This window comes from Cryobacterium sp. TMT4-10 (assembly GCF_004403275.1).
GTDB lineage: Bacteria > Actinomycetota > Actinomycetes > Actinomycetales > Microbacteriaceae > Cryobacterium > Cryobacterium shii.
In genome coordinates this window covers 1-54,010 of sequence record NZ_SOGU01000088.1, presented here as the reverse complement: position 1 = coordinate 54,010, position 54,010 = coordinate 1, and the positions used below count along the sequence as shown (strand labels likewise).

Annotated in this window: 46 protein-coding genes and 3 tRNA genes; 21 read left to right on the top strand and 28 right to left on the bottom strand. The window is 68.2% G+C overall.

Going from position 1 to position 54,010, the window contains the following annotated elements:
• Positions 1-15: 15 nt before the first annotated feature.
• A complete protein-coding gene (hutH, locus tag E3T42_RS12435) occupies positions 16-1,566 on the bottom strand; it encodes a histidine ammonia-lyase (RefSeq protein ID WP_134367832.1) in 1,551 nt (516 codons plus the stop codon).
• Positions 1,567-1,660: 94 nt separating this feature from the next.
• Between hutH and E3T42_RS12430 the strand changes: the two genes are divergently transcribed.
• From E3T42_RS12430 to E3T42_RS12420, 3 genes are all read left to right on the top strand, one after another.
• Entirely contained in the window at positions 1,661-2,437 is a 777-nt protein-coding gene (locus E3T42_RS12430; protein ID WP_134367833.1) for an IclR family transcriptional regulator, read from the top strand.
• A 96-nt stretch (positions 2,438-2,533) separates the two neighbouring features.
• Positions 2,534-3,304, top strand: coding sequence for an AzlC family ABC transporter permease (locus E3T42_RS12425; RefSeq protein WP_134367835.1), 771 nt, complete (start codon positions 2,534-2,536; stop codon positions 3,302-3,304).
• Positions 3,301-3,612: an AzlD domain-containing protein gene (locus tag E3T42_RS12420; RefSeq protein ID WP_134367837.1), complete on the top strand. Its 312-nt coding sequence runs from the start codon at positions 3,301-3,303 to the stop codon at positions 3,610-3,612. The genes E3T42_RS12425 and E3T42_RS12420 overlap by 4 nt, the downstream gene beginning before the upstream one ends.
• A 25-nt stretch (positions 3,613-3,637) precedes the next feature.
• On the opposite strand, the gene E3T42_RS12415 is transcribed toward E3T42_RS12420, so the two are convergent.
• The 3 genes from E3T42_RS12415 to E3T42_RS12405 form a co-directional block, all read right to left on the bottom strand.
• Positions 3,638-4,717, bottom strand: a complete 1,080-nt coding sequence (locus tag E3T42_RS12415; protein WP_134403089.1) for an alpha/beta hydrolase — start codon at positions 4,715-4,717, stop codon at positions 3,638-3,640.
• A 90-nt stretch (positions 4,718-4,807) separates the two neighbouring features.
• The gene (locus E3T42_RS12410) at positions 4,808-5,968 is read right to left on the bottom strand and encodes an aromatic acid exporter family protein (RefSeq protein ID WP_241976114.1); all 1,161 of its coding nucleotides are present in this window, start codon (positions 5,966-5,968) and stop codon (positions 4,808-4,810) included.
• Entirely contained in the window at positions 5,965-6,441 is a 477-nt protein-coding gene (locus E3T42_RS12405) for a GNAT family N-acetyltransferase (protein ID WP_134403088.1), read from the bottom strand. The genes E3T42_RS12410 and E3T42_RS12405 overlap by 4 nt, the downstream gene beginning before the upstream one ends.
• 261 nt (positions 6,442-6,702) lie before the next feature.
• Between E3T42_RS12405 and E3T42_RS12400 the strand changes: the two genes are divergently transcribed.
• Positions 6,703-8,820 (top strand): DEAD/DEAH box helicase, encoded by a 2,118-nt coding sequence (locus tag E3T42_RS12400; RefSeq protein WP_134367843.1) that lies wholly within the window; start codon positions 6,703-6,705, stop codon positions 8,818-8,820.
• 98 nt (positions 8,821-8,918) lie between these two features.
• Here E3T42_RS12400 and E3T42_RS12395 read toward each other — a convergent pair whose 3' ends face one another.
• From E3T42_RS12395 to paaI, 7 genes are all read right to left on the bottom strand, one after another.
• Positions 8,919-11,672 (bottom strand): HAD-IC family P-type ATPase, encoded by a 2,754-nt coding sequence (locus tag E3T42_RS12395; protein WP_134367845.1) that lies wholly within the window; start codon positions 11,670-11,672, stop codon positions 8,919-8,921.
• A gap of 9 nt (positions 11,673-11,681) precedes the next feature.
• Entirely contained in the window at positions 11,682-12,194 is a 513-nt protein-coding gene (locus E3T42_RS12390) for a universal stress protein (RefSeq protein WP_134367847.1), read from the bottom strand.
• Between the two features lie 72 nt (positions 12,195-12,266).
• On the bottom strand, positions 12,267-12,611 hold the full coding sequence (locus E3T42_RS12385) for a helix-turn-helix domain-containing protein (protein ID WP_134367849.1): 345 nt from the start codon (positions 12,609-12,611) through the stop codon (positions 12,267-12,269).
• A gap of 61 nt (positions 12,612-12,672) precedes the next feature.
• Positions 12,673-13,029 carry a hotdog fold thioesterase gene (locus tag E3T42_RS12380; protein WP_134367904.1) on the bottom strand — a complete coding sequence of 119 codons (357 nt, stop codon included), beginning with the start codon at positions 13,027-13,029 and terminating at the stop codon, positions 12,673-12,675.
• 60 nt (positions 13,030-13,089) lie between these two features.
• On the bottom strand, positions 13,090-13,698 hold the full coding sequence (locus E3T42_RS12375; protein WP_134367851.1) for a TetR/AcrR family transcriptional regulator: 609 nt from the start codon (positions 13,696-13,698) through the stop codon (positions 13,090-13,092).
• Between the two features lie 96 nt (positions 13,699-13,794).
• Positions 13,795-15,105 carry a phenylacetate--CoA ligase PaaK gene (gene paaK / locus E3T42_RS12370; RefSeq protein ID WP_134367906.1) on the bottom strand — a complete coding sequence of 437 codons (1,311 nt, stop codon included), beginning with the start codon at positions 15,103-15,105 and terminating at the stop codon, positions 13,795-13,797.
• A 31-nt stretch (positions 15,106-15,136) separates the two neighbouring features.
• The gene (gene paaI / locus E3T42_RS12365; RefSeq protein WP_198416047.1) at positions 15,137-15,565 is read right to left on the bottom strand and encodes a hydroxyphenylacetyl-CoA thioesterase PaaI; all 429 of its coding nucleotides are present in this window, start codon (positions 15,563-15,565) and stop codon (positions 15,137-15,139) included.
• 138 nt (positions 15,566-15,703) lie between these two features.
• Here paaI and paaA point away from each other — a divergent pair, with 138 nt between their 5' ends.
• From paaA to E3T42_RS12335, 6 genes are all read left to right on the top strand, one after another.
• On the top strand, positions 15,704-16,687 hold the full coding sequence (gene paaA, locus E3T42_RS12360; protein WP_134403087.1) for a 1,2-phenylacetyl-CoA epoxidase subunit PaaA: 984 nt from the start codon (positions 15,704-15,706) through the stop codon (positions 16,685-16,687).
• Positions 16,687-16,992, top strand: coding sequence for a 1,2-phenylacetyl-CoA epoxidase subunit PaaB (gene paaB / locus E3T42_RS12355; protein WP_104102564.1), 306 nt, complete (start codon positions 16,687-16,689; stop codon positions 16,990-16,992). The genes paaA and paaB overlap by 1 nt, the downstream gene beginning before the upstream one ends.
• A complete protein-coding gene (gene paaC, locus E3T42_RS12350; protein ID WP_134403086.1) occupies positions 16,989-17,819 on the top strand; it encodes a 1,2-phenylacetyl-CoA epoxidase subunit PaaC in 831 nt (276 codons plus the stop codon). The genes paaB and paaC overlap by 4 nt, the downstream gene beginning before the upstream one ends.
• Entirely contained in the window at positions 17,813-18,340 is a 528-nt protein-coding gene (paaD, locus tag E3T42_RS12345; protein WP_134367856.1) for a 1,2-phenylacetyl-CoA epoxidase subunit PaaD, read from the top strand. The genes paaC and paaD overlap by 7 nt, the downstream gene beginning before the upstream one ends.
• A gap of 2 nt (positions 18,341-18,342) precedes the next feature.
• Positions 18,343-19,524: a 1,2-phenylacetyl-CoA epoxidase subunit PaaE gene (gene paaE / locus E3T42_RS12340; protein ID WP_134403085.1), complete on the top strand. Its 1,182-nt coding sequence runs from the start codon at positions 18,343-18,345 to the stop codon at positions 19,522-19,524.
• Between the two features lie 80 nt (positions 19,525-19,604).
• Positions 19,605-20,378, top strand: coding sequence for an enoyl-CoA hydratase/isomerase family protein (locus tag E3T42_RS12335; protein WP_134367860.1), 774 nt, complete (start codon positions 19,605-19,607; stop codon positions 20,376-20,378).
• Between the two features lie 437 nt (positions 20,379-20,815).
• Here E3T42_RS12335 and E3T42_RS12330 read toward each other — a convergent pair whose 3' ends face one another.
• The 5 genes from E3T42_RS12330 to E3T42_RS12310 all read right to left on the bottom strand — a co-directional run bounded on the left by E3T42_RS12330 (position 20,816) and on the right by E3T42_RS12310 (position 26,612).
• Positions 20,816-21,523, bottom strand: coding sequence for an ABC transporter ATP-binding protein (locus E3T42_RS12330; RefSeq protein ID WP_134367862.1), 708 nt, complete (start codon positions 21,521-21,523; stop codon positions 20,816-20,818).
• Positions 21,520-23,436 carry an ATP-binding cassette domain-containing protein gene (locus E3T42_RS12325; protein ID WP_134367864.1) on the bottom strand — a complete coding sequence of 639 codons (1,917 nt, stop codon included), beginning with the start codon at positions 23,434-23,436 and terminating at the stop codon, positions 21,520-21,522. Before E3T42_RS12325 ends, E3T42_RS12330 begins: the two co-directional genes overlap by 4 nt.
• A gap of 4 nt (positions 23,437-23,440) precedes the next feature.
• On the bottom strand, positions 23,441-24,313 hold the full coding sequence (locus E3T42_RS12320; protein ID WP_160141074.1) for a branched-chain amino acid ABC transporter permease: 873 nt from the start codon (positions 24,311-24,313) through the stop codon (positions 23,441-23,443).
• A gap of 2 nt (positions 24,314-24,315) precedes the next feature.
• Positions 24,316-25,500, bottom strand: coding sequence for an ABC transporter substrate-binding protein (locus E3T42_RS12315; protein WP_134367867.1), 1,185 nt, complete (start codon positions 25,498-25,500; stop codon positions 24,316-24,318).
• 146 nt (positions 25,501-25,646) lie between these two features.
• On the bottom strand, positions 25,647-26,612 hold the full coding sequence (locus E3T42_RS12310) for an EamA family transporter (protein WP_134403084.1): 966 nt from the start codon (positions 26,610-26,612) through the stop codon (positions 25,647-25,649).
• Positions 26,613-26,673: 61 nt separating this feature from the next.
• Here E3T42_RS12310 and E3T42_RS12305 point away from each other — a divergent pair, with 61 nt between their 5' ends.
• From E3T42_RS12305 to E3T42_RS12280, 6 genes are all read left to right on the top strand, one after another.
• Positions 26,674-27,288 carry a copper resistance protein CopC gene (locus tag E3T42_RS12305; RefSeq protein ID WP_134403083.1) on the top strand — a complete coding sequence of 205 codons (615 nt, stop codon included), beginning with the start codon at positions 26,674-26,676 and terminating at the stop codon, positions 27,286-27,288.
• A gap of 80 nt (positions 27,289-27,368) precedes the next feature.
• Positions 27,369-29,381 (top strand): DNA helicase RecQ, encoded by a 2,013-nt coding sequence (gene recQ, locus E3T42_RS12300; protein WP_134403082.1) that lies wholly within the window; start codon positions 27,369-27,371, stop codon positions 29,379-29,381.
• A gap of 75 nt (positions 29,382-29,456) precedes the next feature.
• The gene (locus E3T42_RS12295; RefSeq protein WP_134367875.1) at positions 29,457-30,035 is read left to right on the top strand and encodes a trans-aconitate 2-methyltransferase; all 579 of its coding nucleotides are present in this window, start codon (positions 29,457-29,459) and stop codon (positions 30,033-30,035) included.
• Positions 30,036-30,357: 322 nt separating this feature from the next.
• A complete protein-coding gene (locus E3T42_RS12290) occupies positions 30,358-32,505 on the top strand; it encodes an acyl-CoA dehydrogenase (protein ID WP_134367910.1) in 2,148 nt (715 codons plus the stop codon).
• A gap of 82 nt (positions 32,506-32,587) precedes the next feature.
• Complete coding sequence (gene pip / locus E3T42_RS12285; protein ID WP_134367877.1) at positions 32,588-33,544, top strand: prolyl aminopeptidase; 957 nt, start codon at positions 32,588-32,590, stop codon at positions 33,542-33,544.
• A gap of 9 nt (positions 33,545-33,553) precedes the next feature.
• Positions 33,554-34,438: a neutral zinc metallopeptidase gene (locus E3T42_RS12280; protein WP_134403081.1), complete on the top strand. Its 885-nt coding sequence runs from the start codon at positions 33,554-33,556 to the stop codon at positions 34,436-34,438.
• A 64-nt stretch (positions 34,439-34,502) separates the two neighbouring features.
• Here the strand turns inward: E3T42_RS12280 and E3T42_RS12275 are convergent, their stop codons facing one another.
• The 6 genes from E3T42_RS12275 to E3T42_RS12250 all read right to left on the bottom strand — a co-directional run bounded on the left by E3T42_RS12275 (position 34,503) and on the right by E3T42_RS12250 (position 43,277).
• Complete coding sequence (locus tag E3T42_RS12275) at positions 34,503-37,418, bottom strand: fibrinogen-like YCDxxxxGGGW domain-containing protein (protein ID WP_134403080.1); 2,916 nt, start codon at positions 37,416-37,418, stop codon at positions 34,503-34,505.
• 186 nt (positions 37,419-37,604) lie between these two features.
• The gene (locus tag E3T42_RS12270) at positions 37,605-38,564 is read right to left on the bottom strand and encodes a CDP-alcohol phosphatidyltransferase family protein (RefSeq protein ID WP_241976101.1); all 960 of its coding nucleotides are present in this window, start codon (positions 38,562-38,564) and stop codon (positions 37,605-37,607) included.
• 61 nt (positions 38,565-38,625) lie between these two features.
• Positions 38,626-39,006: a hypothetical protein gene (locus E3T42_RS12265; RefSeq protein ID WP_134367882.1), complete on the bottom strand. Its 381-nt coding sequence runs from the start codon at positions 39,004-39,006 to the stop codon at positions 38,626-38,628.
• A gap of 442 nt (positions 39,007-39,448) precedes the next feature.
• Positions 39,449-40,969 carry a polysaccharide biosynthesis C-terminal domain-containing protein gene (locus E3T42_RS12260; protein WP_166787119.1) on the bottom strand — a complete coding sequence of 507 codons (1,521 nt, stop codon included), beginning with the start codon at positions 40,967-40,969 and terminating at the stop codon, positions 39,449-39,451.
• Positions 40,966-41,733, bottom strand: a complete 768-nt coding sequence (locus E3T42_RS12255; RefSeq protein ID WP_134403079.1) for a WecB/TagA/CpsF family glycosyltransferase — start codon at positions 41,731-41,733, stop codon at positions 40,966-40,968. Before E3T42_RS12255 ends, E3T42_RS12260 begins: the two co-directional genes overlap by 4 nt.
• On the bottom strand, positions 41,730-43,277 hold the full coding sequence (locus E3T42_RS12250; protein WP_134403078.1) for a hypothetical protein: 1,548 nt from the start codon (positions 43,275-43,277) through the stop codon (positions 41,730-41,732). The genes E3T42_RS12255 and E3T42_RS12250 overlap by 4 nt, the downstream gene beginning before the upstream one ends.
• Positions 43,278-43,401: 124 nt before the next feature.
• On the opposite strand from E3T42_RS12250, the gene E3T42_RS12245 reads away from it, so the two are divergent.
• Together E3T42_RS12245 and E3T42_RS12240 are read left to right on the top strand one after the other, a co-directional pair.
• On the top strand, positions 43,402-44,784 hold the full coding sequence (locus E3T42_RS12245) for an O-antigen ligase (RefSeq protein WP_134403077.1): 1,383 nt from the start codon (positions 43,402-43,404) through the stop codon (positions 44,782-44,784).
• Positions 44,778-45,707, top strand: coding sequence for a glycosyltransferase family 2 protein (locus tag E3T42_RS12240; protein ID WP_134367892.1), 930 nt, complete (start codon positions 44,778-44,780; stop codon positions 45,705-45,707). Before E3T42_RS12245 ends, E3T42_RS12240 begins: the two co-directional genes overlap by 7 nt.
• A 75-nt stretch (positions 45,708-45,782) precedes the next feature.
• On the opposite strand, the gene E3T42_RS12235 is transcribed toward E3T42_RS12240, so the two are convergent.
• From E3T42_RS12235 to E3T42_RS12225, 3 genes are all read right to left on the bottom strand, one after another.
• Positions 45,783-47,087 (bottom strand): family 16 glycosylhydrolase, encoded by a 1,305-nt coding sequence (locus tag E3T42_RS12235; protein WP_166805332.1) that lies wholly within the window; start codon positions 47,085-47,087, stop codon positions 45,783-45,785.
• A gap of 399 nt (positions 47,088-47,486) precedes the next feature.
• Positions 47,487-47,945 (bottom strand): adenylyltransferase/cytidyltransferase family protein, encoded by a 459-nt coding sequence (locus tag E3T42_RS12230; protein WP_241976099.1) that lies wholly within the window; start codon positions 47,943-47,945, stop codon positions 47,487-47,489.
• Positions 47,946-47,989: 44 nt separating this feature from the next.
• A complete protein-coding gene (locus E3T42_RS12225; RefSeq protein WP_241976097.1) occupies positions 47,990-49,528 on the bottom strand; it encodes a sugar transferase in 1,539 nt (512 codons plus the stop codon).
• Positions 49,529-49,922: 394 nt separating this feature from the next.
• Between E3T42_RS12225 and E3T42_RS12220 the strand changes: the two genes are divergently transcribed.
• Positions 49,923-50,987, top strand: coding sequence for a Gfo/Idh/MocA family protein (locus tag E3T42_RS12220; RefSeq protein WP_134367898.1), 1,065 nt, complete (start codon positions 49,923-49,925; stop codon positions 50,985-50,987).
• A 65-nt stretch (positions 50,988-51,052) separates the two neighbouring features.
• Here E3T42_RS12220 and E3T42_RS12215 read toward each other — a convergent pair.
• The 3 genes from E3T42_RS12215 to E3T42_RS12205 form a co-directional block, all read right to left on the bottom strand.
• Positions 51,053-51,125 (bottom strand) — tRNA-Phe (locus tag E3T42_RS12215).
• Between the two features lie 70 nt (positions 51,126-51,195).
• A tRNA-Asp gene (locus E3T42_RS12210) sits at positions 51,196-51,269 on the bottom strand.
• A gap of 109 nt (positions 51,270-51,378) precedes the next feature.
• A tRNA-Glu gene (locus tag E3T42_RS12205) sits at positions 51,379-51,451 on the bottom strand.
• A gap of 275 nt (positions 51,452-51,726) precedes the next feature.
• On the opposite strand from E3T42_RS12205, the gene E3T42_RS12200 reads away from it, so the two are divergent.
• Positions 51,727-53,118 (top strand): M23 family metallopeptidase, encoded by a 1,392-nt coding sequence (locus E3T42_RS12200; RefSeq protein ID WP_134367915.1) that lies wholly within the window; start codon positions 51,727-51,729, stop codon positions 53,116-53,118.
• A partial coding sequence (locus tag E3T42_RS12195; protein WP_134403075.1) for an NlpC/P60 family protein occupies positions 53,111-54,010 on the top strand: 900 nt, incomplete at its 3' end. The genes E3T42_RS12200 and E3T42_RS12195, both read left to right, overlap by 8 nt.

Genomic DNA, 54,010 nt, shown 5'->3' with positions numbered 1-54,010 from the left:
GGGGGGGGGGGGGATCTAGGCGAGGGGGCCCGTCACGGAGGCAGCGGCATCCCGCACCGCGCCCGTCGCGACCAGGGCGACGACGGCCTCGATCTCGGGGGAGAGGAACCGGTCGTGACCCGGGCCGTCGGCCACGGTGCGCACCAGGCCCCGCACCGCACCGGTGGCGGGCCCGGGAACGAGCGGCGAACGCAGGTCGAGCGAGCGCGCGGCGGTCATGATCTCGATCGCCAGCACCCGGCCGAGGCCGTCGATCGAATGCCGCAGCTTGCGGGCCGCCGCCCAGCCCATCGACACGTGGTCCTCCTGCATCGCCGACGAGGGGATCGAGTCGACGGATGCCGGCGCCGCCAGCCGCTTGAGCTCCGACACGATCCCGGCGGCCGTGTACTGCGCGATCATCAGGCCCGAGTCGACGCCGACCTCGTGCGCCAGGAACGGAGGCAGTCCCTTGTTGCGGGAGGCATCGAGGTGCCGGTCGGTGCGCCGCTCGCTCATGCTCGCGACATCCGCCGCAGCGATGGCGAGGAAGTCGAGCACGTAGCCGACGGGGGCGCCGTGGAAGTTGCCGTTGGACTGCACCCGGCCGTCCAGCGTGACGACGGGGTTGTCCACGGCGCTGGCCAGTTCGCGGCCGGCGATCAGGGCGGCGTGGTCCAGGGTGTCCCGGGCGGCGCCGTGCACCTGCGGGGCGCAGCGCAGCGAGTACGCGTCCTGCACCGTGGGATCGTCCGGGCCGGCGTGGCTCTGCAGCAGCGGGGAACCGGCCAGCAGGACCCGCAGGTTGGCCGCGCTGACCGCCTGGCCGAGCTGGGGCCGCAGGGCCTGCAGATCGGCGGCGAAGGTGGCATCCGTGCCGAGGAGGGCCTCGACGCTCATCGCCGCGGCGATGTCGGCGGTCGTGAGCAGGCGGGAGAGGTCGGCGAGGGCGAGCACCAGCATCCCGAGCATGCCGTCGGTGCCGTTGATCAGGGCGAGGCCCTCCTTTTCGGCCAGCACGACCGGGCTGATCCCGGCGGCGGCCAGGGCCTCGGCGCCGCCCCGCAGGGTGCCGCTCGCATCGCGCACCCGGCCTTCGCCCATCAGGGTGAGCGCGCAGTGTGCGAGCGGGGCGAGGTCACCGGAGCAGCCGAGCGAACCGTATTCGTGCACGACCGGGGTGATGCCCGCGTTGAGCAGCGCCGCGTAGGTCTCGGCGACGACCGGTCGCACGCCGGTGCGTCCGGTCATCAGGGTCGAGAGCCGCAGTAGCATCAGCGCGCGCACCACCTCCCGCTCGACCTCGGGGCCGCTGCCGGCCGCGTGCGAGCGCACCAGGCTGGCCTGCAGCTGGGCGCGGCGGTCGCTCTCGATGTAGGTCGTCGCGAGCGCGCCGAAGCCGGTCGAGATCCCGTAGTGCGGGCTCGTGTCGCTGGCCAGGCCCTCGATGATGCGGCGGGTCGCGGCGACGCCGTCGAGTGCTGCCGGCGCCAGCACGACGCGGGCGTCCTGGCGTGCCACGGCGATGACGTCGGTGAAGTCGATCGGGCCGGTGCCCACGGTGACGGATGCGGTGGCGAGGTTCATACTCCGATTCGACACCAGCCCGGCCGCCGGCACCACGGGTTTACACTCGGATGTGTCCGGTATCCCGGACAGTTGACGAGGGCGGATGTGACTCATGAACAGGGCGAAGGTTCCGGCGGCGGATGGCGCGCTGCGCATCCTCTCGCATCTGGCGATGCAGCGCGGGCCGGTGCCGGCCTCCGCCATCGCCACGGCCCTGGGCCTGCCGCGGTCGAGCGTCTACGACCTGCTGGCGGCGCTCGCCGACCAGGGTTTCGTCGTGCACCTGCCCGAGGAACGGCGCTACGGGCTCGGGGTGGCGGCGTTCGAGCTGAGCTCCGGCTTCGCGCGCCAGCAGCCGCTGTCGCACCTCGGTCGCCCGCTGATCGCGCAGCTCGTCGACCGGCTCGGCGAGAGCGCCCACCTCGTGGTGCTGCATGGCCGCGACGTGATCTACCTGATCGAGGAGCGCGCGCCGCGCCGGCCGTCGCTGGTGACGGATGTCGGCGTGCGCCTGCCGAGCCACCTCACCGCGAGCGGGCGCGCCCTCCTCGCGGCGCTGCCGGCCGCCCAGTTGCGGGCGCTGTACCCCAATGCGGCGGCGTTCGCGTCCCGCGACGGGCAGGGCCCGCGCACCTCCGGTGAGCTGCGGCGGCTGCTCGAGCGGGTGCGGGCCGACGGGTTCGCGCAGGAGGACGGCGAGATCACGGCGGGGATGGCATCCGTCGCCGTGGCCGTGCGGGACCACGCGGGCTGGCCGGCCGCGGGCATCGCGCTCACGTTCCCGCGGGAGCGCATCGCGCCGTCCGAGTGGCCGGGGCTCGCCGCCGAGCTGGCGGGCACGGCGGCGGAACTCTCCCGGCGCATCCGCGGCCGGCACCCCGGCGCCTGATCGGCCTGCGTACCGACAGCGGCCTGCGCACCAATAGCCCTGCGGACCAATAGCCCTGCGGACCAATAGCGGCCCGCGCACCAATAGCATTGAGCGGTGCCGACCACTCTCCGCCAGTCCCCCGGGGCCAGGGTCGGTTTGTCGATCGCGGTGGCGACCGGACTCTACGGCATCTCGTTCGGTGCCCTGTCCGTGGCGTCCGGACTCACGCTCTGGCAGACGTCGGCGCTGAGCCTGTTGCTCTTCTCCGGGGGTTCCCAGTTCGCGTTCATCGGTGTGATCGCGGGCGCCGGCACCCCCGTGGCCGCCGCCGGAGCGGCCGCCCTGCTTGGCATCCGGAACGCGGTCTACGGCATGCAGCTGAACGCGCTGCTGCACCCCCGCGGCTGGCGCCGCCTGGCCGCCGCCCACGTCACCATCGACGAATCGCTCGCCACGAGCACCGGGCAGTCCGACCCGGTCGAGCAGAAGCGCGGATTCTGGGTGGCCGGAGTCGGCATCTTCGTGTTGTGGAACGCGTTCACACTGGTCGGGGCGCTCGCCGGCGACGCGCTCGGAGACCCGAAGCAGTGGGGACTCGACGGCGCCGCGGTGGCCGCGTTCCTCGGGTTGCTCTGGCCCCGGCTCCGGTCGCGGGAGGCCGGCGCGATCGCGGTGGTCTGCGCGCTGGCGACCGTGCTCGCCGTGCCGGTCGTGCCGCCGGGCGTGCCCATCCTCGTGGCGGCCGTCGTCGCCGGCGCCATCGGCTGGTTCGGCTTCCGGCGCGGTCCGGAGGGTGAGGGGCTGGAGCCCGACATCGACCCGTATCCCGCTCCCCGCCCCCAGACTGACCGGCCGGGCGAGCCCGGGACGGGAGCCGTTTCGTGACCCTGTGGCTCTGGATCCTGGTCGCCTGCGCGGTGGGTTTCCTCACGAAACTGCTCGGTTATCTCGTGCCGCGCCGGTGGCTCACGAATCCCCGGGTCGCCCGCGTGGCCGGCACCCTGACGATCGGCCTGCTGGCGTCCCTGACGGTCGCGAACACGGTCGCGACCGGCCAGGAACTCGTGCTCGACGCCCGGATCGGGGCCCTCGCGGCCGCGGCCGTCGCCCTCTGGCTGCGGGCGCCGTTCCTGGTGGTGGTGGTCGTGGGCGCGGCCGCGGCAGCCGGCCTGCGCCTCCTCGGCTGGAGCTAGTCGCGCGGGGCCGGTCGCCCTGGAACTAATCGTCCAGGGCCGCGTGCAGGAACGCCGAGACCTTCGCGCGCATGGCCTCGTCGAGGATGCCGATCGAGTGGTAGCTTCCCGGCACGGTCACCAGTTCGTGCGGGATTCCCTGGCTCTCGAGCGCGTCCGCGTACCCGGTGGACTGGCTCAGCGGGATGAACTCGTCCATTGACGCCCCGATGAAGACGGGCGGGTCGCTCGGGTCGAGCTTGTTGGCTACGGACGCGGCCTCGGCGGCGGAGCAGTCGGTCGGCGCCGCACAGCCCAGGTAACGCTGCACGAGCCGCTGCAGCCCGAACGGGGCGCCGCCGGTCACGAGCCCCTGATAGCTGAGATCGACCGGTGCGGTCAGTTCGGCGACCGCGGCCACCCGCGACCCCTCGGTCAGCGGCCCGGAGCCCCGGGCACCGAGGAGGGCGGCAAGGTTGCCGCCCGCGGAACCGCCGAAGGCGCCGATCCGATCCGGGTCGATGCCGTTGCGCAGGGCGTGGTCGGGCTGGCGCATCCACTCCACGGCCAGGCCCAGGTCATCGATCGCGGCGGGGAACAGGGCATCCGGAACCAGGCGGTAATTCACCGAGTAGGCCACGAATCCCTCGCTCGCGAGCCAGGTGCAAACCGCCCGCCAGTCGCTGTTGCCCTTGTCCCCGTGGTTCCAGCTGCCGCCATGGACCGAGAGAACGGCGGGGCGCCGCGCAGACGCGGGGCCGGCCGCCGCCTCGGTCGCCGCCGCATCCGTGGCCGTCGGCGCCGGGGACGCCGTTGCCTCCGGTGCGGCCTCGGCGGGGGAACAGACGTCGAGGGTGAGCTGGGCGCCGTCCGCCCGGGTGCCGTACAGGACATCCGTGTCGACCGTCACGCCTTCGGGTGGGGCGATGGTCCGGATGCCGATGATCTCCGTCGTCACGAGTTCACTGTCGGCGGCGCCCGGCTCGTCCGGCGTCACGTCGTGCGGTGCGGGGCGGAGCCCGGCCAGCAGGGTCGTCGCGGTGAGTGCGACGGCCGCTGCGCCGAGGATCGCCGTGATGCGGACGCGGCGTGAACCGAATCGGGTGAGGCGGGGGCCGATGATCACGGATGCTCCGAGCTGCGGGTAGGTGTCTCGAGGATAGATCGTGCCCGGCCTCGCACCGAATCCCGTTCCCGGGTCGGCTCCCGCGAACGCTCAGCGTGGCGGCGCGGCATCCGGGGTAGGCGCGGTCTCCTCCGCCTCCTCCGGCCGGAGGGCCGCGAGGATCCGGGTGATGCTGATCGAGATGGTCGACGCGACGGCCATGGACGTCGCCGGAGCCGAGGCCTTCCGTTCGTCCAGTTCCGTCATCAAATTCTGGAGGGCGGCCTCTGCTTCTGTGAATGCGGCCGTCGCGCCCTCGTCCGGGTCCCAGTCCCGCAGCACCGCGGCCACGGCGTGCAGCGCGCGGCTCAGCGCCGGCCGCAGTTCGGGCCGCAGCTCGAGCTGCACCGGTGTGCCCCAGACCGCCCCGGTGAGCACCTCGGTCAGGTCGCGCACATGGAACGTGACGGTCTCGAGCGCGGCCAGGTCGTCGTAGTCCGTGCGGAGATCCCGCCGGTGGAGGCGGGCGCGGGGGTTGCCCTTGCGGCTGTCGTCGGCGTGGCTCACCGCCGCCCGCACGGCGCGGCCGACCGCCACGAGCTCCTGGCTGCGGGAGGCCCAACCGTCCTTTTCGGGTGGCCAGCTGTCGGCGAGCGCGTCGGCGACCTCCGACAGGTGCTCGGCGAGGGTTCGACGGAAGAGGGCCAGCTGGTGACCGACGGCTTCGAAGGCGAGCGGCGGGAAGAAGAGCAGGTTCACGGCGAGGCCGACCAGGATTCCCAGCGTCATCTGCTCGAGGTAGCCGATGGAGTAGCCGTCGGCATTCGGCCCGCCGACGATCAGCACGAACAGGGCGGTGACCGGGATGTACTCGCGGTTGGCGCCGAACCAGCCGGAGGCCGCGATGACGGCGCCCACGCCGACCGCGAGGGAGATGGTGAACACGTTGGGTTCGCTGAGAACGATGACGGCCCCGGCGAGCAGGATTCCGACGGCCAGGCCGCCCAGGGTCTGCAGGGCGTTCCGCACGGAGCTCATCAGCGTCGGGTACATGCTCACGAGCGCACCCAGAGGCGCGTAGTAGGGGTAGTCGTCGGCCACGCCGGGCAGGAGCGGCGCGATCGACCAGGCGATCGCGACGGCGACGGCGGCCTTGAGGGCCTGCACGATCCGCGGGCTGGTGGCCGTCGTCCCCATCCAGAAGAACGACTTCCGTGCCATCGGGGCGCTGCCCGTTGCCGCCCGGGTCAGGGTGCCCCTTGCCCGCTTCACAGCGACCCCTCCGCCAGGGCCTTGGCGAAGCAGACGCTGAACTCCTCGCCGATGTACTGGCCGAACCGGGGAATCTCACGGTAACCGGCCGTGCGGTAGAACGCGAGCGCCGCGGCACTGTCCGGCCCCGTCTCCAGAACGATTTCACGGATGCCGCCGGCCAGCGCATCCGTTTCGATCCGGTCGAGCAGGCGGCCGGCGATGCCCTGGCCGCGGGCCTCCGGGTGCACGAACATGCGCTTGAGCTCCGCCGTCGCAGCGTCATCTGCGGCCACCAGGGCGGCAATGCCGAGGGCGCGGCCGTCGTCATCCCTGGCCGTGTAGAAACGCACGCCGGGCTGCTCGAGTTCGTCGGCGCTCAGCAGAAAGTTGCTTTCGGGCGGGTAGAGGGACTGGGCGAAGTCGGCGCTCAGCCGCAGCAGGGCGGCGATCTCGGCCGGACGCGGAGACTCGATGGCGATGGTCATCAGCATCAAATAAGCGTAGACGCTGCAGACCGGCCGTGACATTTCGGCGTCAATCAGGTAACGTAGGCAGGTCGGCTCTTGACACCGTGTTTGTTTTTGTGTGCGCGGATGGGTTTGTAAGTCAGGATGGGCCGGTTTCCCAGTAATCCGCTGGTGAAAAATCACTGTATGTGAACGGCCCCGGCCATAGACTGCCCGGGTTCTCAGGTTGCGTCGCGTGTGCGTCGTTGTTCTGCCATGTACTCAACACAACCCAGGAATGTCTCCATGCCTAAAAATTTTGATCCGAAGTACGCCGCCAAGGGCGGACCGTCCAAGGGCGGCAGCAAGAGCCCCGGACACCGCGGCCACCACGCCGACGATGGTGCGCCCAAGAAGGCCCGCTGGAACGCCGGCGAACGCGCCGACCGTGCCGCCGGCCGCCCTGCCGGCAACGACCGCCCTGCCTACGGCCAGCGTCCCGATCGTCCCGCCTACGGCGACCGCCCGAACCGCAGCGATCGCCCCTCCACCGGTGGCGCCCCGCGCGGCGACCGCCCCTCGTACAACAGCGACCGTCCCCGTAACGACCGTCCCTCCTACAACAGCGATCGTCCGGCCTACGGGGACCGCGCTCCGCGCACGGATCGTCCGGCCTACAACAACGACCGTCCCCGTACGGATCGTCCGGCCTACAACAACGACCGTCCCCGTACGGATCGTCCGGCGTACAACAACGACCGCCCGCGCACGGATCGTCCGGCGTACAACAACGACCGCCCGTCGTACGGCGACCGTCCGGCCCGCTCCGATCGTCCGGCCTACGGTGACCGCGCCCCGCGCACGGATCGTCCGGCGTACAACAACGACCGTCCCCGCACGGATCGTCCGGCCTACAACAACGACCGTCCGCGCACGGATCGTCCGGCGTACAACAACGACCGCCCTGCTCGCTCTGATCGTCCGTCCTACGGTGACCGTCCCGCCCGCACGGACCGTCCCGCGTACAACAACGACCGCCCGGCTCGCACCGAGCGTCCGTCCTACGGCGACCGTCCCGCCCGCATGGATCGTCCGGCGTACAACAACGACCGCCCGGCACGCAACGAGCGTTCACACTCCGAGGGCGGCCACTCCAGCAACTTCTACCCGGACCGCGACTCCAAGCCGCACTTCGCCGCCGGCGACGACGTGGTGCTCGAGCGTCTGGAAGCCATCGCGACGACGGCTGCCGAAGTCGTCGGTGTGACCTTCGGCGACCTGGGGCTCGGCGAGAACATCGTTCGCGAGCTCGCCACCCTCGGCGCCTCGGCCCCGTTCCCGATCCAGGCCGCGACCATCCCGGATGTGCTCGCCGGCCGCGACGTGCTCGGCCGCGGCAAGACCGGCTCCGGCAAGACCATCGCCTTCGGCGCTCCCCTCGTGGAGAAGCTGCTGGAGAACAACGGCGCCAAGGACCGCAAGATGGCCCGCAAGCCCCGCGCGCTCATCCTGGCCCCGACCCGTGAGCTGGCCCTGCAGATCGACCGCACCATCCAGCCCATCGCCCGCAGCGTCGGCCTCTTCACCACCCAGATCTACGGCGGGGTCCCGCAGTACCGTCAGGTCAGCGCCCTCCAGCGCGGCGTGGACATCATCATCGGCACCGCCGGCCGCATCGAAGACCTGATCGAGCAGGGTCGTCTCGACCTGTCCGAGGTTGTCGTCACCGTCCTCGACGAGGCCGACTACATGTGCGACCTGGGCTTCCTCGAGCCGGTTCAGCGCATCCTGCGCCTGACCAAGAAGGGCGGCCAGAAGCTGCTCTTCTCCGCCACCCTCGACAAGGGCGTCGCCCAGCTGGTCAAGGAATTCCTGACCAACCCGGCCGTGCACGAGGTCGCCGGTGAAGACCAGGCCTCCTCCACGATCGACCACCGCGTGCTCATGATCGAGCACCGTGACAAGAGCGCCATCATCGGCCAGCTCGTCGACCGTCAGGGCAAGACGCTGATCTTCTCGCGCACCCGCGCCTACGCCGAGCAGCTCGCCGAGCAGCTCGAAGACGCCGGCGTGAAGGCGACCAGCCTGCACGGCGACCTGAACCAGGCCCGCCGCACTCGTAACCTGCAGATGCTGACCAGCGGACGCGTGAACGTGCTGGTGGCAACGGATGTCGCGGCCCGCGGCATCCACGTCGACGACATCGATCTGGTCATCCAGGCCGACGCTCCCGACGAGTACAAGACGTACCTGCACCGCGCGGGCCGTACCGGCCGCGCCGGCAAGTCCGGCACCGTCGTGACGCTGATCCCGAAGCAGCGTCGCCGCCGCATGGACGACCTGCTCGACCGGGCCGAGATCGAGGCCAGCTTCACCAGCGCGACCCCGGGCGACTCCGCGGTTCGCGACCTCGCGGGCATCTAACCCGAGCAGCACCCGGCAGTACCGCACAGCAGCACCTGAAGAAGGGGCACCCGCCGTCACGGTGGGTGCCCCTCCGCGCGTTCCGGGGCAGGAAAGCCTCAGCGGCGAGCCGCCCGACGACCGGTTGCCCGCACGATGGCCTTCCGGATCTCCTCGATCCATAGCACCGACGACCCGACCAGTACGCAGAGGCCCCACTGGGTCGGCGTGAGGGCGGTGGTGTCGAAGAGCGCCTGGAGCACGTCGATCTGCACCACGAGGATCTGCAGGACTATCACCGCGGTGAGTGCCAGCCAGATGCTGCGGTTGGTGAACGTCTGAAGTGAGAAGACGGAGTGGGTGTCCGAGCGCACGTTGAGCAGGTTGAAGACCTGGTAGAAGACGAAGGTGGTGAACGCAAGGGTTGTGGCGAAGGCTGGGTTCCCAGCACTTTCCGGGAACAGCGGGGACGCCTGAGTCAACACGGTCAGGGTGCCCGCGGCCATGACGAGGCCGAGCCCGAGAATGCGCAGCATCCGGTCCCGAGTGATCAGGGGTTCGTCCGACGGGCGCGGAGGCCGGCTCATCGTGCCGGGTTCGGCCGGATCCAGGCCGAGCGCCAGTGCGGGTGGGCCGTCCATGATGATGTTGACCCAGAGGATCTGCAGCGCAGTGAACGGCGCACCAGCGGCCCAGCCGGTGACGCCCGCGATCAGGAAGATGAGCACGAATCCCCACGCGGTGGTCAGCTGGAACCGGACGAACTTCAGGATGTTGGCGTAGATTCCGCGTCCCTCCCGCACCGCGGAGACGATCGTGGAGAAGTTGTCGTCGGTGAGGATCATGTTTGCGGCGCCTTTGGAGACATCCGTGCCGGTGATACCCATGGCGATGCCGATATCGGCCTGCTTCAGTGCCGGCGCGTCGTTGACGCCGTCCCCGGTCATGGCCACGACATCGCCGCCGGCCTGCAACGCCCTGACCACCCGGATCTTGTGGGCCGGGGTGACCCGCGCGAGAACCCCATAATCGGCGGCGTAGACGGCGAGCTCGTGGTCGTCGAGGTCGTCCAGCGTGGCACCGGCAGCAGCCTCGCCCGGCAGGCCCAGGTTGCGGGCGATGGCCGAGGCCGTCACCAGGTGGTCGCCCGTGATCATGTGCACGCGGATGCCGGCGCCGAGCGCCACCGAAATAGCCTCGGCCGCCTCAACCCGGGGTGGGTCGACGATTCCGACGATGGCGTAGAGGGTCAGCCCGGTGACCAACGAGCGACCGGAGTCCTCGCCCGGAACGGTGCCGGCGTCGAGGGTGCGTCCGGCGATCATGATGGTGCGAAGGCCGTCCCCGGCCAGCTCCTGGATGGTGTCGTGGATCCGTTGCCGCAGAGTGTCGTCCAGAGGGCGGAGGCCGTCGTCGGTGAGCACGGAGTCGGTCAGGGGCAGCAGGGCGCCCGGCGCGCCCTTGGCGAAGCAGCGGTGTCCGGGTTGCGGGAGTCCGCTCGTCGGCTCGGCCGGTCGGTGGAACGTGGCCATGAATTTGTAGTCGGAGTCGAAGGGCACTTCGGCCACCCGGGGGTGGGTCCGCCTCGCACCCGCGACGTCGATGCCGCCCTTCTCGGCCAGCACGGCCAGGGCCCCCTCGGTGGGGTCGCCGACCAGCACGCCGTCGTGCAGCACGGCGTCGTTGCACAGGGCCATGGTCAGGAACGCCTCCGTGAGGTCAGGCATTGGGGCGTCGTCGGCGGTGAGGATCCTGCCATCGGTGGAGTAGCCCTCGCCGGTGATGCGGAAATCGCGGCCATGGGTGTGCAGCCGGCGGGCCGTCATCTCGTTCATGGTCAGCGTGCCGGTCTTGTCGGTGGCGATGTGGCTGACGCTGCCGAGCGTTTCCACCGCCGAGAGCTGCTTGATGATCGCGCCCTGGGCGGCCAGTCGCGAGGCACCCATCGCCAGGGTGAACGCGACGACCGCGGTGAGACCCTCGGGAATGGTCGCAACGGCCAGCGAGACGGCGGTGATCAGGAGTTCGGTCCAGGACTCCCCGCGCAGCAGGCCCAGCACGAAGACGATCGCCACCACGACCAGCGCCGCGATTGTGAGCAGCTGGGCCAGCTGGTCGATCCTCCGCTGCAAAGGCGTTTTGTCGTTCTTCACCTCGTTCAGCAGCACCGCTATGCCGCCGACGGCCGTGCCCATGCCGGTGTCGGTGACCACCATGGTGGCCCGGCCGCGGGTGACCAAGGTGTTCATGAAGAGCATGTTGGTGCGGTCGGCGAGCGGCAGTCCGGCATTGTCCAGCGCGGGTATGGTTTTGCCGACCGGTTCGGATTCCCCGGTCAGGGCAGCCTCCGCCACCTGGAGGCCGGCAACGTCGATGACCCGGCCGTCCGCCGGAACGGAGTCGCCGGCGTCGAGGAGCACAATGTCGCCCGGCACCAGCTCGGAGAACTGCACCTCGAGTTCGGTGCCGCCCCGGCGAACGACGGCCCTGCCTTCCGATAGCTTTTGCAGCGCCTGGAGGCTGCTCTCAGCCCGTCGCTCCTGCACATAATTGAGGACGGTGTTCAGGATGATCACGGCCAGGATCACGATTGGCGTTTCCAGCTCCCGCGAGACGACGGCGCTGACGACCGCGGCTACCAAGAGCACGATGGTCATCTTCTCGGCCAGAAGGCGCACGATCTTGCGCCAGGTCGGCACGCGCTTCGGCTTACGAAGCAGGTTCGGTCCGTAACGCCGCCGGCGGTCATCGACGGCGGAGGCGGCAAGCCCGGTGCGGGCGTCGACGTCCTGGGCCGTGGTGGTTTCAGCGGCCGAGAGAGTGTGCCAGGCGGCGTGCTCGGTTGCCTCCGCTGGGGACGAGGTGGCAGGCATCCGTTTGGGTCAGCCCGTCGCCGGCTTGCGCGTCACCAGCACCGGGCAGACCGAGAGTCGGGTGCACTGGTCGCTGACCGAGCCCAACAGAAGGCCGGCCAGGTTGCCGCGGCCGCGGGAACCGACCACGAGCATGCGCGCGTCCCGCGACACCTCGATCAGGCTTCGGGCCGGCCCCGCATGCACGGCCCGGTAGTCGACGCTCACGTGCGGGAAGGCGTGCACCATCGCTGCGGTGTCTTCGATCAGTGCTGCCCGAACCGCGTCGGAGTATTCGGCGAAGGACGATACGTAGCCGAACTCCCAGCTCGCGGGCCTGGGGGCGGTGTCGATTGACCAGGCGCGCACGATCACGATCGGGGCGTGCAGCTGGTCGGCGAGCCCGAAGGCCGTGCTGAGCGCGTGGTCCGCGAAGGTCGAGCCGTCGTGGCCGACGACGATGCTGTCGGGCGGTGCCGGCGGTTGCCTGGTGGCCGCGGCGGTTTCCGATCTGGCTGCTGGGGTGGTGCCTTCGGTGCTCACGGCGGACTCTCCGGACTAAGGTGACGAGTAAGGCAGAACGATCAGAACACTCCCAGATTAGTGAACTGCGGTTCAGGTGTCCAGTGTGGGGGGCGGGGTCGGCACCAGCACGGCGAGCAGCTCGTCGAGTTCGTGGCCGTCGGACACCGGATGCCGGAACGGTCGCCCGGTGGCGATCTGGTAGTTGTTGCGCCGCCCGATCCTGGTTCTGGTGATGTAACCGTCTGCCACGAGGTCGGCGATGATCTTCTGGGCGCCGCGCTCGGTGACGCCCACCCGGGAGGCCACCTCGCGCATCCGGCACTGCGGATCGCGCGCGATCGTGACGAGAACGTGCGCGTGGTTGGTCAGAAACGTCCAGCGGGCGTCGCTCCCGGGGGCAAGTCGGGGTTCCTGGTCAGGGTCCGATGCGTTCATCTAAGCGAGAGTAGTCCACCGGCGTCGCGCAGGTGTCGGCGGTCTCGAGCCCGTGGACGGACTACGGCCGCTCCGGCGCCTCGATGATCAGGTTGGTGATGCGGGCCGTGCAGAGGCGGCGGCCCTGGTCGTCGCTGATCACGATCTCGTGCGAGGCGATGGTGCGGCCGAGCCGGATGGCCGTGGCCACGCCGGTGACGATGCCCGACCGGGCCGCGAGGTGGTGCGTCGCGTTGATGTCGAGTCCCACGGCGCTGCGGCCGGGGCCGGCGTGGATCACGGCCGCCCACGAGCCGAGGGCCTCGGCGAAGGCGACGGATGCCCCGCCGTGCAGCAGCCCGAACGACTGCCGGTTGCCCTCCACCGGCATCGTCGCGACCACCCGTTCCGCGGACTGTTCGACGATGGTCACCCCCATCTTCTCGTCCAGTTCGCCGAGCGTGATCTTCCAGTTCTCGTTCACTTTTCCCACTTCCGTTCAGTTCCCGGCCGGCACGCGCAGCCCGTCGAGGGCCACCGCGAGCACGTCGTCGGCGAGCGTCTCGGCATCCTCCGGGCCTTCCGGCCGGTACCACTCCACGATCGAGTTGACCATGCCGAACAACAGGCGGGTCACGATTCGAGGGTCGATGTCGCTGCGCAGGGAGCCTTCGTCGCGAGCTTCCGTCACGAGCGCCGACACGGCCCGGTCGAAGGCGCGTCGTCGGGCCAGCGCGGTGCGTTCGACGACCGTGTTTCCGCGCACCCGAAGCAGCAGGGTCACGTAGGGCAGGCGGGAGGTCAGAACCTCGACGGCCCCGCGCAGCACCCAGGCCAGCCGGTCGATCGCCGGGCCGACCCGGGCGTTCTCGTCCCGCAGCACCCCTTCGAGCCCGTCGAGGGCCTCGTCGAGGGCCAGCTCCAGCACCTCCTCCTTCGAGGAGAAGTGGTGGTAGATCGCCGATTTCGACAGGAACAGCCGCGTCGCGAGCACGCCCATCGACGTCGCGTCGTAGCCGAACTCGTTGAACGCGGCGACCGCGACCTCGAGAATGGCGCGTTGGTCATAGCCGGGACGGCCGCGTTTGGTGACAGGTCGCTCAGACATTACCGAGAAGTCTCTCACGACCCGGCCCGCCCGCGTCGAGGCGCGGGCGAACCGGCGTCGAAACGCCCTTCCCGGGAAAAGCGCAGTACGGCCCGCTCAGCGCAGGTCGTAGACACGCTTGTGCTTGCCGGTGCTGCGCTCGAGGGTTCCGGGTTCGACGATCAGAACGCTCACGCTGGACCCGATCAGGTCCTTGATCCGGTGGATCAGCAGCGCGGCGGCGATGTCGGAGGATGCGTTGGTCGCGTGCTCGTGCCGTTCGATCCGCACGGTCAGCTCGTCCATTCGGTTCGGCCGGGTCAGTTCGATCACGAAGTGCGGGGAGAGGTGCTCGATGCCGAGCACGATCTCCTCGATCTGGGTCGGGAACAGGTTGACGCCGCGAAGGATGATCATGTCGTCGTTGCGGCCGGTGATCTTCTCCATCCGGCGCATGCCGGGGCGGGCGGAGCCGGGCAGCAGGCGGGTCAGGTCGCGGGTGCGGTAACGGATGACCGGGAAGGCCTCCTTGGTCAGCGACGTGAACACGAGCTCGCCCTGGGTCCCGTCCGGGAGCACCAGGCCGGAGTCGCCGTCGATGATCTCGGGCAGGAAGTTGTCCTCCCACAGGTGGGGGCCGTCCTTGGTCTCGATGCACTCGTTGCCGACGCCCGGGCCCATGACCTCGCTGAGGCCGTAGATGTCGAGGGCGTCGAAGTCGAGGCGGTCTTCGAGCTCGAGGCGCATCTGGTTGGTCCACGGCTCGGCGCCGAGCACGCCGGCCTTGAGGCTGGACGAGCGCGGGTCCATGCCGGCCGCGACCATGGCATCCGTGATGGTGAGGAGGTAGCTGGGGGTGGACATGATCACGTCGGGCTGGAAGTCCTGGATCATCTTGACCTGCTTGTTGGTCTGCCCGCCGGACATCGGGATCGTGGTGGCGCCGAGCGCCTCGATGCCCGCGTGCGCGCCGAGCCCGCCGGTGAACAGGCCGTAGCCGTAGGCGTTGTGCACGCGCATGCCGGGGCGCACGCCCGAGGCGCGGAGGCTCCGCGCCACCAGGCCGGCCCACATCTTGAGGTCGTTCTTGGTGTAGCCGACGACGGTCGGCAGCCCGGTGGTGCCGGAGGAGGTGTGGATGCGGGCGACCTGGTCCATCGGCACCGCGAACATGCCGAACGGGTAGGAGACGCGCAGGTCGTCCTTCGTGGTGAACGGCAGCAGCGACACGTCATCCAGGGTGCGGATGTCATCGGGGTGCACGCCGACCTCGTCGAACTTGCGGGTGTAGAGCGGCACGTTCTGGTACGCGAGGCGCACGGTCTTCTGCAGCCGGGTCAGCTGCAGCGCCTGCAGCTCGTCCCGGGACATGCGCTCTTCCAGGTCGAGTTCATCCTGGGCCGGAGCGTGCAAGCGGGTCTTGGTCATCGTTGACATGAGGCCTCCTGGTGGAAGTGAATTAGTGAGCGGCGGTGCCGGGGAGAGGAAAATTGGTGGTGCGGCTGCGGCCGCGGAATTCCGCGATCGGCACGTTGTGCTCGGTGGCGACCCGCACGTCGTAGAGGCCGGAGCGGCCGCTCTTGGTGCGCAGCACGGCGGTCGCGGTCAGGGTCTGCCCGACGGTGGTCGGCTTCAGGAAGGTGATGTCGGCGCCCGACGCGAGCGTCACGTGGTGGTCGTCGTTGCAGGCGATCGCGAACGCGGTGTCGGCCAAGGCGAAGACGATCCCGCCGTGGGTGACATCGAATCCGTTCATCATGTCGTCCCGCAGGAGCATGGACACGACGGCCCGGCCCGGCTCGGATGCGTGCACGACCATCCCGAGAGCGGCGGACGCCCGGTCGTTCATCATCATTGCCCCGTTGGAGGGAGGTGGAGCATCCGTCATGTGGTTCTCCTCATTGAGTTCCGTGTGAATTGAGTTCCGTGTGCCGCAACCGCAACACGTGGTTGTGGGGCTAGTAGGGAAACCATATACTAACTGAACGATCGGTTGGTAAAACTTCGCCAAGCCCAGGAGTCAAAGATGACAATCCCGCCAGTTCCCTACGCTATCGCCCCGGAGAGTACCGACGCGGTCTCCGCCGAGGAACAGCAGTTCAACGACCTGATTGCCGCCGATTCACGAATCGAGCCGCGCGATTGGATGCCGGAGGGCTATCGCAAGACCCTCATCCGGCAGATTTCCCAGCACGCGCACTCCGAGATCATCGGGATGCAGCCGGAAGGCAACTGGATCACCCGGGCGCCCAGCCTGAAGCGCAAGGCGATCCTGCTGGCCAAGGTGCAGGATGAGGCCGGTCACGGTCTCTACCTCTACTCCGCCGCGCAGACCCTCGGCATCAGCCGCGACCTGATGACCGAGCAGCTGATTGCCGGCAAGGCCCGCTACTCGTCGATCTTCAACTACCCGAGCCCCACCTGGGCCGACATGGGCTCGATCGGCTGGCTCGTCGACGGCGCCGCGATCTGCAACCAGGTGCCGCTGTGCCGGGCGTCCTACGGCCCGTACGGCCGCGCCATGGTGCGCATCTGCAAGGAAGAGTCCTTCCATCAGCGCCAGGGCTTCGAGATCCTGCTCGAGCTGATGAACGGAACGCCCGCCCAGCGCGAGATGGCCCAGGAATCGGTCAACCGCTGGTACTGGCCGGCCCTGCAGATGTTCGGACCGCCCGACGACGACTCGCCCAACTCGGCGCAGTCGATGGCCTGGAACATCAAGCGGTTCTCCAACGACGAACTGCGCCAGCGCTTCGTCGGAATGCTCGTGCCGCAGGCCGAGGTGCTCGGCGTCACGCTGCCGGACCCGGACCTGCGCTGGAACGAAGAAAAAGGTGTGTACGACATGGGTGAAATCGACTGGACCGAATTCCACGAGGTCCTCGCGGGCCGCGGGCCGGCGAATGCGCGGCGCCTCCAGCGCCGCCGCGACGCACACAACGAGGGCCAGTGGGTGCGTGAGGCTGCTGCCGCGTACGCCGCGAAGCAGGCCGTGAAGGCGGTCGCATAATGAGCGCTCCCGGTGCATCCGAGAAGGAGATCTGGCCCCTCTGGGAGGTTTTCGTGCGCTCCAGCCGCGGAATCAGCCACACCCACGTGGGCTCCCTGCACGCCCCCGACGCCACCCTCGCGGTGCGCAACGCCCGTGACCTCTACACCCGCCGCAACGAGGGTGTCTCGATCTGGGTCGTGCCCGCCGACGCGATCACCACGAGCGACCCGGATGCCAAGGGTGCGTTCTTCGAATCGCCCGCCGGCAAGAACTACCGCCACGCCAGCTACTACACGAAGAGTGAAGGGGTGAAGCACCTGTGAGCGACACCATCGAGCAGGACGCACGCGGCCACGTCGACGTCGATCAGGTCGAGCTCTCCGCCGAACTGGTCGAAGCGGCATCCGTCGCCTCGCACGACGTCGCAGAATACGCGCTCTGGCTGGGCGACGACTCCCTGGTTCTGGCCCAGAACCTGGGCTGGTGGATCTCCCGCGCCCCTGAACTGGAAGAGGACATCGCCCTCGGCAACATCGCCCTGGACCTGATCGGGCACGCCCGTTCGCTGCTGCACTACGCCGGCGCCGAATCGGACCGCACCGAGGACGACCTGGCCTACTGGCGCGACGAACCCCAGTGGCGCTCCGCGCACCTGTTCGAACAGCCCAACGGCGACTTCGCCCACACGATCGCCCGACAGTTCATCGCCGCGCACTACCTGTTCGAGCTGTACAGCGCTCTGATGGAGTCGACGGATGCGACGCTCGCCGCGATCGCCGCGAAGGCGGTCAAGGAGGTCGACTACCACCGCGACCACTCCATCCAATGGGTGCTGCGCCTCGCGCAGGGCACCGAGGAATCCCGCCGGCGCATGATCACGGGCCTCTCCGACCTGTGGCCGTTCGTCGAAGAGCTCTTCGTCGACGAGCCGCTGATCGACCGGCTCGAGGGCGTCGCCGTTCGACCGTCCACCCTGGAGGCCACGGTTCTGGCCGCCATGCTCCCCGTCCTCGCCGAAGCCGAGCTCGAGGTTCCCCGCGGCTTCATCTCCTCCGGGGGCGGCCGCCGCGGCGACCACTCCGAGAACCTCGGGCCGCTGCTCGCCGAGATGCAGGTGCTGGCCCGGGCGCACCCCGACGCGAAATGGTAGACGTGGCATCGATCGCCCGTCCGCGCCCGAGCGACGCGGCCTCGCAACGGGCCTGGGACATCGCCGCCGAGGTCTGCGACCCCGAGGTGCCCGTGCTCACGATCGAGGACCTCGGCGTGCTGCGGTCGGTCGCCGTGACCGCGGACGGCACCCACGTCATCCTGACGCCGACCTACAGCGGATGCCCGGCGATGGAAGCCATGCGCGACGACGTCACCACGGCGCTCACCGGCGCCGGCTATGACAACGTCACCGTGGAGCTCGTGCTCTCCCCGGCCTGGACCACCGACTGGATGAGCGAAGAGGGCAAGGCGAAGCTGGTCAGCTACGGCATCGCCGCTCCGACCGGTCACTCCGGCGTGCGCCCGACCGGCACCGTCCGGCTCCAGCTCGCGGTCAAGTGCCCGCGCTGCTCCTCACTGAATACGCGGGAACTCGCCCGCTTCGGTTCGACGTCGTGCAAGGCACTCTACGAGTGCCGCGACTGCCTCGAACCGTTCGACTACTTCAAGGTGTTGTAACCATGGCCGCACTCAATCTGGGCAGTACCGATTCCCGAACGACCGTCACCGTCCTCGACGAGGGCTCCGACGAGGGCGCCCCCGCCGCGGGCACGAAACGCCGCGCCCGGTTCCATACCCTGACCGTGGCCGACGTGCGCCAGCTCACCCAGGACAGCGTCGAGGTGACCTTCGCGGTCCCCGAGGAGCTGCAGGGGGAGTTCGACTACGACCCCGGGCAGCACCTGGCCCTCCGCGCCACCATCGACGGCCGCGAGCTGCGCCGCAGCTACTCGATCTGCCGCCCCCGCGCGGTGGGATCGGTCAGCGTCGCCATCAAGCGCGACCTCGGCGGCGTCTTCTCCAGCTGGGCGAACACCGAACTGCGCGCCGGGGACCAGATCGACGTGATGAGTCCGCAGGGCACCTTCACCACCGCCCTGGACTCCCTCGACGACAAGCACATCGTCGGCATCGCCGCCGGCAGCGGCATCACGCCGCTGATGTCGCTCGCGCACACGGTGCTCGAACGCTCCGACAGCTCGCGCTTCACCCTCGTCTACACGAACCGCACCGCACTCGACGTGATGTTCCTCGACGAACTCGCCGACCTCAAGGACAAGTACCCGGCCCGGCTGGCACTGCACCACGTGCTCTCCCGCCAGACCCGGTCCTCGTCGCTGCTTTCCGGCCGGATCGACGAGGAGAAGCTGCGCCTGATGCTGGCCAACATTATCCGTCCCGCCGCGGTCGACGAGTGGTTCCTCTGCGGCCCGTTCGAGCTGGTGCAGCTGTGCCGGGACACCCTGGAGAGCGTGGACGTCGAGCCGAGCCACATCCGGTTCGAGTTGTTCACGACCGGGGAGCCGACGCACGCCTCCGGCGACACCGGGCGGCCGGTCATCGTCGGGATCGGCGACAAGACCTTCGAGATCGAGTTCACCCTCGACGGCGAGAGCGCCACGGTGACCACGCCGGTCAACGCGCACGAGAGCATCCTGAACGCCGCCCTGCGCGTGCGCCCCGACGTCCCGTTCGCCTGTGCCGGGGGAGTGTGCGGCACCTGCCGCGCCAAGCTCGTCAGCGGTGACGTCACGATGACCGAGAACTACGCCCTGGAGCCCGACGAGATCGCCCGCGGCTACGTGCTCACCTGCCAGTCGCACCCCACGACCGACAAGGTCGTCGTCGACTACGACGTATAGCGCCCGTTGGAGCGCCAGCAGAAGCGCGCGTTGAAGCGCTAATAAATAGGTACGGCGCGCAAGCGCAGAAAGCGGTTCCCGTGATCGATCTGACCATCACGGACGACGTTGCCTACGTCGTCCTGAACGCCCCGGACAAGTTGAACGCCCTCGACCAGGCGGCCCTGGCCGACCTCGAGGCCGCCTACGAGACCGCGGAGGCGGCGGGTGTGCGCGCCCTCGTGCTGCGCGGCGAGGGGCGGGCGTTCTGCGCCGGCCGCGACATCTCGGGCGTCGACCCGCGCGACGACGACGTGATGGGTTTCCTGGGGGGACTCGTCACCCCGCTGTTGCAGCGGATGAGCGCGTTCCCGGCCCCCACCTTCGCCGCCGCGCACGGGGCGTGCCTCGGCGTGGGCCTCGGGCTGCTGATCGCCACGGATGTCGTCTACGTCGCCGACACCGCGAAGATCGGGTCCCCGTTCGCGAACCTCGGCGCCACCCTCGACTCGGGCGGGCACGCCCTGTTCGTGGAGCGGCTCGGCGCGCATCGCACGCTCGACCTGATCTACTCAGGCCGCCTCATGTCGGGAGCGGAGGCCGTGGCCTCCGGCCTGTTCAGCCAGGTCTTCCCGGCCGACCAGGTCACGGATGCCACGGAGCGGGCCGCCGAGCGGGCCGCGCATGGTGCGACGCAGGCGTTCCTCGCCAGCAAGGAACTGGTGCGCGCCCTCCGGGACGATCGCCTCGGTCTCTGGCAGAGTGTCGCGGCGGAGAACCGGGCCCAGGCGGCGCTCTGCGACACCGCGGACTATCGCGAGGGCTTTGCCGCCTTCCAGCAGAAGCGCAAGCCCGTCTTCACCGGCCGCGACTGACCCCGCTCACCCCGCTCACCCCGCTCACCCCGCTCACCCCGCTCACCCTAACCGCCAGACCCGATGTCGTGTGAACCAATTCGACGGAGATTTTGCGTTAAAAAGGGTTTCCGGAGGTGTTCGGGGCAATTTTTGGCAAAATCTCCGTCGAATTCGTTAGTTGCCCGTGCCCGGCGGGCCTAAATGCCGGCCGCGTTCAGAGGCCGCGACTGACCGGATCATCCCCGCGCGTCCCGGCCACGCGCGTCCTACGCCGCTGCGCTGGTGGCACGCCATGCGCGAAGCGGCGCAGCACCCGCGTAGCCCCCCCCGGCGCCTGACGACGGATGCCCCGGGCGAGAACAGAGGAGGGGTGCGCATCCGCAGATGCGCACCCCTCCTCCTTCGAGCTCGCGTGCGTTGCCGTAGTGGGCAGCCCGCGCTTCGCAACCGGCCCGCTACGCGGCCGCGCCGCCCAGGTACGCGTTGTGCACCTCGGGCAGTTCCACCAGTTCGGCCGGCGTCCCCGTGAGCGCCACCCGTCCTCGGTGCATGACGACCGCGCGATGCGCGATCTTGAACGAGGCGCGCACGTTCTGTTCCACGAGGAGCACCGCGAGCTGCTTCTCGACGCAGAGCCGGGAGAGCACCTCCATGATCTCGGCGACCACCTTCGGCGCCAGTCCGATCGACGGCTCGTCCAGCATGATCGCGGTCGGGTCGGCCATCAGGCCGCGCCCGATGGCCACCATCTGCTGCTCGCCGCCCGAGAGCGTACCGGCGGCCTGACCCATGCGGGTCCGCAGCCGGGGGAACAAATCGAGGATCGACTCGACGTCACCGTTGCCCTTCTTCGTCCAGGCGCCCAGCATCAGGTTGTCACGCACCGAGAGGGTGGGGAAGCAGAGCCGGTTCTCGGGCACGTGGGTCAGGCCGAAGCCCGCCATCTTCTCCGAGGGCTTGCCGGTGATCGTGCGGCCCTCGAGGGTCACGCTGCCCGCGGTGGGCCGGATCTGGCCGCTCACGGCCCGCAGCAGGGTCGTCTTGCCGGCCCCGTTCGAACCAACGACGGCCACGATTTCCCCGCGCGCCACCTCGAAGGAGACCTGGTGCAGCACCGCGAGCTTCCCATAGCCGGCGTCGAGGCCGGAAACGATTAGCGTCATGCGTGCTCCTCCAACTCGATCAGTTCCGCTTCGGCCTCATCGAGGTCCGTGCCCAGGTAGGCCACCACGACGGCCGGGTCGTTGCGAACCGACTCCGGGTCTCCGTGTGCGATGAGCACGCCGTCGTCGAGAACCGCGACGTGGTCAGCGAGGCTCATCACCTGCGCCACATCGTGCTCGACGAGCACGATCGTGAGCCCGGCGGCCCGCAACCGCCGCAGCAGCTCGGCCATCACGTCGCGTTCCGCGCCGGACAGGCCGGCCATCGGCTCGTCGAGCAGCAGCAGGGCCGGCTCGGCGGCCAGGGCCCGGCAGACCTCCATGATGCGCTGCTTGCCGAACGAGAGGTCCGAGGCCGAGTCGTCCGCGGCATCCGTCAGCCTCATCGACGCCAGGATCTCGTAGGACGCGGCGCGGTGGGCGCTCTGCTCGCTCGATTGCAGTCCCAGCATGCCGCGGAGCACGCCGGCGCTGCCCTTGCGATACCGGCCCATGTACACATTGCCGACGACATCCGTCGACGTGAACACCTGCAGGTTCTGGAACGTGCGGGTCAGCCCGTGCGCGGCGGCCACGTGCGGTTTGCGGCCGGAGATGACCTGACCGAGGAACGTGACCGTGCCGGAAGTCGGGGTCAGGGCACCGGAGATCATGTTGAAGCAGGTCGTCTTCCCGGCACCGTTGGGCCCGATCAGACCCAGGATGCTGCCGGCCGGCACAGAGAGGCTGACATCGTTGACAGCGACGACACCCCCGTAGCGCTTGGTGAGGCCGGAGATCACGAGGATCGGCTCGCCGGCCGCGACCGGAGTGCTGACCGCCGGGAGCTGCGGGATCGTCGTGTCGTCCTCAGCGGCGTGCGCATGCGCGTCGACGGGCGGGCGCTTCCCCCCGAACGGCAGCTTCTGCCACAGGGTGGTCGCGGCCTGGAAGAGGCCGCCGGGGAGCAGCAGGATCACCAGGATCAGCACGATGCCGTAGCCGAGCAGCTGCACCTCGCCGGTGGCGCCGGGGAAGATGGCCGGGATGATGTCGCGCATGCCCTCGCCGAGGAACTGAACGAGGAAGGCGCCGGCGACGGCGCCCCAGACCGATCCGAGGCCACCGATGACGACCATCAGCAGGATCGAGACCGACAGGTGGAATTCGGAGGTCGACGGGCTCACGATCGCGACCTGGTACGCGTAGAAGACGCCGCCGAGGCCGGCGAACCCGGCGGAGAGCACGAAGACCTTCAGCCGCAGGGCGTAGGTGTTGACGCCGAGGCTCTCGGCGGCGAGTTCGGAGTCGTTGACGGCCGAGAGGGCGCGACCGGCGCGGCTGCGGGTGAGGTTGAGGGCCAGGATCAGCCCGATCACCACGAACGGCGTCACGAACCAGAGGAAGAACCCGTTGTTGTCGATCGGGATCCCGAAGACCGTGGGCCGCGAGATGCCGTAGATGCCCGTGGTGCGTCCGGTGACGTCCCATTCGCGCACGCCGATCATCACGATGAAGCCCAGTCCCAGGGTCGCCAACGCGAGGTAGTGGCCGCGCAGGCGCATCAGCGGAAGGCCGACGAGCAGGGCGACCAGCATCGCGGCGAGGACGCCGATGGTGGCCGCGACCGGACCGGGCAGATCGAGCTTGGTCAGCAAGATCGCGTGCGTGTACGCACCGATCGCGAAGAACGCGGCCTGCCCGAGGCTGACCTGCCCGGCCAGGCCCATCAGCAGGTTGAGCCCGATGGCCGGCAGGGCGAAGATCATCGCGAACACGACGATGTTCATGACCGAGGAACTGGCCGTGAAGGGGACCACGATCATCAGAACGACGAGGACGCCGCAGCCGATGAGCATGCTCTTGTTGTTCATCCAGAAACGGGCTCCGGGGGAGCGCATCCCGGCGGGGACCGGTGTGGTTGCATGTGTCATTTCGCTACACCCTGACCGCTGTGGGCTTGAGAACGAGGCCCTGGGGACGGACGACGAGCACAAGGATGAGGATGAGGAAGGCGGCGCCGTCCCTCAGGCCGGATGCGACATAGCCGGCCACGTAGGCCTCGATCATGCCGAGCAGGAGTGCCCCGACGATCGCCGCACGGAAGGAGACGAATCCGCCGAGGACGGCGGCGACGAAGCCCTTGAGCCCGAGCAGCACGCCACCGGACCAGAGGGAGAGGTAGATCGGGGAGGCCACCACACCGGCGACCGCCCCGACGAATCCTGCAATCGCGAACGCCAGCACCGACGCGGCAACGGGGGAGATCCCCACGATGCGCGCCGCGACGGGCTGCTCCGCACACGCCCTCAACGCCTTGCCCCAGCGGGACTTCTCGTAGAAGAGCACGATTCCCCCGCCGACCACGACGAGGGCGCCGATCATCCAGAATTCCTGCGAACGGATGCTCACGCCACCGATCAGGATGTTGGTCCCCGGGAACAGGGGCACCCCCTTGGCCTCCGGACCCCAGGCCAGCAACATGATCGCCTGCAGCAGCGTGGAGACGCCGAGGGTCAGGATGATGGACGTGAGCGGAGTCAGCTTCTTCACCCTCGCGATGATCAGCCGTTCCATCGCGATGGCCACGAGGGTCACCGTGAGGATGGCGACCAGCACCCCGAGGAAGAGGGGCATGCCCGCCGCGACGAGCCAGGCGGAGCCCAGGCCGGCCAGCATCGCGAACTCGCCCTGGGCGATGTTGATGACGTGGCGCACGGTGTAGACGGCGATCAGCCCGACGGCGAGCAGGGCGTACACAGATCCCTGTGAAAGCCCTGCCACCGTCAGTTGCAGGAAATCAGTGAGCACAATCAGTCCTTGAGGAGGTTCCAGCGACCATCCTCGGCCTCAGCCAGGATGAGGGCGGAGGCGTCAAGGCCGGAGTGGTTCTTCGCGGTCATCTTGAAGACCCCCGAGATGCCGGTCCACTTGGCGGTCTCGAGCTCGGTGCGCAGGGCCTCGGGGTCGGTGCCGACCGCGTCGATCGCGTTCACGGCGATGTGCCAGGCGTCGAATGCGTGGCCGGCGAAACCGGAGGGCTGCTCGCTGTAGGCCTTGCTGTAGTCCGCCTTGAACTGGTCGATGACCGTGCTCTGGGGGTTGTCGGCAGCCAGCTGGTCGGCTACGAGCAGGCGGCCCATCGGGGCGATGACGCCGTTGGCGGCGTCACCGGCAGCGTCGAAGAACGCCTGGTTCGAGATGCCGTGCGAGTGGTAGACCGGCTTGTTCACGCCGAGCTGCACGTAGGCCTTCTGGGCCAGGCCGGCGGAGGGGTTGATGCCCCAGATGATGACGGCGTCCGCGTCCGAGCCGCGCACATTGGTCATCTGCGGGGTGAAGTCGGTGGCGCTCGGCTCGAAGGCCTCCGTCATGACGAGGGTGATGCCGCGCTCGGCGCCGAGCTTCGTGATGTAGTCCGCGACCCCTTCGCCGAATCCGGTGGCGTCGCGAACGAGGGCGAGCTTGGTGTAGCCCTTGGCCTTGGCGTCGTCGAGGATGCGCTCGATCACCACCACGTCGTTCTGCGCGGTCTTGAAGACCCACTGGGAGCCCTCGACGATGGCGATGTTGGCGGCGACGGAGATCATCGGGACCTTCGCGGCTTCGGCGATGGGGCGCATGGCCAGGCTGGGCCCGGTGCGTGAGGCGCCGATGATGAGGTCGACCTTGTCGCTCTCGATCAGCTTGCTGGTGGCCTTGGCCGCGCCGTCTTCGGTCGACTGGTTGTCGACGATCGTGAGCTCGACGTCGCGGCCGTCGATGCCGCCGTCGGCGTTGAGCTGCTTGGCCAGCATGGTGAGGGTGTTCTGCTCGGGGACGCCGAGGCTGGCGCCGACGCCGGTGACGTCGAGAACGGCGCCGATCTTGATCGGCTCTGCCTCCGCGGCGGGGTCGGCGTCAGCCGTTCCCCCGAGGTTCGAGGTGCTGCATCCGGCCAGCGCAAGGGCTGTGACGACGGCAATCGGCGCGATGAAACGCAGACGAGACTTCTTCATTGGAATCTCCTTCAGAGGAACAGATAATTAGTGACCGACCAGTCGTTCACTAATTCAGGTGTGGCCTGACAGTATCGTGGCGCCATCGTTCGGGGCAAGGGTCTCGGACGTACTCGTTGGTAACGAGTGGGTGACGTTCCGCGCCGTCAGGCCAGGGCGAGCATGCCGGCCGCCGCCAGTGCCAGCGCCAGGCCCAGCCACTGAACCGGGGCGATCCGTTCCCGGAGCACCACGGCGGCGAGCAGGATCGTGCCGGCCGGATACATGGCCGTCAATACGCTCATCACGCTCAGATCACCGGCACGGATGCCCAGCAGCAGCAGGAAATTGGCGACCACATCGACCACGCCGCAGGCGGCCGCGAGGCGCAGGCCTATGAACAGGGTCGACCGGCGGTGGGACGTGGCGTCGGCATTCGTCTGGGTGTCGGCACTGGCATTCGCGATCGCGTCGCCTCCCGCCTCGCCGGTCGTCGCCGGCAGGGTCCCGGCGACCGTGAGCGCGCGGCGCCGGCGCAGCGCGACCAGGGCAAGCAGCCCGACGACGGCGAACATGATCGACCCGTTCACCGCGCGGTTCAGCACCAGTGGAACGAGTCCGCTGTCCTCGGGAGTCAGGTCGATCATGATCATGAAGGCGCCGATCATGGCTCCCGAACCCAGTGCCATCAGCACGCCGATCAGGCTCGGCCGCACTGCGCCGCGCTCCGGCACGAAGCCAACGAGCACAACCGCGAGCAGGGCGAGACCCAGCGCCCAGTAGCCGATCGGAGCCAGCCGGTCGCCGCCCGCGAGCCCCACGGTCGCCGGCACCACCGCCGACACCACGGCGGTGAGGGGGGAGAGGATGCTCATCGGCCCGATCGCGAGGCAGGCGTAGAGCAGGGAGATGGCGATGGCGCCGCTGACTCCGGACGCCGCGCCCCAGAGCACGGCCTCGGCCGACCAGGCTCCGCCCACGAACGGCAGGAAGAGCAGCAGGGCGACCAGCCCCGAGGTCGCCGCGACCGCCGTCGCCAGCACCGAACTGATGCGCTTGGCGGCCAGGCCGCCCAGGAAGTCGGCGCTGCCGAAAATGAGCGCGCCGGTCAGGCCCAGAACAGCGGTAAGCATAGAACCAGAGCCTACCGATCGGAGGCCCATGCCGCCGCCCGCGGCGGCTTAGGCTCGAGTAATGCGAAGAAACAAGGTTCAGCGCCGATCTGTCCGAGTGCTCCTGGGTGCCGGCCTGGTCGCGGCGGCGCTGGGCTGGTCGGCCTCCCCGGCGCTCGCGCACAACGATGCGGTCGAGTACTCGCCGGTGGAGGGCGCGGTCGTCACCGAGCAGCCCGGGATGTTCCGGGTGACGACGAACGACGAGTTGGTCGACCTGGGCGAGGGTTCCGGTCGCGCCATGGCGATCAGCGGTCCGGCGGACGCGACCACGCCGCTGTACTACGGCGACGGCTGCGTCACGCTGGCCGGTCCCAGCATCGAGACCACGGCCCAGCTCGGGCAGCCGGGCGAATACACCGTCACCTGGCAGGCGGTGTCGGCCGACGGGCATCCGGTGTCCGAGGAGTATTCGTTCACCTGGCAGCCGGCCGAGGGGCAGGCCCTGGCGGCCGGGTCTGCGGCGGTGCCGACCTGCGGCCAGGCCGCCGGGTCGACGGATGCCACAGCCGCTCCGGCCGAGCCCGGGGGCACCGTTCCCGACGCCGCCTGGATCTCCGCCGCTGCCGCCGCAGTGGTCCTCGCCGGGGCCGTCGCCCTCTTCGCGATCCGCCGCCGCACCCGGCGCACACCATGATCGCCCGCGCAGCCCGAATAGCACGTCACTCCTGTCGGCTCCTGGGCGGCCGTGTCGGAGGTCGCAGGTAGAGTTACCGGGTGAGTTGGAACGCCGAAATACCGTGGGATCCTGACGAGTTCGAACCACCCGACGAGTTCGACGCACCCCCGCCACCCGACGGCTATTCCGGCGGCGCGACCGCGTGGGAGTCCGCCCCGGCAGGCCTGGGCGGCGCCGGCCCGGCCCCCCAGCGTCCGGCGGTCGCCCCGCCGCGCCGCGCCTCCGCGAAATTCGGGACCGCCGCCGAGGCGCTGCACACCGTCTTCGGCTACGACTCCTTCCGCGGCGAGCAGGCCGCGATCATCGACCAGTTGATCGGCGGCGGTGACGCGGTCGTGCTGATGCCCACCGGCGGCGGCAAGAGCCTCTGCTACCAGATCCCCTCCCTGGTGCGCGAGGGAACCGGCATCGTCATCTCGCCGTTGATCGCGCTGATGCAGGACCAGGTCGACGCGCTGACCGCGGTCGGCGTGCGCGCCGCATTCCTCAATTCCAGCCAGGATGCCGCCGCCCGCGGCCAGGTCGAACGCGATTACCTCGCCGGCAACCTCGACCTGCTCTACGTCGCCCCCGAGCGGCTCTCCTCCGAAGCCACGAAACGCTTCCTCGACCGCGGCACCATCGCCTTGTTCGCCATCGACGAGGCACACTGTGTCTCCCAGTGGGGGCACGACTTCCGTCCCGACTACCTGGCCCTGTCCGAGCTCGCCGACCGCTGGCCCGACGTACCCCGCATCGCCCTCACCGCCACGGCCACCGACGCCACCCACAAAGAGATCACCACCCGCCTGCAGCTGGGTGAGGCCCGCCACTTCGTCGCCAGCTTCGACCGGCCGAACATCCAGTACCGCATCGTCGGCAAGGCCGAGCCGCGCAAGCAGCTGCTCGCCTTCATCAAGGCCGAGCACCCCACGGATGCCGGCATCGTCTACGCCCTCAGCCGCAAGACCGTCGAGGCGACCGCCGACTTCCTGCGGCAGAACGGTCTCAACGCCCTGCCGTACCACGCGGGCCTGGACCAGGGTCTGCGCGCCCGCACCCAGTCCCGGTTCCTCCGCGAAGACGGCGTGATCATCGTCGCCACCATCGCGTTCGGGATGGGAATCGACAAGCCGGATGTGCGCTTCGTCGCCCACATCGACCTGCCCAAGTCGGTCGAGGGTTACTACCAGGAGACCGGCCGCGCCGGCCGCGACGGCCTGCCCTCCACCGGTTGGCTCGCCTACGGCCTGCAGGACGTCGTGCAGCAGCGCCGCATGATCGACGAGTCGCCCGGAGACCTCGGGCACCGCCGCAAACTCTCCGCGCACCTCGACGCGATGCTCGCGCTCTGCGAGACCGTGAGCTGCCGCCGGGTGAACCTGTTGCGCTACTTCGGCCAGTCCAGCGAACCCTGCGGCAACTGCGACACCTGCCTCGAGCCCCCCGTCGGCTGGGACGGCACCGTCCCCGCCCAGAAACTGCTCTCCACCGTGGTGCGCCTGCTCCGGGAGCGCAACCAGCGCTTCGGCGCCGGCCAGCTGATCGACATCCTGCGCGGCAAGGTCACCCCGCGCACCACCCAGCACAGCCACGACCAGCTGGCCACCTGGGGGATCGGCGCCGACCTCAGCGACCAGCAGTGGCGCGGCGTCGTGCGGCAGTTGCTGGCCCAGGGCTTCCTGGCCACCTCCGGCGAATACGGCACCCTGGTGCTCACGGATGCCGCGGCCGAGGTTCTCGCGGGCCGCCGCACCGTGGAGCTCCGTACCGAGCCCGAACGCGCCGCCCGCCCGGCCGCCGGCGTGCGCAAGGGTGCGGCGAAGGCGGCCGCGGCCGATCTCAGCCCGGAACAGGGCACGCTGTTCGAGGCGCTGCGGGTCTGGCGCTCCGCCCAGTCCAAGGAGCAGGGCGTGCCCGCGTACATCGTCTTCGGCGACGCCACCCTGCTCGCAATCGCCGCGACCCGGCCGGTCTCCCTGGCCGACCTGGACGGCATCTCCGGCGTGGGCGCCAAGAAGCTGGAAGCATACGGTTCCGCCATCCTCGAGGTCGTCGCGGCCGGCGCCTGACCCGCGTCGCCGCTGCACCGATCCCGGTCCTGCCGTGAACCGGCGAAATGGCGCCGGACCGAGTAGAACTGAGTCATGGACTGGACCGAGTACTTCGACACGCAGACCGGCCGGCCGCCGCGGTCGGTGCTGCTGCGCACCCTGGGCCTGCGCGGCGACTCGGGGCCGGGCACCGCGGTCGACCTGGGCTGCGGTGAGGGCACCGAGACCCGGCACCTGCTCGCCGCCGGCTGGCGCGTGCACGCGTTCGACGCCGACCCGGGCGCCGAGGCGCGGGTGCGGGGTGCCCTGGACCGCCCCCGGGCCGAGCGCCTGACCTTCCATTCGGCGCGGTTCGAGGACTTCCCCGCGCTTCCCGCCGCCGATCTCGTCTATGCGGGTTTCTCCCTGCCCTTCTGCGACCCGAAAGCGTTCCCCGGGCTCTGGACGGGCATCCGCGGAGCCCTGAACCCGGGCGCCTGGTTCGCCGGCGAGTTCTTCGGCCCCCACGACGCCTGGGCCGGTCGCGCCGACATGAACTTCCACGACCGGGAAGGGGTCGATGCCCTGCTGGCCGGCCTGGACCTCGTCGACGTGATCGAAGACGACCGCCCCGGCCAGTCCGCGTTCGGTCCCCGGCACTGGCACGTCTTCCACGTCATCGCCCGCGCCTGACCCTGCCCCCACGCCCAGCCCGGCTCTAACCAATTCGACGGAGATTTTGAGTTAAAACCACGTTTTCGGCCATTTCTGGGTTCGTTTCGGCAAAATCTCCGTCGAATTGGTTCGGGCGGGAGGGCGCCGGAGGGGAGCCCTAACCCGCCCCGTTTGTGGGTATGGGTGAAGCCAGGCCGGTAAGCATTGTGGGGAAGCTACAAGACGGATGCCGCGCCGAGCATGCTTTGTTGTAGCCCCGTCACGCACTATTTCCCCCGCTTGCACGAGCGACCTAACGTATAAGAAAATTTCGAGTTCGCGCGAAGACGAAGGACCAATGATGGTTGACACTGCCCAGCGCTCCAGCAACAAGACCCCCGCCCGCCCCACGGGAACCCCTGCCGTGACCCCCGGCGTCGACACCGGCCCGGTGCTGATCGCCGGCCAGTCCGGCGCTCCCACGATTGACCTGGAGTCGCTGAACCGGCGGCTCCTCGGCACCTGGGCGGACGTGCGCCTGAAGGCCCGCGAGCTCACCGCCCGCCCCGACCTGCAGCGGATCGAAGGCCAATCCATGGCCGAGCACCGTGCGCGCGTGCTGGGTCAGCTCAAAATCCTCGCCGAGAACGGACACGTGCACCGCGCGTTCCCGGCCCACCTCGGCGGCGCCGACGACCACGGCGGCAACATCGCCGGGTTCGAGGAGCTGGTCACGGCCGACCCGAGCCTGCAGATCAAGGCGGGCGTGCAGTGGGGACTGTTCGGGGCTGCGGTGCTGCACCTCGGCACCGGGAAGCACCACGACGCCTACCTGCCGGGCATCATGACGCTGGAGGTGCCCGGCGTGTTCGCGATGACCGAGACCGGCCACGGCTCCGACGTCGCCGCCATCGGCACGACGGCCACCTACGACCCGGCCACGCAGGAGTTCGTCATCGACACCCCGTTCCGCGCGGCGTGGAAGGACTACCTCGGCAACGCCGCCAAGGACGGCATCGCCGCTGTGCTCTTCGCCCAGCTGATCACCGACGGCGTCAACCACGGCGTGCACGCCTTCTGGGTCCCGATCCGCGACGAATCCGGGACGTTCCTGCCCGGCATCGGCGGCGAGGACGACGGTCTCAAGGGCGGCCTGAACGGCATCGACAACGGCCGGCTCCACTTCGACGGGGTGCGCATCCCGCGCGAGAACCTGCTCAACCGCTATGGCGACGTCGCGGAGGACGGCACCTACAGCAGCCCGATCGCCAGCCCCGGCCGCCGCTTCTTCACCATGCTCGGCACCCTCGTGCAGGGCCGCGTCTCGCTCGACGGAGCCGCCACCCAGGCGTCGGCGATGGCCCTGACGATCGCCATCACCTACGGCAGCCAGCGGCGCCAGTTCACGGCCGGCAGCGACACCGACGAAGAGGTCATCCTCGACTACCAGCGCCACCAGCGCCGGCTGCTGCCGCGCCTGGCCACCACCTACGCGCACACCTTCGCCCACGACGAGTTCCTGGTCAAATTCGACCAGGTCTTCAGCGGCACGGCGAGCACGGATGCCGACATCCAGGACCTGGAAACCCTCGCCGCCGCGCTGAAGCCCCTGTCGACCTGGCACGCGCTGGACACCCTGCAGGAGGCCCGCGAGGCCTGCGGCGGGGCCGGCTTCCTGGCCGAGAACCGGCTGGTCGGGCTGCGGGCCGACCTGGACGTGTACGCCACCTTCGAGGGTGACAACAACGTCCTGCTCCAGCTCGTCGCCAAGCGCCTGCTCACCGACTACAGCCGCAGGTTCGCCTCGGCCGGCCCCGGCGTCCTCGCCCGCTACGTCGTGCAGCAGGCTGCGGGCCGCGCCTATCACGGCTCCGGTCTCCGCAGCCTCGCCCAGGTGCTCACCGACTTCGGGTCGACGGCCCGCTCCGTCGGCCACCTCCGGGATGCCGAGGTGCAGCGCGAGCTGCTCACCGACCGGGTCGAGACCATGATCGCGGAGATCGCGGGCAAGCTCCGCCCGGCCGGCAGGCTGCCCGCGAAAGAAGCCGCGGCCCTGTTCAACGCCAACCAGGACCAGCTGATCGAGGCGGCCCGCTCCCACGGGGAGCTGCTGCAGTGGGAGGCCTTCACCCGGGCGGTGGAGACCACTGAGGATGCCGGCACGAAGCAGGTCCTGACCTGGCTGCGCGACCTCTTCGGTCTCGGGCTGCTCGAGAAGCACCTGGCCTGGTACCTGATCAACGGGCGCCTTTCGGCGCGGCGCGCACAGTCGGTGACGTCCTACATCGACCGCATCATCGTGCGACTGCGCCCGCACGCCGTCGACCTGGTCGACGCGTTCGGCTACAGCCCGGAGCACCTCCGGTCCGCGATCGCGAGCGGCGCGGAGCAGGAGCGCCAGGACGAGGCCCGCGACTACTACCGCGGCCAGCGTGCCTCCGGGCAGGCCCCCGTCCCCGAGAAGTCGCACAAGCCCCAGAAGCCCGCCCAGTCCCCGAAGGCCGGCTAGCAGTCCCCGTTCCGGTCGAGAGTGCCCGTTCCGCGGGTCACTCTCGACCGGAACGGGAACCCTCGCCCCGTAGGCTCGGGGGATGCGTACCTTTTATCCCGAGATCGAACCCTACGAAACCGGACTCCTCGAGGTCGGTGACGGGCAGACCATCTACTGGGAGGCATCCGGCAACCCCGACGGAAAGCCGGCCGTGTACCTGCACGGGGGACCGGGCGGCGGGTCGAGCCCCAAGCAGCGCCGCGTCTTCGACCCCGAGAAGTACCGCATCATCCTCTTCGACCAGCGCGGCTGCGGCCAGAGCACGCCGCACGCGAGCGCAGCGGATGCCGACCTCAGCACGAACACGACCTGGCACCTCGTCGCCGACCTCGAGAAACTGCGCGAGCACCTCGGCATCGAGCGCTGGCTCGTCTGCGGCGGCTCCTGGGGCAGCACCCTCAGCCTCGCCTACGCGGAGACGCATCCCGAACGCGTCACCGAACTCGTCCTCCGCGGCATCTTCACGCTCCGTCCGGTGGAGCTCGACTGGTTCTACGAGGGCGGCGCCGCGGCGATCTACCCCGACCTGTGGGAAAGCTTCATCGCCCCGGTCCCGGTGGAGGAGCGCGGCCACCTGATCCAGGCCTACCGGCGCCTGCTGCACGACCCGGACCAGTTCGTGCGCGAACGGGCCGGGATCGCCTGGTCCACCTGGGAATCGTCGACGATCACCCTGCTGCAGCAGCCCGACACGATCGCGCACTTCACCGAACCGGCCTTCGCCGTGGCCTTCGCCCGGATCGAGAACCACTACTTCACCAACTCCGGCTGGTTCGAACCGAACCAGCTCATCCGCGACGCCGACCGTCTGAGGGACATCCCCGGCGTGATCGTGCAGGGCCGCTACGACATGTGCACCCCCGCGTTCACCGCCTGGGACCTGCACCAGAACTGGCCCGAAGCCGACTTCCGGCTGATCCCGGATGCCGGTCACTCCTTCGACGAACCCGGAAACCTGGACGCCATCATCGAGGCAACCGACCGGTTCGCAGGGTAACTTCTTCCCATGACTTTCAACGACAACGCGAACATCGGCGGCGGCCGGGTCAGCAAGCGAGGCCGGAAGACAGGCGTCGCCGTGGGCGGCGGCGGGCTGGGCGTGCTCGCCCTGTTCCTGCTCTCCCAGTTCCTCGGCGTCGACCTGACCGGGCTCGCCGGGGGCGGCCAGTCGGCCGCCGAGCCCGGCAGCGTCTCGAACCTCGCCGAGTGCACGACCGGCGCGCAGGCCAACGCCGACGTGGGATGCCGGATGAAGGGTGCCGCGGCATCCCTCGACACCTACTGGACGGAGGAACTGCCCCTGCTCGGCGTCGCCTACCAGCAGCCGCAGCCGGTCGGGCTGTTCACCGACAGCACGGACAGCGGCTGTGGCGCCGCATCGAGCGCCACCGGCCCGTTCTACTGCCCGCCCGACGCGACCATTTACATCGATACCGCGTTCTTCGACGATCTCCGCACCCGGTTCGGCTCGTCGGGCGGCCCGCTGGCCGAAATGTATGTCGTGGCGCACGAATGGGGCCACCACATCCAGAACCTGGAGGGAACCCTCCAGAAGTCCCAGGACGGGCAGACCGGGGCCGCTTCCAACGCGGTGCGGGTGGAATTGCAGGCCGACTGTTATGCCGGCGCGTGGGCCGGAGCGGCCTCCGAGACCCGGGACGCCGGCGGGGTGCCCTTCCTGAAACCGATCACGGAGGCGCAGATCCAGGATGCGCTCAGCGCGGCATCCGCCGTCGGAGACGACCGCATCCAGGCGGCCACTTCGGGGCAGGTGAACCCGGAGGCTTGGACCCACGGCTCCAGCGCCCAGCGCCAGCGGTGGTTCCAGACCGGCTTCGGCGGCGGCGCCGCCAGCTGCGACACGTTCGCCCCGGCCGACGCGGAGCTGTGACTGCCGCTTCGCCGGCCGGCGCGGGCCGGCCGGCGAAGCGGCAGTCGTTTCAGCTGCACTGGGCTCACTGACCCACTGCCGACAGCTCGAAGCTGTGGCTGGGGGTCGACTTGTAGTTGGAATGCACCTCCACCGCGATGACGTTGGCGCCGGTTCTGAGTGCCGACCCGGGAACGCTGACTGTCACCGAGTTGGCGACCGCGGTGGATGCGGATACCGCCACGGTGGCGTAGGTCGTGGACGTCACGGCGCCGGCGTTGATGTTCTTGCGCAGAACTTCCACTCCGTTGACGTAGGCGACGATGCCGTCGTCAGCGCGCGTGGTGAGCGTCATCGTTGCCACCTTCGTCGCATCGGCCACATCGAATGACTTGCGGTAGTACGACGTGAGCGGCTTGGGATCGGGGGACGTGAGAGTCGTGCCCAGGAGTGCCTGGCCCCAACCGAGCGGCGCCGCACCGGTCGACCACGTGGAGGAGTCGTATTCCGGCGCTTGCCACCCGGCCGGAGGCGCCGTTGCGCCGAACGAGTAGGCCCAGGTCGCACCGGTGTTGACGAATGTCGTCGTCACCGGCTGAGGCTCCGGAGCGGGCGCTGCGGCGACCACGGTGGCCGGTGTGCTGGCGGACCAGTTACCGGCGCTGTCGGCGGCCCGCACGAAGTACTTCGTTCCGACGGCCGCTGCGGGCAGTGTCACGGTGAGCGAGCCTGTCGTCGCAACCACTCGGTCGTCACGGAGCACCTGGTACGACAGCCCGGCGCGGTTGTCGGTGGAACCGCTCCACTTCAGCACATCATTCGCACCCGAGGGCGTTACCGAGAGCCCGGACGGGGCACTGGGAGCCTGCGTGTCATTCTGCGCGAAGCGGACGAAACCGCCTGACCACTGCTTGGCGAAGTTGGACTTCACCGACGCCTCGTAGTCACCGCCGAACCAGGTGACGCCCGTCGAATCGTTGAACAGCGCCCACGCGCCGGCACCGTTTCGCTGGCTGACCATCGGGCTGAACGTCGAGATGGGCTTGCCGGTGACGTTGTCCCACGCACCCGCGCTGCTGATCTTCGTGGCCCGGGTCCAGCCCGTGCCCACCGACGGCCACCGTCGGGCGCCGGCGTAATTCGTGTAGAAGCAGTGGCATCCGCCGTAGACCGTTGTCCCGTCACTGGAGATGGCCTGGAAGTCACCACCCGACTTGCCGACGTTGGTGCTCGTCTCGGTCATGCCCGTTCGGTCGTAGCTGTACAGCATGTGCTCTGACCCGCCGATCCAGACCTTGTCGCCGACTTCCTTGACCGCCTGCTGGTAGTTGGCGGTGCTGGAGAAGTCGATGGTCCAGGGGACGACCGACGCGTCTGCCGCGTTCAGCGCGGCGCCCTTGACGGCCGCGGACGTCTTCGAGGCGGTGAAGTACCCCGCGAAATAGACCCGGTCTTTCTTCGGAGACGCATCGAGCGCCATCACCGTGCCGTTGAACTCGGGGTTCCAGGTGCGGTCGGGGGTTCCGTCCGTGACGGAAACCCGGCCCGCCGCTCGAATGTAGACCGGACTCGTGGCCGAGCCGCCGGTCATATGGGTGAATGTCCCACCGACGTACAGCAAGTTGTCCTGCACGTCCAGGGCACGAACAATCGGCACCCCGCCGCTGAGGTTGTTGATCAGCGTCGTGGTGAAGGTGGTGCTCGTGGCGCCCGTCGCGGGATCCAGGACGACCAGGCCGGCGCGAGCCGCTCCGTTGACCTGCGTGAAATAACCGCCGGCCGCGATCCGCCCGTCCGGCAGCACGGCCAGTGCTTTGACCTGCTTGTCGAACGTCGGACGGAATGACGAAATGAACTCGCCGGTCTTCACGTCGAACGCTGCGAGATAGGGCTGTGCAACCTGGCTGGCACCTGCCGACGTCTTCTGCACCGTGAGGAAGTTACCGCCGACGTATACGACGCCGTTGCCTTCAGCGAAGGCAGACACTTCGTTGCTGCCTTCCACCGAGTTGGGGCCGGCGCCCAGTCCACTGACTCCCCACACCGTCGGTTTGGCGAAGCTTTCGGCGGAGCCCGCCTTCTGGTACTTGGCCGTCCCTGCATCGGGGATGGCGCTGTAGATGGCGCTGCTCAGCAGCTGGGGGCGAAGATAGACCTGTGTGAAGGGTCGGGGGTTTCCGGCGGTGGCGCTCGGGGCCCAGAGATAGCTGGCGGCATCGCTCGACCCGCGGGCGGCCGTCCCGAACCCGAACCCGGGCTGCCAGCCCTGATTGGCTCCGGTCACGGTTTCAATTCGATTCAGGGCGGTGCCCGATCCGAAGGCGCTGGTTTGGCCGCCGGTGCCGGAGAGGGTGCCGATCCGCCAGGACGCGACTCGCTGTTCGTTGTTGAACATCCACGACCACTCATCGCGTGGCGAGGAAAACGTGAAGGTGCTCTCCTGCCACGTTGTTCCGGCGATGTCGGCGGCGCGCCGCAGACGGATGCCGTCCGGCAGAGATTTCACGGACTGTCCGTTCAGGAGCGCTCCGATCACCACACTGGAGAGCTGCTTCGGGGCGAACGCCGCCTGGCCGGTTATCGTGCTGCGAACCTCGGCGGCGGTCCCCTGGCCTTCATCGGACTCGGACCATCCGCTCCTGCCCCGTCCGACCAGTACCCAACCGCCACCGGTGGTGTCCTGATCACAGTAGAACTGTCCGGCGGACCCGAGTAGTGGTGTGTTCAACCAGTACACGCCGCTGGGCGCAGCGGGTGTGACCTGCTTGATCTCCCAGCAGGACGCTGCTGCCGTGGCTTCGGAGAGGCCGTCGGGTGATGCTGGCGCCGCACTGGCACCCACAGGTACCAACACCGAGGCGAGAATGACGCCGGCTGCCGCCAGGACCCCGAGGCGTCCGGTCGTCGAACGGCCGTTCCGCCGTGGGTTGCGCGCGATGTGATTGCTCATCGTCCCGGCTTTCGGGTCGCGGGGGCGGGGCAGGGTCGGGGTGATTTTCACGGTGATGATCTCCTGTAGTTCGGGTTACAGGCGGACGATGGTCACAGCAGCCGATCGTCCTCGCCGCGTCAACAAGCAAACGTGAGAGAAAATCAGCAATGTGCGCAGCATAGCCCGATTGCAATTTGGTAAAAGCCCCCCCGTTCGAGTGGCAAATGGGGGGCGGTGACGGCGATCCGGAGTGGTCTAGGCGTTGCGGGCTCTGTGCGACGTTCTGCCTCCGGCGGGGCCGGCACCGTTGGCGGTGCGCAGATTGATGTACTTACGACGCATAGAAATCACGGTGTGCAGAAGGTTCACGGCGAACATCGCGGTATACGCGATGACGAAAATTGGCGGGAGTCCCCACAGGAGAAACATCCAGCAGAAGGCTCCCGTGTCGGTCGGCAACAGCAGAAAAGACCGTGTTGGGCCCGCCTCGGGGGTTGGCGTCGAGTGCGGTTTGGATAATTGTTCGGCGAGGATCTGGCTCATGAATTCGACCACGCTCACCAGGCAATAGCCCAGCACCACTGCGAGAACCCAGGACGGCTGACCCTGGATCGAGAATCCGACCAGCACTGCGAGGTGAATCGCCGGAGTTCGCCACGCGTCCACCACATGGTCCAGCCACTCTCCGGCCGGGCTGCCCGTGTGCTGCAGGCGGGCAACCTGGCCATCCGCGGAATCAAGCAGATAACCCGTCGCGAGCAGGATCGCCACGAGGACGCCCACCCATGGTCGGGGATCGCCGGTAACCAGGAGCGCGATCGCCGCGAGCGAGAAGGTCGCGCTGAGTGCCGTGACGGCGTTCGGAGTCCAGTGCATGGCAAAGGCTGCCGCAGCCGCATAGCGGCCGAGGCGCCGGTTCACCCAGCGCGTGTAGGCAGGCACGCCGATGCCCGGTTTCTGGGCGGCGTTCAGTCCGGTGAGCGCTTCGCGATACCGGTGCGTCCGCTCCTGGTTGGGGCCGAACCAGACCGAGCCGTGCCTCCGCTTCGCTGCTGCGGCGGAAGCCGCCCCGCCGGCTCCGGGATAATCGACAGGGCTCGGGGTCACCGCCGCTGATTCGAAGCCAGGATTGGGTTTCACGAGACCCGTGAGCCCCGTGGCCACGGCCCGGCGGCTGGAAAGCAAGGGACGAATCGGCTTCCGGTTGGGCGACACGGGGACTCCTTTGACTTTAATCGGTGCCCATTCGGCACGGTAGTGAGTGGAACCAACTCGATCAGCAGGCGAAGTCGTCCGGAAACGACCGGGCGACGACTTTCCAGGCGCCGGAGATGTACTGCAACGTATAGAGGTTCAAAGCTCGCTGCGTGCCGGGAGTGCCGACCGGCTCACCGTCGGCGTCGAGCGTTCGAACCTTGCTGGAGTCGACGCAGGCCTGGGCGACGACGGTGGCGGGATCGGCCGCTGGGTCTGACCGCACGATCGTCAGGGCCTCGATGGTGGCGGCGCCCTCACGTTTCCAGCCATTCGTTTCCAGCTCCTGCGTGTCGTTCTGGGCTTCGGCGAGGATGGCCCCGGACGCCGCCGCGGTCAGGTCGTCGGTGGCGCCCGAACCTGTCGGGTCCACCGCGACGGAGGCCTTTAGGAACTTCTCCACCGCCGCGGTGGCTTGTTCGGGTGGCAAGGGCTCTGGGGCGCCGGGCTTGGTGGCTGGCCCGGGTGCTTCGGCGGGAGCGGGGCCGGGTTCTGGGGCCGCGGGCGCGGGGGTGCTGCCGGGAGTGTTGGTTCCACGCGGTGAAGCGGATTCGCTCGAAAGGCGTGTGCCGCCCGCGGGTGTGTTCGCTTCGGACTGGACCGGCCAGGAGAAATAGGCGGCCGCGGTCAGCGCGACGACGGCAACAGCGGCCGCGCCCAGCATCCTTTTTGCCCGCCGTCGACGTCGCGTGGGAATGTCCTGATCTTTCACAAGTGGTCTCCTGTGTCGGGTTCACATACGCGCAGGTTCACGCAGGGAGATAAATGAAACATGCTCGAAATTTCTCTTAAGATAGCCCGACTTCTCAAATCGCCGAGCCCCTTGCGTTGTGACGTTCCTTTCGTCAGGCGCGGGTGAACCGAACGAGGTCGGTGAGGTGCAGTCGCTTCCGGTCGAGTGCGCACCACACGAGAAAGAGGGCTGCGCCGATCGCCAGGGTCAATACCAAGGCGAGCATCGTCTCTCCCAGTGTCTGGAGCAGTATGAGCGCGGGGATGCCGAAGGTCGCGATGGGGATCACTAGGGCGTAAGCGATCGTCGGCGCCCAGATTCTGATGCCGATGAAATGGCGCACCTCGGCGGCCGCGAGCATGGCGTCGATCAGCATGCTCAACGCCCACGAGATCGCGGCGCCGTTGATGCCGATCAGGGGGACGAGGATCACGTTGCCGAGAACGTTGATGACCAGGACGACCGCCTTGTTGAAGGCAGCCCAACCGCTGCGCCCACTCATCAGCAGAACCGAATGAATGTTGCCGGCGGTGAATGTCAGGACGGCGCCGACACAGAGGATCACGAGCACCCCTGCTCCCGCCTCGAAGCCCGGTCCCAGCAGGCGGAGCACGACCGGTGCGAACGCGGCTAGCACCACGTAGATGGGGGTGCTGATCAGGACGAGCCAAATGGCGGCGGTTCGATACAAATGCTCGATATCGGCGAACTTCTTCGCGAACAACAGTGCGCTGAATCGGGTCGAGACCACGATCCGCAGCGCCGTGTCGACGATGAACCCCGCCGCCACGAGACGGCTGGCGCCGCCGTAGACGCCGGCGGAGGCTGAACCGGCGAGGAATCCGACGATGAGTATGCCCAGCCAGAGGATCGACTGCTCCAACCCGGCGGACAGGACGCGGGGGAGCGCGTACATCACCACGCTCGTTCGGAGCGCCGGCTGGACGCGCCAGACGCCCCGCAGGCCGGCGGCTCTTTCGTGGCGCCTCACTTGGAAGCCGAGTACGACGAGGGCCGCGACGAGGGCGATGACCACCGGTGCCGCCCAGGCCACCGTCACGGCGACCAGTGACCCTCCGGCGATCGCCACCAGCCAGACACCACCGGTACGAAGGCTGGGCATGGCGATGCTTCCCACGCTGACGTAGGGCAGAACCCCACCCAGACCCCTGGTCGCGGCCAGCGCCACGAGCATCAAAGCTCCCGCCGGCAGGAACCAGCCGGCGGCAGCGATCGCCTGGGCCACATCGGCGGCATGACGGTCACCCGACAGGGCGAACGTCGGCGCGAGGGCGATCATCCCGATCGCGCAGACGATGCCGCACGCTGCCGTGACCAGGAACATCATGGCGAGGGTGCCCCGGATCTTCGACGGATCGTTGGCGCTGAGGCGCGGCATGATCCACACGGCCACCGAGTCCATCCCCGCCCGCGCGAGGCTCAACACAATGGTGAAGACAGCTATCGCTTGCAGGATCACCCCGGACCCGGTATCACCCAGGACACGGGCCAGGACCACAGTCAGGACAAATCCCATGAAGGCGCTCGTCGCCGCACCCAGGAAACCCGCCGCGCCTTCGCGCGCCAGTTTCCCAGAGCTGTTGTCGATGACTCCTACTTTTACTTCGGTCACGGGAGGATGACCCGTGTCCGCCTGCGCAGGAGTTGCCGCGCGAGCCGCAGGATGAAAGCCGGGTTGCCGATCAGATAGCGGGAGGCAAGCCGCCGAGGCTCGAGCATCAGGCGCCACAGCCATTCCAGGCCCGAGGAGAGCATCCACCGTGGCGCACGCCGGTTATCGCCACTGGCCCAGTCGAAAAGCCCCCCGCAGGTCAAGATCACGTGAGCGTTGAGCTGGTGCCGGTGCGCCTCGATCCAGTACTGCTGCATCGGGTCACCCAAGCCCACGAACAGGAGGTCCGGCTTGAACGCGTTGATCTCGTCGATGACCTGCAACACCTCGCCGGGCGCCGTGTAGCCGTCGCGACCGTCGATGACCAGTCCGGGATTGGCTTCGCGGAGTCGGGCAGCTGCGCGGGCGGCGACGCCCGGCTTGCTGCCGTAGAGAAAAATGCGCTTGCCCCGCTCCGCCGCGACCGCCGCGAGCGGGTTGATCAGATCGGTGGTCGCGATTCGCTCGGGAAGCCCAGCGCCCAGGAGCCTGGATGCCCAGACAATCGATTGACCGTCGGGGTACCGTAGGTCCGCCCCCCGCAGCACCTTGCGGAAGCCCCTGTCTGTGGCCGCCAGGTTGCACACCGCAGCGTTGACGCCGACTGCCACCCGGGTGCCCCGGACAGCGGTCCACTGAATGATGGTTTCCACGATCTCGGCACCGGTGAGCCGGCTCACCGGCACATTGATCACCCGCACGTTGTCCATTCGAATGGTGGTCATGGTTTTGCCGCCGGGAGCAGGGAGTCGGAGTCGGCGTCGGCGTCGGTGTGGGTGTCGACGTCGACGGAATCGGCCATGGGGGCGGCGCGCCCGTCTACCGCAGGGTCCTCGACCTGAGTGCGCACGATTCGGTCGTGCGGCACAAGGACGGTGCCCAGGAAGGTGATGGCCAGCCGTGACGCTTCGTCGAGGATCTGTTCCGCGTCATCGGCCCGGGTCCGATGCTTGACCGCGATGAGGACGAGGGCATCTGACAGCCGCAGGGCGGCCAGGGCGCTCGACTGGGATGCGCTGCGCCCGATCACGACAAAATGCAGCTCTCCTGCACGCCGTGGCGCGAGGGCCGGTGCGCCACCCGAGGGGAATGAAACCGTCAGCTGACGCGCGAGTCCACTCTGGTGGATTTCGCCGTCGTCTTTGACTATCGGGTCGGTCAGGTCGAGGCTGGTGCGCAGCATCCGTTTGAGGCCGGGGGACGCGTTGGGCAGGATAAGAGTGCTCGGCACGCCTGACGCTGCCGTCACCAGGGCGAGGTTCACCGGGATGTCGAAGAACAACTCGGCGGGAGTGTCGTCGACGAACGCGATGACCTGGGCATCGTGCGGCAGGTCTGCGAAGATGCGTTCGCGCGCCGTCCGAAGCTGCTCGAGCGTGGCCTCGTCCTGAGGAATCGACGCCACGACGGAATTGACGTCGGCAAGGACCGGGGCATCCGTTGCCCGGCGAACCTCGTTAGCGTTGCGCATCCGGTGGTCGAACCGATTCACCAGGAATGCGATCACGACGCCGACCACGCCGCCGGCCAGGAGGCCGATGAGTAGCCACTGCACCAGGCTCGGCGCAACCACCTCGTTGCGGGCGGCCTCCGAAATCACCTCTCCACCCTCGGTGTCGACCTGCTCGAGCGCCCCTTTCTGCCCCAGCAAGGCGTTGAGCTCGATGGTCACGAGGTCACGGTCGCTCGTTGCCTGATTGGCCGCGAGAGTCCCGGCTTCGGCTCCACTGATGCGTGAGTTGGCATCAGTCAGCTGGGTGCCCAGGGTGGTGCGGCGAGCTTCAACCCCTTGCAGGATGGTATCGAGCTTGGATTGGGCACGGGAGGTCCGATAGGCCAGGTACGACTGTGCAACGGCATCCGCGCCCACCCTGGCTTGCTCGCTCGTCGGCGCGGCATAGTTGATATGCACGATGGACGCGCCGCTTGTCGAATCAACCTCCAGGTTGCGCCGCACCTCGTCCGGCGTCACACCGGACCCCATCTTCTTCGCGGCAGCGAGTGCCACGGTGTACGAGGTGGCAATCTGTGTTTCGGTCGTGCCGTCGAGCAGATTCGATGCTTGTTTGGACGTGTCGAACGGGTCTGTCGAAATGATGCGGAGGTTGACGACGGCCGTCGCCTTCACGAGCGGGGGGTACGCGGCGAATAGCACCAGGGCCGCCAGCCCGCCGAGCACGACCCCGGCGAGGACGACGAGCCACTGGCGGCGAAGGACGAACCAGTAGTAACCCAGTCCCACGGTTGCAGCATCTGACTGTTGCGACATACTCCACACCCAACTCTGGCCGAATGGGGGCCAACTGGCCCGACTGCAGGCATAGTAATGTGATCTACACAAAAAAGTGATGGGCCCTCAGTTTTGTGCCTGTCCCCAATTGGAGGGTGGGCAGATGCGTTCATTGCGAACGGAGGGCCGGTGGCGCCGGGCCCCCAGATGGGGCGACATCTCGGTCTGGCAGGGATCGGCGACGACACCCGACCTGCCTCGCTGGCCGCTCACGGCGATGTTCGTTCTGTTCCCCATTTGGTGGCTGCTCGGTCCGGGCGAGGCTATGTGGATCGCCCTTGCCGCGGTCATGCTCCTGCTCCTCCTCAGGCATGGAGAGATCCGGGCGCCGCGAGGCCTGGGTATTTGGCTGCTCTTCCTGCTGTGGATGGGTTGTTCGGTCATCGGCATCGACAGTGGAGGACGCCTCCTCGGGTTCGTCTACCGGGCGCTGCTGTACGTCACCGTGACAGTGGTGTTCCTGTACGTGTACAACGCGCGTGCCACCCTGACGGCGAGATATGTGCTGGGAGTCCTGACGGTGTTCTGGCTGATCGTCGTGGCGGGCGGGTACCTCGGAGTGTTCTGGCCGCTGTTCTCCATCGACACCCCGCTGGGCATGGTGCTGCCGTCGTCGTTGAGCTCGAACGACCTCATCCGGGAGATGGTCGTTCGCCGCGTCACCCAATACAGCCCGGACGCGTGGGCACCGATCGATCCTCGGCCCAGCGCCCCCTTCCTCTACACAAACGGCTGGGGGAACGCGTACTCCGCACTCTCACCGATGGTGGTCGCATACCTCGTCATGGTGCGGCGCGAGCGACGATTCTGGTGGCTGCTGCCGCTCATTCCGCTTTCTTTCGTGCCCGCGTTCCTCACTTTAAACCGCGGGATGTTCCTCGGACTGGCGTTGGCGTTGGCCTACGTTTTGCTTCGCTCCGTCCTCAGCGGAAACGTTCGCGCGATTGCAGCGCTCGCCGGGCTGTCTTTGGTCGCGGCGGGTGCCTGGGCGGCCCTCCCGGTCGCGGACAGGCTCGACCACCGGGTTGAAGTCAGCTCATCGACCGAGGACCGCGCTGACCTGTACGTCGAGGCATTCACAAGAACCCTCGAGCAACCGGTCTTCGGCTACGGGGCACCACGGCCCTCCGAGACGCCCGGCGCGCCCTCCGTCGGCACTCAAGGTCAGTTCTGGATGGTGATGTTCTCCCACGGCTTCCCGGGAGCGGCCCTTTTCATGGGATGGCTCGCCTGGGCATTCTTTCGTTCAGTTCGCGAGCGGGACCCCGCCGGCCTGGCGTGCAACACAGTGATACTGGTCACCCTTGTGGAATCGCTGTACTACGGCATTATGACCACTGGGCTCATGGTGGCCATGCTGGCCGCAGCCGTTGCCCTGCGTCCGACAGAAGATGCCGAGCCGGCCCCCGCTGAAATCTCAGCCGTCCCGGGTTCGTCAGATCTGACGCTGTCGTTCACTAACCGGAGAGGTGGCCCGAAATGTTGAAGGAAAGTGCGCCAGAGAGCGTCGACGTCATCATCGCCACGCGAGGGAGGCCGGAACTGCTGCGGGCCGCGGTGCGGTCCATCCTTTGTCAGGATTACGGCGGGGAGATCACCCTGACCATCGTCTTCGACCAGACTGCTGTCGACCCGCTGGAAGACATCGATATCCCCGCCGTGCGCCGGCATGTCCGCACTGTGCCGAACACACGGACGCCGGGGCTTGCCGGCGGCCGGAATACCGGGATCCAAGCGGGGACGGGGGATCTCATCGCCTTCTGTGACGATGATGATGAATGGCTGCCCGGCAAACTTCGCCGGCAGATCGAGGCCTGGACGGGCGATCCGGAGGCGGTGCTGGTCGCGACGGGCATCCGGATCGCCACCGCCGGGCGGATGGTGGACCGGCTACCACCGGAGCGAACGGAGTTTGCGGATCTCATCCGCTCTCGGACCACGGAGATTCACCCGTCCTCGTTCCTGATGCGGCGATGCGATGTGGTGGAGCGAATCGGGCTGGTCGACGAGGAGTTGCCGGCCTCCTACGGCGAGGATTACGACTTCCTCCTCCGCGCGGCGAGAGTCGGTCACATTCTCGGGGTGGGCGAGCCGCTGGTCATCGTGCATTGGAACCGGACATCGTTCTTCGCCGGGAAGTGGCGCGGCATCGCAGACGGACTCACCTACCTGCTGAGCAAGCATCCGGAATTCGCCCAGAGCGCGCAGGGCTCGGCTCGTATAGAGGGTCAGATTGCGTTTGCGCTGGCGGCCCTCGGGGAGCACGGTGAGGCATTCCGCTGGGCACGAAGCACCCTCCGCCACGACCGTTCCCAACTTCGTGCGTACGCCGCGATGGCGATTGCCGCGCGACTGGTACCGGCGGGCGCCCTCGTCAGCGCCGTCAACCGGAGTGGCCGTGGTTTGTGACCTGGCTCGACACCGACGGCCCAGCCCTCACCGGAGAAAACCGGTGAGGGCTGGGACGTTGGCGAGTCGCTGGGGTCAGCGCTTGTAGACCCGCACGTAGTCAACCTGGTAGGCCGCGGGGAAGACTGTGTCCGCGGTCGGTGATCCAGGCCAGTTTCCACCGACGGCCATGTTGAGCCGGATGTAGAACTGCTTGACGAAGGCCTGGTCAAGCCAGGAGGTTGTGGACAAGTTGCGCTCGAACGTCAGCACGCCGTCGACGTACCACGTGATGGAGCCGGGTGCCCACTCGACGGCATAGTCGTGGAATCCGTCCGCCGTGGTGCCGACCGGAAGGTCGTAGTTCGTGACCTGCCGGGGGTGTGTTCCCACGTAGTCGTAGTGGATGGTCTGGGAGATTTGGTTGGCGCTGAAGGCCTCGCCCTTGGCAGTACCGACAGCCTCGAGGATGTCGAGTTCACCGATTCCACCCGTCGTCGGCCGCATCCAGAATGCCGGCCACAGCCCCTTGGAGGTGCCCTGGTTGAGCGGCGTCTTGGCGCTGATCTCGAACCGGCCGTATTCGAAGTCCACCTTGTTCTTGGTGCTCAGCATGCCTGAGGTGTACGAACGCCCCCCGGGGAAGCGCGGGTCGTTGGTGCCGCACTTGATCGGGGTGGCTTCCTTGCGGGCGGTGATGGTCAGCACGCCGCTGGAGACGTTGACGTTCTCCGGGCGGTCCATCAGGCAGGCAAGCTCGTTGTTGCCATCGCCATAGGTCGAGTTGTTGTCGACGTTCCAGGCGTCACGGTTGACCGTTGATCCGTTGAACTCGTCCGCCCAGGCCAGGTTCCATCCGGCCGGGGCCGGGGCCGGAGCTGGAGCTGGAGCTGGAGCTGGAGCTGGAGCAGGAGCAGGAGCAGGAGCAGGAGCAGGAGCAGGAACCGGTGCGGCGTTGGTGGTGTCGACGAGGGTCACATCGTCAATGACGAGAGCGTTTCCAGGGGACAGCTTGGCACCGAGGACGTTGATATTCAGAGTGGTGGACGTTCGCGTGGCCTTGTAGGCAGTGGTGATTCGCTTCCACTTGGTGTCCGTGCGCCACTGCCAGGACTGACCGCTGCTGATGACGCTGGACGAGGCGTCCTCTTCGAGCAGCCGAAGGATGACTCCCTGGTTCGCTTGTTCCGCACGGACCCACGCCGTGGCCTCGTAGGTGTGACCTGCGATCAAACCGGATGCCGAGTCGACGACATCATTGAGCGTCACCGTCGCGGCAGCGCTGGAGGTGTTCGTCAATCGAGCCCCTGCGCTTCCGTTCAGACCATTGGCGGTTGCGGCGAGGCGGGTATTCCTTGCGCCTTCCCAGCCGGCGGTGCCTGATGAGAAATTGCCGTTCATGACGGCAATCGTGGCCGCTTGGGCGGCAGGTGCGGTGAGACTCACTGCGCCGACGGCAGATATCACCGTTGCCGCAACAGCGAAGAAGACTCTCCGTTTGCCCGAGCCGGGCCTGGCGCTCATTGTTTCTGAGCGTCTTGGCTTTTCTATTAACATGTGTCTCCCAGCCGCGAAACAGGCTTCACGCCTGGCGGCAGTATATCTTTGCGCCGTGGGGCGTGTTTTTCAATGGCGTGCGGGAGCCCTTTCCTCTCTCCGCGGAGTCTGGGGTGTTTCTCGCGGAGTCTTTTACTTCGTGAGGCATGATCACTTTACTGGTATGCCCTATTTTCTCTGGCCTTTGCCGGGGCATTCACAGGCTTCCACCGCAGGCTCGTGGGCCCGGGGCAGACAAGGGGCCTAACCCGATCCGCCGATTCTCGCGTCCAGATTTGGTTCCGCGAGTTGCTCCAGCGCACGCCGAAGAAGAGTACTCGAGGTTGCCATCGTGTACGGAAAATATTCGATCACCACGCCCACCTTGGCGAACTCGACCTCAAGGCGGCGAGCACGCTCGGTACCCTTCCAGTCATCGCCCTTGAAGTAGACGTCGAACGGCGTCGCACGCCACGCGGCCAGCTTGTCCAGCACGTCTTCCTCCACCGCTTCGTCGACGAAGGAGATGTGACGGACGATCTCGATCCGCTCGGCGCAGGGGATCATCGGCGCCCTGCCCTTGGTGATCTTGAGCATCTCGTCCGAGACGACACCCGCGATCAGGTGATCGCACCGGCTTTTGGCGTGCTTGAGGATGTTCAGGTGCCCGATGTGGAAAAGGTCATAGGCGCCACCGGCGTAGCCGATTCGTTGAGTTCCCACGTGCTCCGTTCCTGGTTCTCGGGGTCTGCCGCGCGGCCAATTCATCAGTACGCACCCACCGGTTGCATGACCGTCTTGAAGGTGCGCCAGATGATGATCAGGTCACCGGCCAGCGACCAGTTCTCGACGTAGTAGAGGTCCAGCCGCACGCTGTCCTCCCAGCTCAGGTTCGACCGGCCGCTGACCTGCCACATCCCGGTCAGGCCTGGCTTGATGTACAGGCGACGGTGCACGTGGCTCTCGTAGGCTTCCACCTCGATCGGGAGCGGGGGGCGCGGCCCGACGAGGCTCATGTTCCCGATCAGGATGTTCCAGAGCTGGGGCAGTTCGTCCAGCGAATACTTGCGGAGCACCCGTCCGACCCGGGTGATGCGCGGGTCATTGCGAATCTTGAAGAGCGCTCCGGATGCCTCGTTCTGGTCGAGCAGGCCGGCGAGGTCGTCCTCCGCCGTCTGCACCATGGAGCGGAACTTGATCATCTGGAAGGTGCGCTCGTTGCGTCCGCACCGCTCCTGGTGGAAGAGGACGGGGCCGGGCGAGTCGACCTTGACGGCGATCGCGATGGCGACCAGGAGCGGCCAGAAGAAGAGGAGTGAGATCCCGGACACGCCGATGTCGAGGACGCGCTTGGCCACGTGCTTTGCACCCTCGAACTGCGGGATCTCAACGTGGATCAGGGGCAACCCCTCGACCGGCCGAAAATGGATGCGGGGACCGGCGACATCCGTCAGCTGGTTGGACAGCACCAGCTCGGCGGACGTCCCCTCCAGCTCCCAGCCGAGAGTGCGGATGTACTCGCTCCCGCCGGCGGGCTGGCCCGCGACGATCACGGTGTCCACGGCGAGCTCGGCGGCCGCGACCGCGACATGTGCGAGGTCGGAAACCACCGGAATGGTTCGGTTTCCTTTCGTCACCGGCGCCTTCGAACCGTTCACGAGCGCGACCCCGACCACGTAATAGGTGGCGCCGGCCTTCTCGATCTGTCCGACCACGTATTCAACGTCCGCTGAGTTGCCGACCACGATGACTCGCGCCAGGTAGTGTCCGAAAAGCCTCTGGCGCAGGAGCCACCGGCGCCACAGCCAGCGTTCCAGGACGAGGCCGCAGATTCCGAGGGGGAGCGCGAGCACGAAGAAGCCGCGCGCGACATCGACCTGGAACGCGAGGAAGCCGATGGCGAGCAGCCCGAAGGCGAGCGCACTCGCGTTGATGACCTGCTTGTACTCCGTCGGCCCGATGCCGATGACGCGCTTGTCCCTGGTGTGGAAGACTCCCAGGGTCGCGATCCAGCTGAGCGCGATGAGCAACGCAACAAGCCAGTAGTCGGCTTGATACCCGCCAACGGATGCCCGGGCGCCCTCGCCGCCGAATCTGACGAGCAGGGCTGCCGCCACGGCGGCCATGACGACACCCGCGTCGCTGACGAGGAGCTTCGCGCGGAACTGCCTGGCCCAGACCAGGCCGGAGGTCTTCGCATCGACGCTGACCGGGGCCTCGAGCGCCGGTGCCGGCACCAGTGCAAGCTTCGGCTGGGCGAGAGGGAGACGCCCCGCGAAGGGCAGGTGCGGTCGTGGGTCCGTCACGGTAGCCTCACCCCGCCACCGGTCATGCGGGGCTGGGCGCGATGAAGCGCTCGGAGTTCGGCCTGGGTGGGGCCGGTCAAAATGGGTCGACAAAAGAGCCGACACGTTACGCACGTGTTCACGGATCCCCCTGCATCTCGGGTGTACAGATCGGGACTGGCAGCGCCCGGGCGCTCCCGTCTAGGGAACGAGATTGCCCGGGCGAAAAAATAAATGATGAAAATTCAACTGCTTGCGGGCCGACCATACCCCGGAACGCGCGGGACGGCTCGTACCCCGAAAAGGGGGGGTGCGCGGGACGGCAACCCGTGGCACCCTCTGCGTCGTGAGTAAACCTCATCTCTCCGGCGACGCATTCACCCGTTGACTCAACGCACATCAGGATTGGGAAAAAGTGACTCCTAAGCTGCGCATCGCCGTCATCGGCGCGGGGGCTCGGGGGGCGAACCTGGCCCGAAACTTTCACAACAGTCCCCGCTGGGAGCTTGTCGCCATCTGCGACATCGACCGCGACCGCGCTCGGAAGGTGGCAGACACGCTTGACGGCGCACGGGCGGTGACGGCCCTCAGCGAACTGCTGGACGCCGAAGACCTGGACGCTGTGGCCGTCGCCACCCCGGCACGGACGCATCACGGCATCACCAGGGCCGCCCTCAGCGCCGGTAAACACGTCATGGTCGAAATGCCCCTCGCCGACACCGGGGCGCGCGGGCGCGACATGGTGCGGGCCGCCGCTGAGCGAGGCCTGGTGCTGATGGCGGTCCACGCCTACTGCTACGCGCCGACCGTTCTGACGATCCGGGACCTGATCCAGGAGGGCTCGCTCGGCGACATCCTGTTCATTGATTCCCTGCGCATCGAACCGGGCCTCATCCAACCGGAGATGGACGTGTTCTGGGACCTTGCACCCCACGATCTGTCCGTCCTCGATTTCATCCTGCCGGGCGGACTCCGGCCACTGAGCGTGTCCGCGCAGGGAGACGACCCGCTCGGGACGGGTAAGGCCTGCGTCGGATACCTTCTCCTGCCTCTGGCGAACGGTGCCACTGCCCAGGTGTACGTCAATCGGCTCAGCCCCACCAGGATCCGCCGGATGATCGTCGGTGGCACGAAATGCACCGTGCTGTGGGACGACCTCAACCCACAACAGACGGTGAGCGTCTATGACCGTGGCGGGGACTTCGACTCGCAGGCCCTGGACGGGGCAGATCAGACGACCGCGACCCTTCCCTATCGACCGGGGAACCCCGGGTCGCCGATAGTCTCCGAGCTGGAGGCGCTGGGCGCGATGGCCTGCGAGTTCGCGGACAGCATCCGTCAGCTGAGGGCGCCGCGCACCGACGGTGAGGCGGGGCTTCGGGTGCTATCCGTGCTGGAAGCGGCGACCCGGAGTCTGGCTACGGCCGGCTCCGCACGGGCACTCGACGAAGATCGGCTGGCGGCGCGGGGGCCTGCGTGAGCACGGTGAGGCCCCGGGACAAAAAAAGAAGGCCACCCCAGTAGAAGCCTGGGAGTGACCTTCAGTGGCCCCGACCGGCGTCGATCCGGTGACCTTTCGATTTTCAGTCGAACGCTCTACCAACTGAGCTACAGGGCCAGAAAGAAACCTCGAGAAGTCGCTTTCCAAGGAAAAAAACCCCTTCTTTCGAAAGGGCTTGTTTCCTTTGCGACCCTGACCGGACTTGAACCGGCGACCTCCGCCGTGACAGGGCGGCGCGCTAACCAACTGCGCTACAGGGCCTCGTGATGAGAATCAATCGATCTTCTGAACCAACTGATTTTCACTGCTGAGCTTTTACTGCGTTTTTCGTACTCGTTCATTCTTGCACATTCAGACTTGCATTCTTGCGTAGCCCCAACGGGATTCGAACCCGTGTTAACGCCGTGAAAGGGCGCCGTCCTAGGCCGCTAAACGATGGGGCCAAGACGCCATAAACCGCATGGCTTCCGACGCATAAGCATACGGTCTGCTGCCGGGAAATCCCAAATCGTGTCCCGTGAGCGTGTCGCTAGCGACGTCTCGTGCCGCCACGCCCGTGAATTGCGGGCCGGTTGGGTGGAGCCGGTTTAGGTTCAGGAGGGGTGTTTATAACCTCATGTTGTTACTGTGAAGAAGAGTTAACACAGTGATTGCTGTGATTAACGAGCCCGATCGGGGAGTAATGAAGCGCACGGCACATCCGAATGGCCGCGAAGCAATGAAGCGACTGGGGGGTCTCCGGTCACCTGGGGGTGCCCGCATCCGTCGTCGACCTCTGAGTCTGATCACCGGTTTCATCGCGGCCCTTGCCCTGTGTGTCACGCTCGTCGGCCCGGCTGGGTCCGCCCAGGCCGTGGACTACCCGACCTGGCAGGACCTGCAGAACGCCAAGTCCAATACGGCGGCGGCGGCGACGCAGGTCACCCAGATCCAGAACCTGATCGCGAATCTGCAGGACCAGGTCAAGCAGACGCAGGCCGAGTCCGAGGCGCGCGGCGCCGAACTCCAGGTCGCCCAGGAGAAGTTCGACGAGGCAAGCCGCCGTGCCGTCGACCTGCAGCAGCAGGCCGACGCCAGCACCGCGGTTGCCCAGACGGCCACGCGCCAGGCCGGCCAGCTGGCCGCGCAGCTCTACCGCACGGGCGGTACCGATCTGAGCGTCAACCTCTTCCTCGACGGCCAGGACAGCAGCGAGGGTGCGGATGCGCTCCTGTCGAAGCTCGGCAGCATGAGCAAGCTCGTCGAGCGCAGCACCGGCGTCTACGAGGAGGCGCAGACCGCACGGAACGCGGCCCAGTCCCTCGGCGACCAGGCCAAGATCGCCCAATCCGAACGTGAAACCCTGCGGGTGGCCGCCGAGGCCGCCCTCGTCGCGGCGCAGGAAGCCGCGCAGGCCGCCACCGACGCGCTGGCCGAGTCGGAGGCGAAGAGCATCGAGCTCAACGCCCAGCTCGCCTTCATGCAGGACGCCCAGGCGACGACGGCGGCGGGGTACGAGGCCGGCGTGATCGAGCGGGCCCGCCTCGCCGCGATCGAGGCCGAGCGGGTGCGGGTGGAGCAGGCCGCGGCCGAAGCCAGAGCGGCCGCCGCGGCAGCGGCAGCGGCCGCCAACCGGAGTAGTAGCAGCGGCAGCAGTAGCGGCGGCGGCGGCGGTGGTGGCGGCGGAAGCAGCGGCGGATCGGTCGGCGGCGGCGGCTGGGCAGTTCCCGCCAATGGGCGGATCACGGATGGTTACGGTCCGCGCGCGGTGATCTGCGGCAGCGACGGCTGCAGCAAGGGCTTCCACAGTGGCACCGACCTCGGCGCCGGCTGCGGCGCGTCGATCTACGCGGCCAGCAGCGGCACCGTGATCTATGCGGGCGGGTACGGCACGTACGGCAACTTCGTCCTGATCCAGCACGCCGGCGGGATATCCACCGGCTACGCCCACATCCGGCCCGGAGGCATCGGTGTCTCGAACGGCCAGAGCGTCTCGGCCGGGCAGCGGATCGCCAGCGTCGGCGAAACGGGAGCGGCCAGCGGCTGCCACCTGCACTTCGAGGTTCGCACCAACGGCAACCAGATCAACCCTGCTCCGTTCATGGCCGACCGAGGAGCTTCCCTTGGCTAAAGACACCGCCCGAGGCTCGATTCGGCACACTCCCGCCCGGCTGTTCGCGGCCGTCGCGGTCGGGGCGGTCGCGGCATCCGCAGCAGGAGTTACTCCGGCGGCGTTCGCCGAACCGGGGTATCCCAGCTGGGACGACGTGCAGAAGGCCAAGCAGAGCGAGGCGACCAAGCAGGCCGAGATCGTCACGATCACCGGGCTGCTGGGCGACCTGCAGGTGCGGGCGGATGCCGCGTCGAAGTCGTCGCGGATCGCCGCCGAGGCCTATCGAGTGGCCCGGGACGATCTTGACGCCGCCACGGTTCGCGAGGCCAGCCTGCTGGGCCAGGCCACGTCCGCGAATAAGCGCGCGGCGACATCCCGGATGCGGGCCGGTCTGATCGCAGCCCACCTCGCCAAGACGGGGGCGCAGGACCTGTCGCTCAATCTCTTCCTCAACGGGGACGGCGCCGACGACCTGCTGCACCAGCTGGGCACGGCCAGCAAGCTGGGCGAGCAATCCGAAACGATCTACAACCAGGCCGTGCAGGACAAGAACACCGCCGAGGCTCTGGGCGAGCAGGCCACCGCCGCCACCGCGGAACGTGCCCGCCTCTCGGCCGAGTCCGTGACCACCTACGACGCCGCAACCGCGGCCGCCCAGGTCGCGGAGGCGGCCTTCCAGACGGAGCAGAAGAGGTCGAACGACCTGTTCGAGCAGCTGGCGCTCCTCAAGGACACGACGGCCGAGGCCGAGCGCTCCTTCCAGGCCGGTCAGGATGCCGTGGCCGCCGCCGCCGCTCTCGCTCGGGCGCAGGCATCCGCCGCAGCGAAGCAGGCCGCCGCCGCGGCGAAGGCACCGGCCGCCTCGCCGGGAGCCGGGGCCCAGGCACCCGCAGCGGCCGTCCGTCCGGCG

What these genes read in the sequence shown, in the direction of transcription:
- hutH (WP_134367832.1), bottom strand. Translation starts at nt 1,566, where the DNA reads ATGAACCTCGCCACCGCATCCGTCACCGTGGGCACCGGCCCGATCGAC.
- E3T42_RS12430 (WP_134367833.1), top strand. Translation starts at nt 1,661, where the DNA reads ATGAACAGGGCGAAGGTTCCGGCGGCGGATGGCGCGCTGCGCATCCTC.
- E3T42_RS12405 (WP_134403088.1), bottom strand. Translation starts at nt 6,441, where the DNA reads ATGCTGATGACCATCGCCATCGAGTCTCCGCGTCCGGCCGAGATCGCC.
- E3T42_RS12400 (WP_134367843.1), top strand. Translation starts at nt 6,703, where the DNA reads ATGCCTAAAAATTTTGATCCGAAGTACGCCGCCAAGGGCGGACCGTCC.
- E3T42_RS12395 (WP_134367845.1), bottom strand. Translation starts at nt 11,672, where the DNA reads ATGCCTGCCACCTCGTCCCCAGCGGAGGCAACCGAGCACGCCGCCTGG.
- E3T42_RS12385 (WP_134367849.1), bottom strand. Translation starts at nt 12,611, where the DNA reads ATGAACGCATCGGACCCTGACCAGGAACCCCGACTTGCCCCCGGGAGC.
- E3T42_RS12380 (WP_134367904.1), bottom strand. Translation starts at nt 13,029, where the DNA reads ATGGGGGTGACCATCGTCGAACAGTCCGCGGAACGGGTGGTCGCGACG.
- E3T42_RS12375 (WP_134367851.1), bottom strand. Translation starts at nt 13,698, where the DNA reads ATGTCTGAGCGACCTGTCACCAAACGCGGCCGTCCCGGCTATGACCAA.
- paaK (WP_134367906.1), bottom strand. Translation starts at nt 15,105, where the DNA reads ATGACCAAGACCCGCTTGCACGCTCCGGCCCAGGATGAACTCGACCTG.
- paaI (WP_198416047.1), bottom strand. Translation starts at nt 15,565, where the DNA reads ATGACGGATGCTCCACCTCCCTCCAACGGGGCAATGATGATGAACGAC.
- paaA (WP_134403087.1), top strand. Translation starts at nt 15,704, where the DNA reads ATGACAATCCCGCCAGTTCCCTACGCTATCGCCCCGGAGAGTACCGAC.
- paaB (WP_104102564.1), top strand. Translation starts at nt 16,687, where the DNA reads ATGAGCGCTCCCGGTGCATCCGAGAAGGAGATCTGGCCCCTCTGGGAG.
- paaD (WP_134367856.1), top strand. Translation starts at nt 17,813, where the DNA reads ATGGTAGACGTGGCATCGATCGCCCGTCCGCGCCCGAGCGACGCGGCC.
- paaE (WP_134403085.1), top strand. Translation starts at nt 18,343, where the DNA reads ATGGCCGCACTCAATCTGGGCAGTACCGATTCCCGAACGACCGTCACC.
- E3T42_RS12330 (WP_134367862.1), bottom strand. Translation starts at nt 21,523, where the DNA reads ATGACGCTAATCGTTTCCGGCCTCGACGCCGGCTATGGGAAGCTCGCG.
- E3T42_RS12325 (WP_134367864.1), bottom strand. Translation starts at nt 23,436, where the DNA reads ATGACACATGCAACCACACCGGTCCCCGCCGGGATGCGCTCCCCCGGA.
- E3T42_RS12315 (WP_134367867.1), bottom strand. Translation starts at nt 25,500, where the DNA reads ATGAAGAAGTCTCGTCTGCGTTTCATCGCGCCGATTGCCGTCGTCACA.
- E3T42_RS12310 (WP_134403084.1), bottom strand. Translation starts at nt 26,612, where the DNA reads ATGCTTACCGCTGTTCTGGGCCTGACCGGCGCGCTCATTTTCGGCAGC.
- E3T42_RS12305 (WP_134403083.1), top strand. Translation starts at nt 26,674, where the DNA reads ATGCGAAGAAACAAGGTTCAGCGCCGATCTGTCCGAGTGCTCCTGGGT.
- E3T42_RS12295 (WP_134367875.1), top strand. Translation starts at nt 29,457, where the DNA reads ATGGACTGGACCGAGTACTTCGACACGCAGACCGGCCGGCCGCCGCGG.
- E3T42_RS12290 (WP_134367910.1), top strand. Translation starts at nt 30,358, where the DNA reads ATGGTTGACACTGCCCAGCGCTCCAGCAACAAGACCCCCGCCCGCCCC.
- pip (WP_134367877.1), top strand. Translation starts at nt 32,588, where the DNA reads ATGCGTACCTTTTATCCCGAGATCGAACCCTACGAAACCGGACTCCTC.
- E3T42_RS12280 (WP_134403081.1), top strand. Translation starts at nt 33,554, where the DNA reads ATGACTTTCAACGACAACGCGAACATCGGCGGCGGCCGGGTCAGCAAG.
- E3T42_RS12255 (WP_134403079.1), bottom strand. Translation starts at nt 41,733, where the DNA reads ATGACCACCATTCGAATGGACAACGTGCGGGTGATCAATGTGCCGGTG.
- E3T42_RS12250 (WP_134403078.1), bottom strand. Translation starts at nt 43,277, where the DNA reads ATGTCGCAACAGTCAGATGCTGCAACCGTGGGACTGGGTTACTACTGG.
- E3T42_RS12245 (WP_134403077.1), top strand. Translation starts at nt 43,402, where the DNA reads ATGCGTTCATTGCGAACGGAGGGCCGGTGGCGCCGGGCCCCCAGATGG.
- E3T42_RS12240 (WP_134367892.1), top strand. Translation starts at nt 44,778, where the DNA reads ATGTTGAAGGAAAGTGCGCCAGAGAGCGTCGACGTCATCATCGCCACG.
- E3T42_RS12235 (WP_166805332.1), bottom strand. Translation starts at nt 47,087, where the DNA reads ATGAACGGCAATTTCTCATCAGGCACCGCCGGCTGGGAAGGCGCAAGG.
- E3T42_RS12200 (WP_134367915.1), top strand. Translation starts at nt 51,727, where the DNA reads ATGAAGCGACTGGGGGGTCTCCGGTCACCTGGGGGTGCCCGCATCCGT.